Source organism: Pseudomonas sp. AC463 (genome assembly GCF_979253585.1).
Window position 1 is genome coordinate 1 of sequence record NZ_CEEDDZ010000023.1, and the last position, 55864, is coordinate 55864.

Consider the following 55864-nt stretch of genomic DNA (forward strand, 5'->3'; position numbering starts at 1 on the left):
TTCGACGTCTCGCGTCTTCGAATCCATGGCCGCCAGCACCAGCAAGCCAATGGTTTGGCCCGTCACGCCGATCAAGAACCGGCCCCATCAAGCAAAACACCCACCAGAAAAACCATCTGCAATCCCTCGCGCTGTGTGATCAGGCGAAGGACTTTGCAGAGGTTTTCAGGAAGGGTCTGTAGTGCGTATCTGGTAACCAGGTGAGATTTTTCGACGAGTTTTGTCTGCCTAATCCCAAGCAACAAGGCGATGGCGGTGGCTCGGCGAACCCTGGTTAGACTTACCTGTCGATATCAGCACTACCCGGCCCGTCGTCGTCCAAGGAAGCCCTCATGTACTCAAGCCGCCTGATCCTGTGCCTCACCCCCTTGCTGGTGCTGGCCGGTTGCTCCACCTCACGCGGCCCGCAGCAGCCGGAACGCAGCGAAACCGAGGTGAAGACGCAGATCGTGCGCCTGCTGCCATCGACGGTGGCTGACCGCAACGGTTGGGCCCAGGACATCTATACCGCCTTCGATACCCAGAACATCTACCCCAGCACCGAGAATATCTGCGCCGTGCTGGCGGTGACCGAGCAAGAGTCCACCTACCAGGTCGACCCGCCGGTGCCGAACATGGGCAAGATCGCTCAGGATGAAATTCTGCGCCGGGCCGCCAAGGTGCATGTGCCGGCCTTTGTGGTGCGCAGCGCGCTGCAACTGAGCTCGCCCACCGGCAAGACGTACGCCGATCGCTTGAATGCAGCGCGCACCGAGAAAGACCTCAGCGGCATCTTCGACGACTTCATCAGCATGGTGCCCTTGGGCAAGACCCTGTTTGGCGGCTTCAACCCGGTGCACACTGCAGGGCCGATGCAGGTGAGTATCGACTTTGCGCAGAAACAGGCGCGGGGTTATCCCTACACGGTGGATGGCTCGATCCGACGCGAAGTCTTCACCCGGCGCGGCGGCATGTACTTCGGCATCGCCCATTTGCTCGGTTACCCGGTGAACTATGACCAGCCGCTGTACCGCTTTGCCGACTTCAATGCCGGTTGGTACGCGAGCCGCAATGCGGCGTTCCAGGCCGCCGTCAGCCGGGCCTCTGGCACCGAGCTGGCGCTGGATGGGGATTTGATTCGCTATGGTTCATTGCTGCCTGGCACCACCGAACTGGCAGTGCGCTCACTCGGCGCGAAGCTGGACATGCGCAACCCCAGCATTCGCAGCCAGTTGGAGCAGGGCGAGGAGTTGGACTTTGAGGACACCACCCTCTACAAACGCGTGTTTGCCCTGGCCGACAAGGCCGCCGGCAAGCCGATGCCACGGGCGATCCTGCCGGGCATCGTGCTCAAGAGCCCGAAGATCACCCGCAACCTGACTACGGCATGGTTTGCCAAACGCGTGGATGAGCGGTATCAGCGTTGTATGAAGCGCTGATCAGGTGCGGCGTTTTACAAACCTGCGCCACAGCCACACCCACAACCACACCACCGGGAACGCCAGGATCACAAACGGCAACACATAACTGGCCCGCTCCAGTGCGTCGGCAGTGCCGGCGACCAAATTGTCACCGAGGTTGCTGAACATCCGGCTGAAGCGCGACGGCTGGTTCGCGCCGTCGGAGGCGCGGAAATTCAAGGTCACGCGGTTGGTATCCAGGCGGCGTTGCTGGCCGGCGGCCATCTGGGCGAGTTCCTGCAGTTCGTTTTCGATGCGGGCCTGCTCCTTGCTCAAGGCGATCAGGTCGCTGACGGTGATGTCCTTGCGTTTGGCCAATTCGTCGAGACGTTGCTGCTGGGCTTGCAGGCGGTCCTGGCGGCGGCGTACATCGGCGACGGCGTCGGCCAGGTCTTCAGCGGTGGTGATGCGCTGGCCGAGTTTGCCGCCTTCAGCGGCCATGGCAACCATGGGCTCCACGCCGGTGGGCGCGATGCGCAGGATGATCGCGCCACCGTTGCCGTCTTCGGTGATGCCCAGGATATTGCAGGCGCCAAAGCGTGCCGACTCGCAAGCCTCGCGGGTGGACTGCATGCGCGGTGCGAGCAGGGCACCGGGCAGGGCCAGGGTCAGTTCATGCTCGTAGGCCAACTGTGCGCCGGCGCGGCCTTGTTCGCCGCTGATCGCGGTGGCGCGTGAATGCTCCTTGGGCGAGCAGCCGGCGAGGGCCAGGCCAGCCAGCAAGATCAGTAGAAAAGTTGTGGCTTTGCCGTCCAGGTGGCGCATTGCAGTTCCTTGGGGTGCAGGAGAAATTGCCCGCGATTAAAGCGGGTCTGGCGGATTAACGCAAAGTATCCCGAGGGATTTGCGCCACTGATGGTAATGGCTGCCGCGCGGGCCTTGGCGTACACCTCAAGCCTGACTCCAAGGAAGAACTCGCCATGATCGCTCACGCCGTGCCTGAAGGTTTTGTCTCGTTGCCGCGCAGCAGCCCGCTGCTGGATCTGTTGGGCCCGGCGTATTGCCGGGGTGAAGGCCTGCAACTGGAGATCGGCCTGCGTGCCGACAATCGCCACGCCAATGGGCGCGGCACGGTGCATGGCGGCGTGCTGGCGACCCTGGCGGATATCGGCATGGGCTATGCGATGGCGTTTTCCAGTGAGCCGCCGTTGCCGCTGATTACTGCGAGCATGACGGTGGACTACCTGGGCGCAGTGCAGGTGGGGGAGTGGATGGTGGTGAGGTTGGAGACGCACAAGCGCGGGCGGCAGATGGCGTTTGCCACGGTGAGTGTGCAGGTAGGGGAGAAGGTGGTGGTGCGCGCGAGTGCGGTGTTTGCGGTGCCGCGGTCTGACTGACGATGGGGATCAAATGTGGGAGGGGGCAAGCCCCCTCCCACATTTGGCCGGTGTTTATTCAGGGGAATTGGCTAAAGAAAAGGCCCGGTTTTCGTGGAACCGAGCCTCTTCCCTGTTGCTCTTTGAATCAGCTGCGTTCGAGGGCCAGGGCTACGCCTTGGCCGCCGCCGATGCAGAGTGTCGCCAAACCTTTCTTGGCGTCGCGCTTGATCATTTCGTGCAGCAGGGTCACCAGCACGCGGCAGCCTGAGGCACCGATCGGGTGACCGATGGCAATGGCGCCGCCGTTGACGTTGACCTTGGCTGCATCCCACTCCAGCTCTTTGCCCACCGCCAGGGATTGCGCGGCGAAGGCTTCGTTGGCTTCGATCAGGTCCAGGTCGCCCAGGCTCCAGCCGGCTTTGTCCAGGCAGCGACGGGTGGCCGAGACCGGGCCGATGCCCATGATTGCCGGGTCGACGCCAGCATTCGCGTAGCTGGCGATACGCGCCAGCACTGGCAGGCCGAGAGCCTTGGCTTTGTCGGCGCTCATCAGCAGCACCGCAGCGGCACCGTCGTTGAGGCTGGAAGCGTTGCCGGCGGTGACGCTGCCGTCTTTCTTGAACGCAGGCTTGAGCTTGGCCAGGGACTCGGCGGTGGTGCCGGCGCGCGGTTGCTCGTCCACGGCGAAGGCCACCGGGTCGCCCTTGCGCTGGGGAATCAGGATCGGCGTGATCTCATCGACAAAACGCCCGGCTTCGATCGCCGCAGTGGCTTTTTGCTGCGAGGCCGCGGCGAACGCGTCCTGGGCTTCGCGGCTGATGCCGTACTTGTCCACCAGGTTCTCGGCGGTGATGCCCATGTGGTAGTCGTTAAACGCATCCCACAGGCCGTCGGTAATCATGCTGTCGAGCATTTTGGCGTGGCCCATGCGCAAACCGGTGCGCGCCGCCGGCAGTACATATGGCGCCAGGCTCATGTTTTCCATGCCGCCGGCAATGATCACTTCGGCATCACCACAGCGGATGGCCTGGGCGCCCAGGTGCAAGGCCTTGAGGCCCGAGCCGCAGACCTTGTTCAGGGTCATGGCCGGCACGGCGTGGGGCAGGCCGGCGAGGATCGAGGCTTGGCGCGCCGGGTTCTGGCCTGAGCCTGCGGTAAGCACTTGGCCGAGGATCACTTCGTCCACCTGGGCCGGGTCCAGGCCGGTCTGCTCCAGCAGGCGACGGATCACGGCGGCGCCCAGTTCCGGTGCCGGAATGTTCGCCAGCGAACCCTGGAAGCTGCCCACGGCGGTGCGGGTGGCAGCAACAATCACGACGTCTTGCATGGAATCTGTCCTCACTGGAAGTGCATTTCTGGAACGTGGTCCGGGACGATCAGTTTACCGGCGGTCTTGCTCACAATCTCTTCAACACTGACGCCAGGTGCGCGTTCCTTGAGGACAAAAGCGCCATTTTCGATTTCGAGGTAAGCCAGGTCGGTCAACACACGCTTGATGCAGTTGGCGCCGGTCAGCGGCAGGCTGCATTGGCTGAGCAGTTTTGACTCACCGTCCTTGGACGCGTGGGTCATGATCACGATGATGTTTTCCGCACCGGCCACCAGGTCCATGGCGCCGCCCATGCCCTTGACCAGCTTGCCGGGGATCATCCACGAAGCGATGTTGCCTTGTACGTCGACTTCAAACGCGCCGAGCACGGTGAGGTCGACGTGGCCGCCGCGAATCATCGCGAAGGACTCGGCGGAGGAAAAGATCGAGGCGCCGACACGTGCGGTCACGGTTTGCTTGCCGGCGTTGATCATGTCGGCATCGATGGTTTCTTCGGTAGGAAACGGCCCCATGCCCAGCAGGCCGTTTTCCGATTGCAGCATCACTTCCATGCCTTCGGGGATGTAGTTGGCCACCAGGGTCGGGATGCCGATGCCGAGGTTCACGTAGAAGCCGTCCTGCATTTCGCGGGCGACGCGTTGAGCCATTTGTTCGCGGGTAAGCGCCATGGTTATTTCCTCTTATTGTTCTGGACGTGGATTATTTGCGGACGGTGCGCTGTTCGATGCGCTTCTCGAAGGTGCCGCAGATGATCCGGTCGACGTAGATGCCAGGGGTGTGGATCTGCGCCGGGTCCAGCTCGCCCGGTTCGACGATTTCCTCGACTTCGACCACGGTGATCTTGCCGGCGGTGGCAGCCAGCGGGTTGAAGTTCTGGGCGGTGTGGCGATAGATGACGTTGCCGAAGTGGTCGGCTTTCCAGCCTTTGACGATGGCGAAGTCGCCGGTGATGGATTCTTCCATCAGGTACGGGCGGCCGTTGAATTCACGGGTTTCCTTGCCTTCGGCGACCGGGGTGCCGACACCGGTGGCGGTGAAGAAGGCCGGAATGCCGGCGCCGCCTGCGCGCATTTTTTCCGCCAGGGTGCCTTGGGGGGTCAGCACCACTTCGATTTCGCCGCTGAGCAATTGCTTCTCGAACAGCGCGTTTTCACCTACGTAGGAGGCGATCACTTTGCTGATCTGCTTTTCTTCCAGCAGCACGCCCAGGCCGAAACCGTCGACGCCGCAGTTGTTGGAAACCACGGTGAGGTCGCGGGTGCCTTTGCGCTTGATCTCATTGATGAGGTTTTCCGGAATGCCGCACAGGCCAAAACCGCCGGAGAGTACGGTCATGCCGTCTTCCAGGCCTGCCAGTGCTTCCTCGTAGGACGCCACGCGTTTATCGAAACCTGCCATATGCACCTCTATTATTGTTTGTGGGCCAGCCAATGACTTGAGTGTTGCGCCGACGGATTGATTTGTTAAGTTGTTTTTTATGGTCGATTGATTTAGAAAACAGCATAGTCGAACCATCGCCCGGAGCAGCCTCATGACCGTCAAACAGATGCGTGCGTTTCTCGCCGTGGCCCAGAGCCTGAGTTTCGCTGCGGCCTGCGAGCGCCTGCACCTTTCCCAATCGGCACTGAGCCTGACCATCAAGGGCCTGGAGGAGGGCTTGGGAGGCCGCTTGTTCAGCCGCAATACACGCAACGTTGCGTTGACCCCTGAGGGTGAATCCCTGCTGCCGCTGGCCCGCCGGTTGATCGCGGACTGGGACAACGCCGAGGATGAACTGCGCCAGCGTTTCACCTTGCAGCGCGGGCGCGTAACAGTCGCCGCAATGCCCTCATTCGCGGGCAACCTGCTGCCGCCGATCCTGAAGATATTCCGCGCGCGTTACCCGCAGGTGAATGTCACGGTGCATGACCTGATCAATGAGCAGGTGCTGGAGATGGTGCGCGACCGGCAGGTGGAGTTGGGCGTGGCCTTCGAGCCCGCCGAGGGTTCGTCCCTGGCCTTCACGCCGTTGTACCTGGACCGCTTTATAGCCGTGGTGCCCGGGGATTCACCGTTGGCGCAGATGGACGAGGTCGACTGGAAAACCCTGTTGCAGCACCCGTTCATTACTTTGCAGCGGCCGTCCACGGTGCGCGTGATGCTGGAAGAACACCTGGGCGCGCTGCAGATGAAGCTGCCCGTGGCCCTGGAAAGCCATCAACTGGCTACGGTGGGCAAGATGGTTGCCAATGGCCTCGGCGTGAGCGCCGTGCCCGCGTTGTGTGCGCGGCAGATGGAGGAGGCGGGCGCGCATTGCATCACCCTCTGCGACCCGGTGATCGAGCGGCCGATTGGTGTGCTGACCAAACCCGGGCATGAACTCTCGGCGGCGGCACAAGTGCTGTTTGATATCTTTCGCGATGAAGCGGCGAAGGGGCGGTTTCCCGCGTTGTTATAAGTTGGGGAACATTGAATAGTAAAAAGCCCGCTCGAATAAACGAGCGGGCTTAAATGTTTAAGGCTGTGAGATCAGCAGTATTTATCAATCACTTTAACGTTCGATTGGCCTTTGAGGTTCTGCCATTCGCTATTAAGTGTATGAAAGACCTGCTCGATAAAGTTGCGATCGGCCGCAGCCTTCTTGCCGACATAACCCTGGCCACGGCGGTACATCTTCAGGCGCGCCGCCAGTTCTCGGTGGTTGCGGTCAAACTCGGCTTCTTCGGCGTGGGGCGCCAGGCAGTCAATGTTCACTTCGCCCGATTTACCAATCCACAGGATATGGTCGTCGAGTGTGTCTTTCTGCGCTGCGAACATCTCAGCCAATTCATCGATAGTTGGTTGGTTGTTCAGATTCATGTGTAAGCCCCTTGACCAGTTGGCGATCTATCAGTTGATTCGTTAAAACTGCTTAGTTCTCTCCGGTTCCGAAAACCGGGCGTCAGTAACGGTCTGCCGAATACGGGCAGGGTCTTGAACCTGATGCATGTAGTCTTGCTGATGAACTGCTACGCAATGGTTTCATAACGAAGACAAGCAGCATTTGAGCTTCTTGTACCCAGCCCTTTCGGGGCAGGTCAGCTTCATCAATCTGCCTTGTGGGCAGTGCACATCCGGAAAAACAGCTCGGCGGTCAGACGAGCTTGTTCAAAACGCGTGTTACCAACGCTCCCGATCCGGGAGACGTCTCGATAATGCAAGGACAAAAAGGATACGTCAACGGTTATGTAGTGATTATTTTTGTGCACTACATAAATTGTTGTGGGGACGGGAGAATGCGGGAAAACGTGACTTGGGCGTCATTTTCTGGAGGTTTGGTTCGAGTTGAAATATGCCTGTGTGCCTCAGCCCAAGCGTTCGACCAGCAGCGGCAACAACGTCTCGCATGACGCCTCGATCTTCACCTGTAGTAGCTCGTCCCCACGGGTCTTGCCCAGGTTGATGGCAATCACCGGCTTGCCCTGTTCGACCATGGCCTTGCACAAGCGAAACGCTGAATAGGCCATCAGCGACGAGCCGACTACCAGTAAGCCGTCGGCATGTTCCACTGCGGCCATCGCCCTGGCGGCTGTTGGTGGAGCCACGTTCTCGCCAAAGAACACCACGTCCGGTTTCAGCCGCTCGCCACCGCAATGGGGGCAGCGGGGGACCTGGAAGTGTTCTTCAAAGGTCGGGTCTAGCAGGGTATCGCCATCGGGCGCCTGCACCGCGTGAACCTGCGCCAGGTACGGGTTATCGATTTTCATCTGGCGCTGAATCACATCCCGCGCACTGCGCAGGTGGCAATCCAGGCACAGCACCCGATGCAGGCTGCCGTGCAGTTCGATCACATCATGGCTGCCGGCCTGATCATGCAGTGTGTCGACGTTTTGTGTGATCAACCCGCTGATACGCCCGCGCTGCTGCAAGGTCGCCAGCGCCAGATGCGCCTTGTTGGGCTGGGCGATGTGCACCCGTGGCCAACCCAGCATGGCGCGGGCCCAGTAGCGGCGCCGCGCCTGCGGGGTGGCCAGGAACTCCTGGTACATCATCGGCGCCTTGCCCCGGCGCACGCCTTCGCTGTCACGGTAATCCGGAATACCCGACGACGTGCTGATGCCGGCCCCCGTCAACACTACTAAGCGTCGTCCAGCCATGGCCCGTTGCAGGGTGTCGAGGTAGTCCTCTTGATGTTCCAGCGTGTCGAGCATTGGTTCGCCTATTCTCCGCGGATGTACTGCTCCAGTTGCTTGATCAGGTCTGCCTGTTCGGCAATGGCTTCTTTCACCAGGTCACCGATGGAGAGCAGGCCCAACAGTTTGCCGTCTTCGACCACGGGCAAGTGGCGCAGGTGACTGTCGGTCATGATGTTCATGCACTCTTCGACACTTTTATGGGTATCGACGGTGATCACAGGGGAGCTCATCACGTCGTCCACCCGCGTAGTGACCGACGATAGCCCCTTGAGGATGAGTTTACGCGCGTAATCCCGTTCGCTGATGATCCCTACCACCACGCCTTCCTTGACGACCGGCAAGGCCCCGACGTTTTTCTCCGACATCCGGACCAGCGCTTCAAATACGGTGTGGTCCCATTGGATGGTGTGCACGTCCTGGTTTTTCTGGTCCTTGGCTTTGAGCACTTGTGCGACGGTTTTCATGGCGGCCACTCCGGTGTTGTTGTTAGGAAGTCAGCGAGTCCCCTACAGAATCCTAGACGGGCCACGGCGGGGCAAGGTCCAAAGCGGCGTTAAACTCGTCGAAAAACGTCATTCGCCGGATTTTTTCGACGTTTACCCGGTATTCGTCGGCTTTTTGGCGCGTTTGGGGGCGGCGGTGGCCTTGCGCGGAGCGCTCTTGCGTTTGTTTTTCCACGGGGTGGCGCCTCGGCCTGCCGGGCTGGCAGGACCGGTGATGGTCATGCGCATGCCATTGCAGCGGGCGACTTGCTTGCTCATCCAGGCCGCTTGTTTGGCGACAAATTCTTCCAGGCTCATCTCACCGCTTTGCACCATGTCCAATGCCTGTTCCCAGATTGCGGTGGTGCCGGGGTCGGCGATGGCCCGGGGCACCGCGTCGATCAGGCTGAACGCCGCCGGCGTTGCCGACAGGGCCTTGCCGTTTTTCACCAGGTAACCCCGGTCCAGCAGCCCCTGGATAATCCCCGCGCGGGTGGCTTCGGTGCCGATACCCGTGGTGTCCTTGAGCTTTTGCTTGAGCAGCGGGTCTTCCACTAGCTTGGCGACGTTTTTCATCGCCTTGATCAGGTCGCCTTCGGTAAACGGCTTGGGTGGCTGGGTCCATAGGTCCTTGAGGTTGACCTTGGCCACCGCGTAGTCCTGGCCCTGCACCAACGCCGGCAACGCCTGGGGCACGGGTGCCTCACGACCCTTGGCCGGCGCCAGGGCTTCGGGCAAGGCGCGTTTCCAGCCCGGTTCGATCACCACTTTGCCCACGGCGCGCAAGGCCTGGCCTGCACAGTCGAAATCGGCCTGGGTGCGATCGTATTCATGGTTGGCCAGGAACTGCGCCAGGTAACGTGCGCGAATCAGGGTATAGACCGCGCGGTGCTTGCCCGTGAGCTGGCTCACATCCTTGCCCGCGCCGGTGGGGATGATGCCGTGGTGCGCGCTGACCTTGGCGTCGTTCCAGGCCCGTGAACGGCGCTGCGGGTCGATATGCGGCATCAGCTCATGGACTGCCGCATCGGCGCGGCCCAGCGCGGCGAGAATCTTCGGTGCCTCGCTGTGCTGGCTTACGGGCAGGTAGCCGCAGTCGCTGCGCGGGTAGGTGATGGCCTTGTGGGTTTCATACAGGGATTGCGCGATATCCAGGGTTTCCTGGGCGCCGAGGCCGAGCTTCTTGGAGCAGATCTCCTGCAGGGTACCGAGGTCGAAGGGCAGGGGCGCCACCTCGCGCATGCGTTCGGTGCGCAGCTTTACCAGGCGCGCGCTGGCGGCCTGGGTCATCGCATCGGCTGCGTCTCGGGCCAGTTGCGGGTTGAGGCAGCGGCCCTGGTCGTCACAGGCATCCTCGGCTGCGCGCCATTGGGCGGTGAAGGTCAGGCCCGCGTGGCGTAGGTCGACGTCGATGGCCCAGTACGCCACCGGCACGAAGTCGGTGATGCTGCGGTCGCGGTCGACCACCAGGCGCAGGGTCGGCGTTTGCACGCGGCCCACCGGCAGCACGCCTTGGTAGCCAGACTGACGCCCCAGCAGGGTAAACAGGCGGCTCATGTTCATGCCGATCAGCCAGTCGGCGCGGGAGCGGCCCAGGGCCGAGTGATACAGGCTGAAGGTTTCGGCGCCAGGCTTGAGCGCGGCCAGGGCCTTGCGAATGGACGCGTCATCCAGCGCCGACAGCCACAACCGCTGGATCGGCCCGCGATAGCGGCAATGCTCCACCAACTCGCGGGCGATCATTTCGCCCTCACGGTCGGCGTCGGTGGCGATCACCAGTTCCTGCGCTTCCCCCAGCAGGCGCTTGACCGCCTTGAACTGGCTGGCGGTCTTGGGCTTGACGCGCATTTTCCATTTGTCCGGGACAATCGGCAGGTCGGCCAGCACCCAGCGTTTGTACTTGGCGTCGTAGGCATCCGGCGGGGCGGTTTCCAGCAGGTGGCCGATGCACCAGGTGACTGTGACCCCGTTGCCCAGCCAGCACCCGTCACCGCGCCGGCTGGCGCCGAGTACGGCCGCAATGTCCTTGGCCTGGGAGGGTTTTTCACAGAGGTACAGCCGCATGGTCATCACATCAGATTGGGTGGATGCCATGCAGGATGCTTAGTCGAAGGGATTTGAGCAACCATTATCTGTATGGATGTACAGCAAATTGTGTGAGTCTCTCAAAGCAAATGTGGGAGGGGGCAAGCCCCCTCCCACAGGAGATCTTCTGCATTGCGAAGATCAGTTGTTATCAATATCCACATGCCGCGTTTCTTTGAGGCATACCATCCCCACAATCAGGCTCACCCCCGTCACCACCACCGGGTACCACAGGCCGTAGAAGATATCGCCGGTGTACACCACCAGCGCGAACGACACCGTTGGCAGGAACCCGCCAAACCAGCCGTTACCGATGTGGTAGGGCAGGGACATCGAGGTGTAGCGGATGCGCGTCGGGAACAGCTCCACCATCAGCGCCGCGAGCGGGCCGTAGCACATGGCCGCGATCAGGATCAGCGCGACAATCAACGCCACCACCATGGTTTTGTTGACCTGGGCCACGTCCGCCGAGCTCGGGTAACCGGCCAGGGTCACGGCGCCGCGCAGGGCTTTTTCGTCGAAGCCGTCGATGCGCACTTCGCCGACGCTCACCTGCACCGGGCTGCCCGCCGGGGCGGCGGCGCTGCTGTAGGGCAGGCCTTGCTTGACCAGGAAGGTCTTGACCTTGTCGCACGGGCTGTCAAATTTCGCCTTGCCCACCGGGTCGAACTGGAAGGTACAGGTGGCCGGGTCGGCCAGTACGGTGATCGGCGCCTGTCGGCTGGCCTGGTCCATCGCCGGGTTGGTGTAGTGCGCCAGGCTCTTGAAGATCGGGAAGTACAGCACGGTCGCCAGCAACAGCCCGAGCATCAGCACCGGCTTGCGCCCGACCTTGTCCGACAGCCAGCCAAAGAAGATAAAGAACGGCGCGCCAATCACCACGCTGATGATCAGCAGCATGTTGGCCAGGGCCGGGTCCATTTTCAGGAACTGGGTGAGGAAGAACAGCACATAGAACTGCGCCGCGTAGAAGGTCACCGCCTGGCCGCCGTTGATGCTGAACAGCGCGATCAGCACCACCTTGAGGTTGTCCCAGTTGCCGAACGACTCGCTGATCGGCGCCTTGCTGGCCTTGCCTTCTTCTTTCATTTTCAGGAAGGCCGGCGACTCATGCAGGCTCATGCGGATCCAGGTGGAAATACCCAGCAGCACAATCGAGAACAGGAACGGAATGCGCCAGCCCCAGACTTCAAACTGGTCGCCGGTGAAATACCGGCAAGCCAGCACCACCAGCAGTGACAGCAGCAGGCCGATGGTGGCGGTAGATTGAATCCAGCTGGTGTGGAAGCCGCGTTTGCCGGCCGGCGCATGCTCGGCTACATAAGTCGCCGCGCCGCCGTACTCGCCGCCCAGTGCCAGACCCTGGAGCATGCGCAGCACAATCAGGATGATCGGCGCTGCGATGCCGATGCTCGCGTAGGTCGGCAACAGCCCGACACAGAAGGTCGCCACGCCCATCAGGATGATGGTGACGAGGAAGGTGTATTTGCGCCCGATCATGTCGCCCAGGCGGCCGAACACCAGCGCGCCGAACGGGCGCACCACAAAGCCGGCGGCAAAGGCCATCAGGGCGAAGATAAACGCGGTGGTGTCGTTGACCCCGGCAAAGAACTGCTTGCTGATCACCGCCGCCAGGGCGCCGTAGAGGAAAAAGTCATACCACTCGAACACCGTCCCGAGGGACGAGGCGAAGATGACCTTTTTTGAATCGTTGCCGGTGCTCGCGTCTATTGTCGAGCCCAGGGGTTGAGCATGTTCTGACATCGGGTAGCCCTCACAGTGATTATTTATTGTTGTTCCACTGTCGGCGCCAGGTGCGGCGCCGCTATTCAGATTGCATGAACCAGTTCTTTCTCCGGGGCGAGGCTCCTTGTAGTCGGCGAAAGGATCAGCTGCGCGGCCTTTTCGGCAATCATCAGCGTCGGTGAACAGGTGTTGCCGGAGGTGATGCGCGGCATGATCGAGGCATCGGCGATGCGCAAACCCGGCACGCCATGCACGCGCAGTTGTGCGTCGACCACGGCGTCCTTGTCGCTGCCCATGCGGCAGGTGCCCACCGGATGGAAAATCGTGGTGCCGATGCGGGCGGCCGCTTCGTGCAATTCTTCCTCGGTTTGCAGCGAGTCGCCGGGCAGGTACTCCACCGGCTTGAACTGGCTCAGGGCCGGCGCGGCGACGATCCGTCGAGTCAGGCGGATCGCATCGGCGGCCACCCGCAGGTCTTCCGGATGGCTCAAGTAGTTGGGGCGAATCAGCGGCGCATCCGCCGGGTTGGCCGAGCGGATATCAATGCGGCCACGGCTTTGCGGGCGCAGGTCGCAGACCGACGCGGTAAATGCCGGGAAGGCGTGCAGCGGCTCGCCGAAGCGCTCCAGGGACAGCGGTTGCACATGGTATTCAAGGTTGGCCGAGGTCTGTTCCGGGCCGGAGCGGGCAAACGCGCCGAGCTGGCTGGGCGCCATCGACAGCGGGCCGCTGCGGTCGTACAGGTAGCGCAGGCCCATGCCCATCTTGCCCCACACGGTGCCGGCGATCTGGTTGAGGGTGCGGGCTTTTTCCAGTTTGTAGATCAGCCGCAGTTGCAGGTGGTCCTGCAAGTTGCCGCCTACGCCAGGTAGCTCGTGCAATACGTCGATGCCCAGCGGCTTGAGCACGTTCGACGGGCCGATCCCCGAGCGCTGCAGGATCCCCGGCGAACCCACGGAGCCTGCGCACAACACGATTTCCTTGCGTGCCTTCCAGCTGAGCTGCTGGCCATGTTGCCGCCCGACGACGGCTGAGGCGCGGCCGTTCTCCAGCACCACGCGGTCCACTTCCACCTCGGTCAGCACCGTGAGGTTGGGCCGCTGGCGGATCGGTTTGAGAAACGCCTTGGCCGCATTCCAGCGCACGCCGGCTTTCTGGTTGACCTGGAAATAGCCGCAGCCTTCGTTATCGCCCTGGTTGAAGTCGCTGATATTGGCGATGCCGCTTTGCGCCGCCGCCGCGCGGAACGCATCCAGGATCGGCCATGACAAGCGCTGCTGCTCGACCCGCCATTCGCCGCCATTGCTGTGGAACTCCGAGCCGCCGGCAAAGTGGTTTTCGCTCTGCTTGAACAGCGGCAGCACGTCTTTCCAGGCCCAGCCCGGATTGCCCGCAGCGGCCCAGCCTTCGTAATCCTGAGCCTGGCCGCGCATGTAGATCATGCCGTTGATGGACGAGCAGCCGCCAAGCACCTTGCCGCGTGGGTAACTCAGCGCACGGCCTTGCAGGCCTTCCTGGGCTTCGGTCTTGAAGCACCAGTCGGTGCGCGGGTTACCGATGCAGAACAGGTAGCCGACGGGGATATGGATCCAGGGGTAGTTGTCGCGGCCACCGGCTTCCAGCAGGAGCACGCGGTGCGCGGGGTTGGCGGACAATCGATTGGCCAGCAGGCAGCCTGCGGGGCCGGCGCCTACTACCACGTAATCGAATTCAGCAGTTGCAATGGGCATCTGAGGCCTCGCTTGTTTTTCTTATTGGCTCCATCCTAGTTGTTAGTTTTCGTCTTAAAAATGTTAGTTTTTACCCAGCTGCTGTGCGTTTTTAAACAGCGCTGTCCCGGCTCACAGGATGGAGGCGACATGTTCGACTGGAATGACCTGCGGTTTTTTCTCGAGTTGCAGCGCAGCGGCCGTCTGCTCACCGCCGCGCAACGCCTGAAAACCACCCACGCCACCGTGGCGCGCCACATCGAGGCCATCGAGAAAAGCCTCGGCACCGCGCTGTTTGTGCAGCATGCCCAGGGCTACGAACTGACCCCGTCCGGCGAAGCGCTGCTCAAACATGCCGAAGCCATGGAAAACGTCGCGCTGCTGGCCGAAGACGAACTGACCCATTCCGCCGCGCCCCTGGGCAAGATCCGCCTGGGCGTGGCCGAGGGCCTGGGGGTGATGTTCCTCGCCAGCCGCATGGGTGGGCTGTTCGATCGCTACCCGGGGCTGGAGGTGGAGCTGGTGGCGGTGCCGCGTTTTGTCAGCATCCTCAACCGCGAGGCGGAAATCAGCATCCACCTCGAGCGCCCCAGCGTCGATCAACTGGTCACCCGCAAGCTCACCGACTACCGCCTGGCGCTTTACGCCAGCCGCGCCTACCTGGACCGCTACCCGCCGATCGAAAAGCGCGAGGATCTTGCCGCGCATTCATGGATCGATTACGTCGACGACTTGTTGTTCAGTCAGGAACTGAAATTCCTCAGCAGCTTCTGCCGCAACCCCAAGGTTGTGTTCCACAGCACCAGCGTGATCGCCCAGCACCAGGCCGCGCGCTCGGGGCTGGGGATTGCGGTGTTGCCGTGCTTTATGGCGTCGGGCGATCCGGATTTGGTGCCGTTGCTGCCGGGCGAGGGGATACAGCGTAGTTACTGGATCAGCTCGCGCCGGGAGTTGCACAAGTCGGTGCGGCTGCGGGTGTTGTGGGATTACGTGGTGGAGTTGTGCGCGCGGGAGCAGGGGTTGTTGCTCAACGAACCTTGACTGAAGAACCCACATTGGATTTATGTTGATGCTGGAATCGAAGTCAGTCGCGCAATTCGAATTCAGCACTGCCCAACCGCTCCCCATTCACCATCACATGCACCCAATGGCTGCCCGGATAGTGCCTGCGCGTAGTCAACTCGCGAATATGCTGCTCGCGGCTGATGCTCTGCACCTCGCCGGCACCCAGGGTAAACGCCTTGAGCTTGAACACCTTGGCCGCGCTGTGGCCGGCGCTTTTGACGTAGTCGATGGCGTAATCCACCACCAGTTTTTGCGCGGTGTCGGCGGTGGATTCCAGGTTGAATGAGAGGTTGATGCGCTCGCCCAGGTTGATCACCGCCGGTGTGACGCTGAGGTTGTGAAGCTTCACTTCGGCCTTGGCGCCCGCGCCCATGATCGTCAGCGCGCGGGTGTTGCCTTGCTTGATCAGGCTGCGCAGCGCGTGGCGGGCGATCCAGGCAGTGTGGGGGTTCTCCAGGTTCCAGCCTTCGATCAGGCTGAGCACCCAGTCGGGGTGGTCCTTGGTGATGTCGTTGAGGTGGTTGGCCACCGACTTGCGCACATACAGGCTGCTGTCGGCCTTGAGGTTGTCGAGGATCGTGGCGCACAGCTCGGGGTTGGCTTGCACCTCGGCCAGGCGAAATGACCACGGCAGGCGCGGCCGCGAGCCTTCGCTGGCGAGGCGGCGTACGTGTTCGTTGGCGTCCAGCGACCACGTGTGCATCACCGCCAGCGTGCGCTGGAAGTCGTGCAGCAGGAAGTGGCGGATGGCGAACTCGGCAGAACCAAAGGTGGTGAAATATTCCAGCGCGGCCATGGAGCGCTTGAAGTCATCGCGGCCGTAACTGGCCACGTAGTGCGGCAAAAACAGGCTGACAAACCCGCTGTTCAGGCGGGGCGCCAGGGCATACAGCAGCTTGAGCGTTTGCGGGTAGTCCAGCGCGATCACCGCGTGCAGGCTCTCGCTGACCCGCGCCATACGCTGCATCACCGACAATTCGGCCAGCCCCGCCTTGGCGTGCTTGAGGAAGCCCTTGGCGTCGAATGCCGGGTACACCGCGCTCATTTCGCGGGCGATGTGTTGCAGGCGTTCGACGTTGAAGATTTCCTTGAGGGCCGGCGCGCTTTGATCGGTCATCGGTGATTCCAGAAGTTAAAGAAACCAGCGGTATTCCCGCGCATGGATCTCTTGTTGAAAGGCCAAATGGTCCTGGCGTTTGTTTTCGCAGTACACGTCGACAAATTCGCCGCCCAGCTTATCGCGCAATACCGGCTGATGTTGCATGGCGCGCACGGCGTCGAGCATTTCCAGGGGGAAGGCGGTGCCGCTGTTGCGATCTTCGTTCAACGGTGCGATGGGTTCCTGCCTGGCTTCAAGCCCATGCTCCAAACCGGCCAGGATCGCCGCCAACACCAGGTACGGGTTGGCATCGGCGCTGGCCATGCGGTGTTCAATGCGCAGGTTGCGTGGGTCGGATTCGGGGATGCGTACGCACGCATCGCGGTCTTCAAAGCCCCAGCTGGCACGGGTGGCGGCGTTGACCGTGCCGCCCAGGCGGCGAAACGCATTGTGGTTGGGCGAGAAAATCGGCATGCAATGCGGCAGCAATTCCAGGCAACCCGCCACGGCGTGGCGCAGCGGCTGTTGCTGATGGGCGGCGAGCAGGTTATTACCCGCGCCGTCATACAGGCTGACATGCACGTGCATGCCGCTACCTGGGAATTGAAGATAGGGTTTGGCCATGAAGCTCGCACGATAACCGTGCTTGAGCGCTACGCCGCGGGTGCTGCGGCAGAACAGCGCGGCCCAGTCGGCGGCGCGCAGGCCGTCTTCGAGGTGGCCGAAATTGATCTCGAACTGGCCTGGGCCGAGTTCGGCGGTGATCACCGTGATGTCGATGCCCTGGGCCTTGGCGGTCTGGGCCATGTCATCGAGTACCTCGCTGAAGCGCGACAGCCGCTCGATATGCAGGGTGGGCTGGTCGTCGGCGTCCTCGCTGAGCGGGTCGCGGGCGAATTGCGGCAGGCCGTTATCGAGTTTCTTGTCGAACAGGTAGAACTCCAGCTCGAACGCCACCACCGGGTGGATGCCCTTGTGGTGCAGGCGCTCCAGCACCTTGGCCAGGACTTCGCGGGGTTCGAATTCGATAGGCGCTTCGGTGCCGTCCGAGGTGATCAGCATCTGGCCCAATGGCTGCGACTCCCAGCTCACCGGCTTGAGTGTGCCCGGCACCAGGCGGCGGTTGGCGTCCGGGTCGCCGTCGTGGAAGCAGTAGTCGCCAATCTTGAACAGCCCGCCCTGGGCGCCCAGCAGCACGGCATTTTGCGGCAGCTTCAAGGGGCTGCCGGCGGCGACCTTTTCGAGCATCTCGATGGGGTAGCGCTTGCCATAGAAATGCCCGGGAATGTCCAGGGCGATCAGGTCGACGTAACGCACGTCGGGGTGGTTCTGGCGAAAGGTCCGTACTTCGGCCAGTAACGTGGCGGCATGGCTTTTCACGGGTGTTGCTCCTAGTTGTAAACCCACAGCACGCGGGCGGGCAGGTCGGTCAGGTTGGCGTAGCGGCAATGGGCGAAACTGGCCAGGTGGAAGCTGTCGCCTTGGCCGAGGGTGACCGAATCGGCCTCGCCCTCGACCCACAGCGTCAGCTCGCCTTCCAGCACAAAACCGGCCTGCTCGGCGCGGTCGCTCATGGTTTGATCACCGCTGTTGGCGCCGGGGGCCAACAGGCTGTCGAGCATCGAAAACGCGCCGTTCATGCTCGGTGAAACGAGGATGTCGGTGATGCCGTTGGCGTAATACACCGTGCGCCGCTCGTTGGGCCGGGTAATCCAGTCCACCGCCTTGGGCTTGGGCTGGCTGTAGAAATAGGTGGTGGGCACGTCGAGGGCGTGGCTGATGGCGGTCAGGTCCGCCACGGTCGGGCGCGACAGGCCGCGCTCCACCTGGGACAGGAAACCCACCGAGCGCTCGATCTTTTGCGCAAGCTGGGCCAGGGTGAGCTTCTTGTGCTTGCGCAAGTCGTGGATCAGCGCGGCGAGGGTGGCAAGTTCATCTTGTGGGGTCATGAAATTTATGTCGGATAATTTCATGAAAAATTACAGGATTTATTTCATGACGGCAATGGCGATCATGCTCAATGCACCGCTCTTGTGGCTAGAGGAATGTATGGCGTGGGAGCTGAATGATTCCGTGCCGCTGCGGTCCGAACCTGAGTACGCGCCATTCATTCAAGGAGCACCCATGAAATCCAGAACCCTCGCCGCTTGCCTGTTGGTCGCCGCCAGCCTGTCCACCGCCAGCTTTGTGGCTCAGGCCGGGGATACCCCCCAGGAAACCGTCAAGCCGTCCAATATCAACACCCGTGACTTGAAAGAAGGCGACCGCGCCCCGGACATCCTGATGCGCAAGGAGTCGGCCGTCAGCGACTGGAAAAAGCGTGGCCTCAAGCAACCCGAGGCCGACAGCCAATGGGCGCGGGTAGGCGACCGTTTTGTGCTGCTCAAGACCACCAACGGCACCATTCTTGAGATCACACCCGTCAAGAAATGACCTGTCTGTTTTGCCTGTTCTTGCGTTAAGGTAACCGGCCGCAATGGCCGCGTTACCTACACAAGAAAGAGAGCAGGATGCTTGCCACAATAAGAAACTACCCCCGCACCGTGAACCTGTTGCTGTGCGCCACGTTGATGCTGACGCTGGCCAAAGCCATCACCTTTCCCTATCTGGTTATTTACCTCACCCGCCATTTCGCCCTCGACATCAGCCAGGTCGGCCTGGTGATCGGCAGTTCGTTGATCGTCGGTTCATTGCTGAGTGTGTACGGCGGTTTTCTGGTTGACCGCATCAACAGCTATCGCCTGCTGCTCGGGCTGAGCGTGGTGTTTGTGCTCGGGTTTATCGGCACGGTGCTGGCGCAGAATATCTGGGCGTTCTACAGCTGCCTGATCCTGATCAACCTGGCCTACGCGGTCATTGATATTGCGGTGAAAGCCGGCTTTGCCAGCCTGTTGCCCGAAGACGCGCGCAGTGAAGTGTTTTCCATCAAGTACACCCTGACCAATATCGGCTATGCCGTGGGGCCGGCGTTTGGCGCGGTGGTGGCCAAGCTGGATATCAGCCTGCCCTTTGTGCTGTCGGCGCTGCTGGGCTTGGGGTTTTTCCTGTTGTACTGGCGCTGGGGCGACCGCACGTTGGCAACCGCCGAGCCGGCGCAAAAACCGGTGTCGTTTCTCGCCGTCGGCCGTGTGCTGCTGCGTGATCACCGCCTGGTGTGTTTCACCATTGGCGGTTTGCTCAGCGCGGTAGTGTTCGGCCAGTTTACGGCCTACCTGTCGCAGTACCTGGTGACCACCACCACCGCCGAATACACCTACACCGTAATCAGCGCCGTGCTCACCACCAACGCCGTGCTGGTGATCGCCCTGCAATACGTGATTGGCCGGCGCATCTCGCACCGTCATCTGAGCCAATGGCTGATCTTTGGCTTGAGCATGTTCATGCTCGGGTTGATCGGCTTTGCGCTGTCCACCAGCGTGCTGTGGTGGGTGCTGGCGATGGCGGTGTTCACGGTGGGGGAGATAGTGGTGTTTCCGTCCGAGTACATGTTTATCGACCGGATCGCCCCGGACCACCTGCGGGGCATGTACTACGGCGCGCAAAACCTCTCCAACCTCGGCGCCGCACTGGGGCCGGTGTTGTGCGGGCTGGTGCTGGCCAGCCTGCCGGCCCACACCATGTTCTACATGCTGGGGGCGTTTATCGTCGGCGGCGGGGTGTTCTATTTCATTGGGGCGAGGCTGAAGGCAAATCTTCCAGGTTAAGTTTGCCGACATTGTTGCTCTGCAGTTCGTAGCGCAGCTCTTCAACCATCTTTTCCACTTCCTGCGGGGTCTGCAGGCGGTTGGTGCTGATGCCGGTGACCACCAGGTCGACCCGGCCGGTGTCGGCGTCATAGACCTTGAGGGTCAGGGACGCATCCCGGCACAGGGTGAACTCGCAAGTCAGCGGCGACAGGCCTTCTTCAATGCAATTTCGCAGTTGGGCGAGGGTAAACATGCGGGTTCCTTCAGGGCATCGGTTTCGATGCCTTAAAGGTTAGGGGTTGCACCTGCGCGCCATAAGGCGAATTCGCACTAGCCGCACTAGTGCATTTGCACGTTCAAGGCTTGTGTTTAAGTCGCAGTTCCCCGGCAAACAGCCCGCGTTCACGGGCCCACACGATGGCCGCGCTGCGGCTGTGCACGCCCAGCTTCGAATACACCGTGGCCACATGGTTACGCACAGTGTTGGGCGCCAGTTTCAGGCGCGAGGCGATCTCCTTGTCGGCCAGGCCTTCGCAGATCAAGCCCAGCACGTCACGCTCACGGGCAGTGAGGTCGGTGAAGGCGATATTGGGCAGGTTGGGGCTGTTGACGCTCTTGGCGTTGGCCAGCTTTTCGATCAGGGTCTGGCTGAACCATGAGGCGTCCTGCATCACTTCCTCGATGGCCGCCACCAGCTCCAGCTCCGAGCGCTTGCGTTCGGTGATGTTCATCAGCACCAGCAGGTAGCAGGGCACGTCCTCGATGATCACGGTGTCGGCGGACACCACGCAGTCGATTACTTCATGGCCTTTCTTGCGCACCTTGAGGTCGAGGCCTTCAAGGTTGCCGGCTTTTTCCAGGCTGGCGAACAACTGCGCGCCGGCGGTGGCGCTGTCGATGAAGTCGATATCCTCGATGGCTTTGCCGATCAACTCTTCGCTGATATAGCCGGTAATGCTCATGAACGCTTCGTTGACGTCCACCACCTGGCGGTTGGCGGCGCTGCACACCAGGGTCGGCACCGGCGTCAGGCGGAAGGATTTGGCGAAGCGTTCCTCGCTCTGGCGCAGGGCGATTTCCGCCTTGCGGCGCGGTTCCAGGTCCATGAAGGAAAACAGCATGCAGTCTTCCTCGTTCATGTCCAACGGCTGGCCGGCGACGATCACCAGTTTGCTGCCGCCTTCGGGCAGGCGCAGTTCGGCCTGCATCTGCGGGATGGTCGCGCCTTCGCCCAGGCGCTGGATGGCCAGGTCCTTGCGTTCGGCCTGTTCCAGCACATCCAGCTCATACACGGACTTGCCGATGACCTGGTCGCGGTTGTAGCCGGTCATCTCCAGAAAGCCCTGGTTGACCTTGATGTAGCGCAGGTCGCTCAAGCGGCAGATCACCGCAGGCGCCGGGTTGGCGTTGAAGGTTTTTTCAAAGCGTTGCTCGGCGCTGGCCCATTCGGTGGCGTCGCTGAGGATCAGCACGAGCAACTCGGGCTCGCCGTGGGAGTCGCTTATCACCAGGCTGCGCAGGCGGTGCACCCAGGTTCTGTCGGGGTCGCCCAGGGGCGTGACTTCCACCACCACATCGCTGAACTCTTCGCCCGCCGCCGCGCGCGCCAACGGGTAGTTTTCCAGCAGCACGGGATGGTTGTTGCGATAGCGCAGGGCAAAGCGTTCGGCGTACTCGCGGGTGTTGGCACCCAGGGCCATGACTGCCTCGATACCGTGCATGGTCAACGCGGCTTCATTGGCCCAGAGGATGGTCTGGTCGACTTCGGCGAGGATGATCCCATCGGACAGCCCGGAGATGATCTGCTGCAGTTGGCGGCGATTGGTTTCTTTGGCAAGAACGTCCTGGGTCATAGGTTCTCCGGCGGTGAAAGGGCGCATGGAAGTACGACACGCGGGCTTGAGGATAGTGCAGAGAAATTGCCGGGGGAGGGGTGCGAATGCACCAGGCTGTCTGGTGCATATGGGCCACGACTGAACGGATGTCGTTTCGCCACACTCCCATCCATCAAGGCAAATTGCCTTGCTCCTATAACTTGTGAAGGACCTTTGTATGACCACTGTCTATGAAACGAACCGTTCGTTGTTTCGTGTGTCCTGGAGCTCGGTATTGGCCGGTAGTGCAATTGCACTGGTGACGTACCTGGTATTGAGCGTGCTGGGCACCGCCATTGGCGCCAGCGCAGTCGATCCCATGGAGGCGGGTAACCCACTGGCCGGTTTCGGCACCGGTGCCGGGATCTGGCTGTTTGTCTCGACACTGGTGGCTATCGCCCTCGGCGCATTTGTGGCCGGTCGCACCGCACCGGACCGTGGCGGCCTGCACGGCGTACTGACCTGGACCCTGACCACCTTGCTCACCACCTGGCTCCTGGCCGGGCTGGCCGCGAGCGTGGTCGGCACCGCCGGCAATGTGGTGGGCAAGGGGCTGTCGGCTGCTGGTAGCGGTATTGCCGCCGCAGCGCCGGGGATCGGCAACAGCCTCAAGCAGCAGTTGAACGAACAAGGCATCCAGCTGGACTGGAACAGCCTGCAGGGGCAATTCGATACCTTGCTCAAACAAAGCGGCAAGGCTGAGCTGGACCCGGCCAACGTCGAGCAGAAAACCGACCAGGCCGCCGCGGATGGCAAACAATCGGCAACCGATGCAGCGTCCAACCCGGCCCAGGCTGGTGATGAATTGAAGCAGTGGTTCGAGCGTGTCAAAGCCTCCGGTGAACCGGCGTTGAACGCCGCCGATAAGGACGCGTTGGTCAACATCGTTGCGGCCCGTACTGGCAAGAGCAAGGAAGAAGCCACGCAGATCGTCGACAACTATGCCAAGGCGTATGAGCAAGCCATGCAGAAGGTTGATGAGCTCAAGCAACAGGCCGAGCAGAAAGCCCGTGAAGCCGGTGAAGTGGCAGCCAAGCAACTGTCCCGTGCCGCGTGGAGCACCTTGGCGATGTTGCTGTTGGGTGCGGCGTTGAGCTTCTTTGTAGGCCGTATCGCGCTGACGACCCGTCGTGTGCCGTTGGCTTAATTGACCCCACACGGTCAAAACTGTGGGAGGGGGCTTGCCCCCTGCCACATTTGCAATTGTGTATTGAGTGCGGCTGCATGCTTGCCAAAACCAGCCGATTCTGGGAAAACCCCTGCCTTTGCGCATTCGACGAGACCCGCCATGAATCATGACGAACTCCAGATCACCGACCTCCGCCAGGGCGACGGCAAAGCCGTGGTCAAGGGCGCGCTGATCACCACGCAATACACCGGCACCCTGGAAGACGGCACGGTGTTCGATTCGTCCTGGGAGCGGGGCAAGCCGTTCCAGTGTGTGATCGGCACCGGGCGCGTGATCAAGGGCTGGGACCAGGGCTTGATGGGCATGCAGGTCGGCGGTGTACGCACGCTGTTTGTGCCGGCCCACTTGGCGTATGGCGAGCGCTCGATGGGCGCGCATATCAAGCCCAACAGCAATCTGCGGTTTGAAATTGAATTGTTGGAAGTGCTGACTCGGGAGGATTGAGGCGTGCCGTGTCGCGGCTTCCTGAACCCATCCTGAAGAATCTTCTTATTCACCATACGGAAACTTTCCTACGGTTTACTCTCCTGAAATCGGGGCGTAAGCTTCGCGCGTTTTCATCAATAGCGGAGACCCTCAGTGGGTACTTGTTCGAGTGACAGTTGTCGGCCGGTCTCGGTAACCGGCACGTACTTGGCAAGGTAACGCGCATTTTTTCAGGTGCCGTTATCTCGCCAATCATAGCGAGAAGCGGCATCCCGGCAGCGGCCAGTCCTGGCCCCTGTCTGATCCCCTCTCATCGACGCTGACCAGCACCTGACTCACCTCGGGATGCTACGGACGCGCCTGCCTTTTTTCGGCAGGCGGGCCACGCTGGCTGTGCCTGTAAAAAGGGCGCGGCGCAGACGGCCGTACCTGCTCGACGGTTTTTCCTCGCGCAGGAGTAACACCATGAACCTGACTCTGTTGAAAGAGTTCTTTGCCGGCTTCCTGCGGACCCGGCACATCGCCCGGCATTTCCGCCGCCTGGCGATGCTCGACACCGTGACCGACGCCAGCGTCAGCCGCGAAGTGCCGCCGACCCTGGCGCAAACCCTGGTGGTCGCAGCCAACAGCAGTGCCGTGCAATTGCTCGGGACCCTGGGTAGCCACACCGAGGGTTTGAACACCCAGGAAGCCGACGCCCTGCGCGTGCAATACGGCCTCAACGAGGTGGAGCACGAACAGCCGCTGCCGTGGTGGGTGCACCTGTGGCACTGCTACAAAAACCCGTTCAACCTGCTGCTGACCTTGCTTGCGGTGATCTCCTGGCTGACCGAAGACATGAAGGCCGCCACGGTGATTTTCTCCATGGTGGTGCTCTCGACCCTGCTGCGTTTCTGGCAGGAGGCCAAGTCGAACAAGGCCGCGGATGCCTTGAAAGCCATGGTCAGCAACACCGCCACGGTGCTGCGTCGCGATGCCGCCAAGCGCATTGAATTGCCGATCAAGCAACTGGTGCCGGGCGACCTCATCGTGCTGTCGGCCGGGGATATGATCCCCGCCGACTGCCGTGTGCTCAGCGCCAAGGACCTGTTCGTCAGCCAGGCCGCGATGACCGGTGAATCGATGCCGGTGGAGAAGTTCGCCCAGCAGCAGGACGCCCACACGCGCAACCCGCTGGACCTGGAAAACATCCTGTTCATGGGCACCAACGTGGTGTCCGGTGCGGCCACGGCGGTGGTCCTGACCACCGGCAACAGCACCTATTTCGGCGCCCTGGCGCAACGTGTGACCGCCACCGACCGCGCGACCACCTCGTTCCAGCACGGCGTAAACAAGGTCAGCTGGTTGCTGATCCGCTTTATGTTTGTGATGGCGCCGCTGGTGCTGTTCATTAACGGGTTCACCAAGGGCGACTGGACCGAAGCGCTGCTGTTTGCGCTGTCGATTGCCGTGGGGCTGACCCCGGAAATGCTGCCGATGATTGTCACGTCTACCCTGGCCAAGGGCGCGGTGTTTCTGTCGCGCAAGAAGGTCATCGTCAAGCGACTGGACGCGATCCAGAACTTCGGCGCCATGGATGTGCTGTGCACCGACAAGACCGGCACCCTGACCCAGGACAAGATTTTCCTGGCGCGCCATGTCGACGTGTGGGGCGAAGAGTCCGACGACGTATTGGAAATGGCCTACCTCAACAGCTACTACCAGACCGGCCTGAAAAACCTGCTGGACGTAGCGGTGCTGGAGCATGTGGAAGTGCATCGCGAGCTGAAAGTCGGCACCGCGTTCCACAAGGTTGACGAGATTCCCTTCGACTTCAATCGCCGCCGCATGTCGGTGGTGGTGGCCCAGGAGGGCTTGCCGCACTTGTTGATCTGCAAGGGTGCCGTGGAGGAAATCCTCTCTGTGTGCAACACCGTGCGCCATGGCGACAGCAACGAAGCGCTGACCGATGAGCTGCTGGCGCGCATCCGCCAAGTGACTGCGGCGTTCAACGAAGAAGGCCTGCGCGTGGTGGCCGTGGCGGCACAGCCGATGAACCCGGGGCGCGACACCTACAGCCTGGCGGATGAGCGCGACCTGACGCTGATCGGCTACGTGGCCTTCCTCGACCCGCCCAAGGAAAGCACCTCGCCTGCGCTCAAGGCTCTCAAGGCCCATGGCGTGGCGGTAAAAGTGCTGACCGGCGACAACGAGCTGGTCACCGCCAAAATTTGCCGTGAAGTGGGCCTGGAGCAACAGGGCCTGTTGATGGGCAACGACATCGAGGACATGACCGACGCCGAGCTGGCCAAGGCCGTGGAAACCACCAACGTGTTCGCGCGGCTGACCCCCAGTCACAAGGAGCGCATCGTGCGCCTGCTCAAGGCCAACGGGCATGTGGTGGGTTTCATGGGCGATGGCATCAACGACGCGCCCGCGTTGCGCACTGCCGATATCGGCATCTCGGTGGACAGCGCGGTGGATATCGCCAAGGAAGCGGCCGACATCATCCTGCTGGAAAAAAGCCTGATGATCCTTGAGGAGGGCGTGCTGGAAGGCCGGCGCACCTTCGCCAACATGCTCAAGTACATCAAGATGACTGCCAGCTCGAACTTCGGCAACGTGTTCTCGGTGCTGGTGGCCAGTGCGTTTATCCCGTTTTTGCCGATGCTGCCGATGCACCTGCTGGTGCAGAACCTGCTGTATGACATTTCGCAGATCGCGATTCCGTTCGATAACGTCGACGCCGAAATGCTCGCCAAGCCGCAACGCTGGCAGCCGGGGGAAGTAGGGCGCTTCATGCTGTTTTTCGGGCCGATCAGCTCGATCTTCGACATCACCACATTCGCGCTCATGTGGTACGTGTTCGATGCCAACACCCCGGACCATCAGACGCTGTTTCAGTCGGGCTGGTTCGTGGTGGGGCTGCTGACCCAGACGTTGATCGTGCACATGATCCGCACGCCGAAAATCCCGTTCCTGCAAAGCCGCGCAGCGATGCCGTTGATGGTGATGACCGGCGTGATCATGGCCGTGGGGATTTTCCTGCCGATGGGGCCGCTGGCGCACTACTTCAAACTGCAGGCGCTGCCGTCGTTGTATTTCGTGTTCCTGCCGGTGATTTTGCTGGCGTACATGGCGCTGACCCAGGCGGTGAAGGGCTACTACATCCGTAAGTTTGGCTGGCAGTAAAGCTACTGAAAGCACCGTGCCCGTGTGGCGAGCGAGCAAGCTCGCTCGCCACAAAAAGGCAGGCAGAGCGACAGAGTTAAAAGGAAGTTTTTATGCAAGCAATCAACAACATCAACCTCAATTCCCTGATCGACACCCTGGTGAGCCTCACCGCGGCCTTTATCCTCGGCGGCCTGATCGGTTTCGAGCGCCAGTACCGCCAGCGCACGGCGGGCTTGCGGACCAATGTGCTGGTGGCCGTGGGCGCGGCGATTTTTGTCGACATGGCCAACCGCCTGGGCGGCGCGGAAGGCGCGGTGCGGGTGGTGGCGTACGTGGTGTCGGGCATCGGCTTTCTGGGCGCCGGTGTGATCATGCGCGAAGAGGGCAATGTGCGCGGGCTCAACACGGCGGCCACGCTGTGGGCGTCGGCGGCGGTGGGGGCGTGCGCCGGTGCCGACCTGATCCTCGAAGCGCTGCTGGGCACGCTGTTTGTGCTGGCGGCCAATACGCTGCTGCGGCCGATCGTCAACAACATCAACCGCCAGCCGCTGGACGTGGTGTCGGCGGAGGTCACCAATATTCTGTATGTGATCGCCCGGCGTACCCAGCAAAAAGCTGTGCTGGCGTTGCTGGAAGCCGAGCTGGCGCGCTGCAACTACCCGGCCAGTGATGTTGACGTGCGGCCTTTTGGCACGGAGGAAGTGGAAATCGAAGCCACCCTGGCCGTGACGTCGGTGGACGGTGACGAGCTGGACGCGCTGGTGGCGCGGATCTCCCTCTCGACCCTGGTGGTGCAGGCATTCTGGAGCCCAAGTACCACTGAGTAACTTTCCTAATTGTTGCGAGGAAAAGTCCCACAAGTACTCGAGATTATCCCTTCATTTGAAACACGGCGCCGTTGTTAAGGTTGCGCGCCGCGACAGCCTAGGAATACGGCTGCGGCGTTACCTGGTTAGCGTGTTGTTTCAAGAGGAGGGGCCTTTACTGCCGGCAGTGTTGTAGGAGTAATCAGTGCCGTTTATCGGAACTGGTACTTTTCACAGGTAGCTAGGTCTCGCGTGATATGTGAGCGTACCGATCCTCTTAGGGGAGTTTTATGAGCAATAAAGCGTTAGTTGTGGATGACCATCCTTTCATACGCGCGACCGTCAAGCACCTGTTGAAGCAAGAAGGCTTCGACAGTATCTTCGAAGCGGGCAACGGCGCGGATGCTTTGCAGATTGCGCGCGAGGAGCGTCCGGACATCGTCATCCTCGACTTGGCAATGCCCAGGCTCGGCGGGTTGGAGGTGATCAGCCGAATCAAGGCGCTTGAGCTGCCGTGCAAGATTCTGGTGCTGACTTCGTATCTGGCGATGTTTTTTTCCACCCGCTGCATGCGCGCCGGGGCGATGGGGTTTGTGGCCAAGACGGGGGAACTCGATGAGCTGCAAAAGGCGATCAGGGCGATCCGGTCCGGCTACAGTTGTTTCCCCAGCCTGCCCACCAGCTCGGTGCGTCGCGATGATTTGCAGTCCACCGAACAGGAGTTGGTGGATGCGCTGTCCGACCGTGAGCTGACGGTATTGCAAAAGCTGGCGCTGGGCCTGGGCAACAAGGAAATTGCCGAGGACATGTTGTTGAGTCACAAAACCATCAGTACCTACAAGACGCGGCTCAAGGAAAAGTTGCGTATGTCTTCGGTGGTGCACCTGTCCAAATTTGCGCAGCGCAACCACCTGATCTGAAATGAACCCTTCCCGGCTGATCAACCTGACGGCCAGCCTGCTGATGGGCCTGTTGCCGTTGGCAACGATGGCCCTCGACGAGCCGCAAACCCTGCGGCTGTTGGGGCATTCAAGCCTTGAAAACGTTGACGTGCGGCTGGACGAAGGCGACTGGCGCTGGCTGCGCGAGCAGCGCACGTTGGCGATGGGCGTGTCGGCGCCCGATTACGCGCCCTTTGATCTGAGCAACAACCAGGAAGAGTTTGAAGGTATTACCGCCGACTATGCGGCGCTGATCGCCCAGGTGCTGAACATCACCATCGAGGTGCGGCGTTACGACACCCGCGATGAGGTGATTGAAGCGCTCAAGACCGGCGCCGTGGATTTTGTCGGCTCGGCCAACGGCTATGAAGCGGCCGACCCCAAGCTGTTGCTGTCGCGTGCCTATGCCAATGACCAACCCACCCTGGTGACGCGGGTGGGCGACACCCAGGCACTGAGCGTCGACCTGGCGGGCCGGCGCGTGGCGATGCTCTACCACTACATGCAACCCGATGCGGTCCAGGCGTTTTACCCCAAGGCGCAGTTGCTGCTGTTTGGCTCGACCTTCGAGGCAATCGGTGCGGTGTCGTTCGGCCAGGCGGATGTTTACCTGGGCGACGCCATCAGCACTCGGTATCTGATCAACAAGAACCACCTCAACAATGTGCGCATGGCGGATTTTTCCGCCATGGAGGCCAACCCGTTCGGCTTCGCGGTCCCCAGGGCCAACAGGCGTTTGCTGCACATCCTCAATTCGGCGCTGGCCGTGGTTTCCGCCAACAAACAGATGGAGATCCTGCGCCGCTGGAGTGCGGGCGGCATTGGTTTCCTCGGCGCCGAGCGGTTGCGCCTGAGCGACAGTGAGCAGCGCTGGCTGGATAAACATCCGCGGGTGAAAGTGGCGGCGTTCGACAAGTTTGTCCCGCTGTCGTTTTTCAACGAGCAGGGGCAATTCGAAGGGTTGAGCGCCGAAGTACTTTCGCGGATCAGCTTGCGTACGGGCCTGAAGTTCGATGTGCAGCAGGGCGGTACGCTGCCGCATCAAATCGACGCCGCCAGTGACGGGCAGGTCGACATGCTGGCGGTCATCACGCCGAGCGTCGAGAACGCCGAGAAGATCCGCTTCACCCGGCCCTACCTGTCAAACCCCTACGTACTGGTGGTTTCGGCCAATAACGAGCACCTGGTGACCCTGGAAGATATGCCCGGCAAGCGCCTGGCGCTGGTCAGCGGCAACAGCCTGGCGGCGCAGATCGCCGAGGATTATTCAGGTATCGAGTTTGTCGCTGCCGAGAACACCGAGCAGGCGCTGGCGTTGGTGGCCAAAGGCGATGTTGACGGGACCGTGGTTTCGCTGATGAGTGCGCGCTACATGAGCATGCGCTATTACCGTGAGCGCTTGCGCATCACCAGCACCGTCGGCAGGGAGCCGGCGCGCTTTACGTTTGGGGTCAATCGCAGCCAGTTGGAGCTGTATTCGATCCTCGAGAAGGCTTTGCTGAGTATTACCCCCGAGGAGATGGACGAGTTGACCAACCATTGGCGCAGCGAAATCATCATCGAAGACAGCTACTGGATCCATCACCGCACGGTGATTATCCAAGGATTTGGCCTGGCCGCGCTGCTGCTGTTGGTCACCCTGGGCTGGGTGTTCTATTTGCGTAACCTGATTCGCAAGCGCGCCCAGGCCGAGCGGGCCTTGAGCGACCAGATGCGATTCATGAGCGTGCTGATCGATGGCACGCCGCATCCTATCTACGTGCGCGATCGCCAGGGCCGGTTGATGGCTTGCAACAACGCCTACCTCGATGTGTTCGGTTTCAGGTTGGAAGACGTTATCGGCAAGACCGTGGTGGAAACCGACACCGGCAACCCGCCCCAGGCGCAGTCGTTCCAGAGTGATTATTTACGCTTGATGGAGCTGGGCGAGCCGCAGATCCATGACCGCGTGCTCAAGCTGCCCGATGGCGGCGTGTTGACCATCTACCAATGGATGCTGCCGTACCGCGACAGCAATGGCCGTGTGGTGGGCATGATTGCCGGCTGGGTCGATGTCAGCGAACGCCAGCGCTTGCTGGGGCAGTTGCAGGAAGCCAAGGAGGAGGCCGACGCCGCCAACCGCGCCAAGACCACCTTCCTGGCGACCATGAGCCATGAGATCCGAACGCCCATGAATGCCGTGATCGGGATGATCGAACTGGCCCTGAAAAACGCCGAGCAGGGCAGGGCTGACCGCGATGCGCTGGAGGTGGCGTCGGTCGCTTCGCGGGGCATGCTGGAGCTGATCGGCGATATTCTCGATATCGCGCGAATTGAATCCGGCCATCTCTCCCTCAGCCTGGAGCCGGCCAACCTGCATGAACTGCTGGGCTCGGTGGCGCGGGTATTCGAGGGGCTGGCACGGGACAAGGGCCTGGTACTGCAGGTGGACCTCGACCCCTTGATCGACCGTTCGGTATTGACCGACCCGCTGCGTTTCAAGCAGGTGGTGTCCAACCTGCTGGGTAACGCCATCAAGTTTACCTCCACCGGTGAAGTACGCCTGGGCGCACAGGCGGACCAGGCCATAGCGGATGGACCGCTGAGCCTGCGGTTATGGGTGGAAGACACGGGCATTGGCATCAGCGCCGAAGACCAGCAGCGCCTGTTCAACCCGTTTGTCCAGGGCAGCAATAACGAGCAATCGTCGCGCAGCGGTTCGGGCCTGGGGCTCATGATCAGCCGTAATCTGTGCGAAATGATGGGCGGCCAACTGCACTTGAGCAGTGTGTTGGGCAAGGGCACGCGCGTGGACGTGACCTTGGCTCTGGTGATGAGTGCTGCTGTGCCGGCGGCCCCGCCTGTGCCGCCTGTGCCGTCGGCGCGCGCGTTGAATATCCTGGTGGTAGACGACTACCCGGCCAACCGCGTGTTGCTGGCGCGACAGCTGAGCTTTCTGGGGCATCGCATCGTCACCGCCGAGGATGGCAACCAAGGGTTTGAGTTGTGGCAAGGCGGTGGTTTTGACGGTGTGATCACCGATTGCAATATGCCCTTTAAGGACGGTTATGCGTTGGCGCGCGATATTCGTGAACAAGAACGCCAGCGCGGGCTGGCGCCGTGCCTGTTGCTCGGTTTCACGGCGAATGCCCAGCCACAGGAGGTCGAACGTTGCCAGGAAGCCGGCATGGACGGTTGCTTGTTCAAGCCTACCGGGCTTGACGACCTGCGCATGGCCTTGGCCGCGCTCACCTTCGGTGCCGTCACGGATCACGCTGCAGCGGTGTTTGATTTAAGTGCGCTGATCACCCTGACCGATGGCGACAAGTACGCGCTCAACGAGTTGCTGGAGCCCTTGATCGGGAGCCTGCTGGAAGACCGCGCGGTGCTCGCACGTCTTCCGACGTCGGTTGATTTTGCCAAACTCTATGACCTGGCCCATCGCGTCAAGGGCGGGGCTCGCATGGTCAAGGCCCAGGCGCTGATCAGCTGTTGCGAGACGTTGGAGGGTGTCTGTGAGCGGCGCGACAGTGATGCACTGGGCGCCGCGTTGGCGGCAATCGGCGTGGCCATCGAGCGTTTGCATGACGCGCTGGTTCGCTACTGCAGGCAGGCTTGAGTGCGGAACATGGCCATTCGGTAGGTTTGGGATAACTCCTACGCGAAGGGGGAACATACCTGATTTTGTCTTGCAGATATGTCTGGAAAATGGGCCTCGCTCACTGACGAGCACTGCCTGCCCAGGGGGTTGCCATGCCGAACAAAGCACTCACCATCCTGATCGCCGATGAACAGCACATGCAACGGCTGCACATCGAAAAAATGCTCAATCGATTGGGGTACCACCGGATCGTGCCGGTGCAAACCTTTGAAGAAGTCCAGATACTCGCCGCCATCCCGGCCAGGCCCTTTGATGTACTGATCATCAATTCGGGCCTGACGCTCCATACCTCTGGTGCCCAGCCTCAGGCTCGCCATGTGCTGGTCTACGACCTGCTGGAGCCGGGCCCGCCGGTTGGCGCAACGCCGGATGTGCTGGTACGCCTGCCGGGCGTACCCGACAACGTCAATCTGGAACACTTCATGGATATCGTCGATCCACCCAATGCCACGGCGGGCCTGAGGGTGTTGCCGTGGCTGCGGGAGTTATCCCGCGGCCACGTGGCCGGTCTCTAGTCCCACTTCGGCGCGATACCCTTGGGGCTGGTCAAGCGGTGGCCGCGCTCCAGGCCGGCAATCTGTGCCATGTCGGCATCGCTCAAGGTCAGTTGCAGGGCTTTGAGGTTGCTTTCCAGGTTGGCACGCTTGGTCGACGAGGGGATCACCGCATAACCCGACTGCATGGCCCAGGCGAGGGTCACTTGCGCCGGGGTGGCCTGATGGCGTTCGGCGATCTGCTGGATCACCGGGTCCTTGAGCACCTCGCCGTAGGCCAGGGTCATGTACGACGTAATCTGGATGCCGTTGGCGGCTGCGAAATCCGCCACCTTGCGGTTTTGCAGGTAGGGGTGCAGTTCGACCTGATTGGTGGCGATATGCTCGGCGCCGACGGCGGCGATAGCCTGCTTCATCAGGTCTATGGTGAAGTTGGAAATACCGATCTGGCGCGTCAGGCCCTGGCGTTTGGCTTCAAGCAATTGGCCCATGAATTCGGCGACCGGCACCTGGTCTTCCGGTGATGGCCAGTGGATCAGGGTCAGGTCGAGGTAGTCGGTCTTGAGCTTGCGCAGGCTCTCCTTGAGGCTCGCAATCAACTGGCCTTTGGCGAAGTTGGCGATCCAGATCTTGCTGGTGATAAACAGCTCATCACGCGGTACGCCGCTGTTGGCGATGGCCTGGCCGACATCGGCTTCGTTCTCGTAGATTTGCGCGGTGTCGATCACGCGGTAGCCCAGTTCCAGGCCAGTGCTCACGGAGTCGATCACCACCTGGCCCTGCAGGCGGAAGGTGCCGAGGCCGAAGGCTGGTACGTTTTGCGTGGGGGTAGACATCAGTAACTCCTGAAGGGGATATGAACAATGGAGTCGAGTATCCGCCCGTCGTTCCTTCGGAAAAACCGCCGTCTCTGAAAAGGACTCTTTACCAGGAATCACAAGTGCCGCGCCACTGTCGCCAGTTCCTGTAGGAAACGTCTCCATTCGCACCTGATGCCCAAAGCATCGCCGGTGTTTCGGGGCTTGATGAGGCGCTGTACCCGCTGTAGCAGCGCCTAGTTCGATCAGGCCTGGGCGCGAAGGCGCTCGGCGGCACTGCGCAGCAGTTGCTCGGTGGCGTTCCAGCCCAGGCAGCCGTCGGTCACCGATACGCCGTATTTCATCGATGGGCTCAACGGCTGGCAACCTTCGAACAGGTGGCTTTCGAGCATCACGCCGATCAGCGAGGTGTCGCCCTGCAAACGCTGCTCCAGCACATCGTTGAACACTGCCGGTTGGCGCAATGGGTCCTTGCCGCTGTTGGCATGGCTGCAATCGACCATGATACGCGCCGCCACTTTGGATTTGGCCAGGTCGTGCTTCACCTGCGCCACATGCTGCGCATCGTAGTTCGGCCCACGGTGGCCGCCGCGCAGCACCAGGTGCGTGTCGGGGTTGCCGGGAGTCTGGATGATTGCCGGGTGGCCCTGGCTGTCGACGCCGAAGTGGCGGTGCGGGTGGGCGGCCGAGCGCATGGCGTCGCAGGCGATAGCGACGCCGCCATCGGTGCCGTTCTTGAAGCCCACGGGCATGCCCAGGCCGCTGGCCATTTCGCGGTGGATCTGCGATTCGGTGGTGCGCGCGCCGATCGCGACCCAACTGAGCAGGTCATCGAAGTAGCCGGCGGCCATGGGTTGCAGCAGCTCGGTGGCCACAGGCAGGCCCAGGCGCAGCATTTCGCGCATCAGCTCGCGAGACAGGGTCAGGCCTGCGGCCATGTCATCGCTGCCGTCCAGGTGCGGGTCGTAGGCCAGGCCTTTCCAGCCGATGGTGGTGCGCGGTTTTTCGACGTAGGCGCGGATCACCAGCAGCATCTGGTCGCTGACGTCCAGCGCGAGTTTCTTCAAGTTGCGTGCGTATTCCATGGCCGATTCGGGGTCGTGGATCGAACACGGGCCGACAATTACCAGCAGGCGTGAGTCTTCGCCATTGAGGATGGCGCGCACGGCTTGGCGATGGGCGTGGATCTGCTCGTTGAGGAACGGGCTGAGGGGGAGCTGGTGTTTAAGCTCAAGGGAACTGGGCAGGCGCTGGGTCAGGGCTTCATTGGCGCTGGTCAGGTTCGAAACGGGCAGAGCGGCGGTGGCAGAGTTCATATTCAAGGCTTCCTGGGCAAGCGGCGGGTGGGTCCCGCGCGCTTGGCCTACTGGGGTGTTCGACAATTGGCCGTACTGGCTACGTGTGTTGGCTTGCCACCAATAGGTGACCGGTCGGAGGCGGCAGGCTGTCCCGAACGGAGCTTGCTAAATCGCCATGCAGTCGAAGTGTCGTAACGGTAATAAGTGGCGTAGTTCATGTCGTGATTCCTTTTAATGTTCGGTGTGAAGCAAAATTATTGAGGCCTGAAAAAACAAAACCCCCGGTCGGGGAGCCGACCGGGGGTTAGATTTCTCTGGTAGGCGACCCCTTGAGTAGTGGGCGCCGATTTCAGGTATCAGGCGCGCCAGTGGCTAAACCAATACCCAAAATAAAAGCTGACCAGTGCGCTCGAACCGTTCACACGGGTAGCCGACACCGAGCGCGGGGCGCTGGCAGCAGGGCAAACCTGAGTGTGGGTGAGTTGCAACATGGTGTGTCTCCAAATGATGGGGGGAGCTTACTAGAGGCACGCGAGAGTATTCAATCAGTAATTTCTATCACCTGGGGGGCTTACGGCTATGAGGAGGGTGCCGATATGCTGGCTACACTTGAAAATAATGATTGCTCGGACGCGACCATGACTGCCTTTACCCTTGCTGCAGCTCAATCCATTTCCATCCCTGGCGATGTGCCGGCGAATATCGAACGCCACCTGGCATTGATGCGCACAGCCGCAGAGCACGGTGTGCAATTGCTGGTGTTTCCTGAATTGTCATTGACGGGCTACGAGCCGTCGTTGGCGGCCGCATTGGCCATTGCTCCGCAGGACGCTGTGCTGGCGCCGTTACGCGAGTTGGCGCGGACGCTGCAACTGACGGCGGTGGTGGGTATGCCGGTCCGCCTGGCACCTGAAGATGGCGTGCTGATTGGCGCTCTGGTGCTGGGCGCGGATGGCTCCCTGGCGATCTATACCAAGCAACATTTGCATGCAGGCGAGGAAGTGGCGTTTGTACCGGGGCAGGGCGGTGCGACCCTTGAGTTGGGGCGTGACCGGGTTGCGCTGGCGGTGTGCGCGGACTTTTCCCACGCCAGCCATCCACGTGCTGCTGCGGACTCGGGCGCAACGGTATACGCCGCCGGGGTGCTGATCAGCGAAGGTGGCTACGCAACCGACAGTGCGTTACTCCAGGGTTATGCCGCCGAGCATGGTCTGGTGGTGTTGATGGCCAACCATGGTGGCCCCTCGGGTGGCTGGGTCTGTGCCGGTCGCAGCGCTATCTGGGCCGCTGATGGTGGGTTGCTGGTCGCCGCGCCGGGCGTCGGCGAGGCGCTGGTGATTGCCCGTCGAGATGACGGTCGTTGGGCTGGCAACGTGGTGGTGCTTTAAATGGCCTTTAATCTGCGCGCCGCGACGGATCAGGATCTGCCATTTGCAAGAACCCTGACCCATCAGGCCATGAACCCCTATTACTTGCAGTACCGGTTGCTGTGGTCCAACGATGGCTTCGATATCGCCTGGGCCGGCCGCGAAAACTGGCTGATTTGCCGGGATGAAAGCGTCCTGGGTTTCATCAGCCTGAGCCGCGACAGCAGGGCGCTGTATATCCGCGAGTTACATATGCTCGAGGGGTGTCGTGGGCTTGGCGCAGGAAGCTGGGTGTTGGAGCAGATGGCGCTCAAGGCGCAGGCGCTGGGCCTGTTGCGGTTGACCGTATACAAGTCGAATCCGGCCAGGGTGCTCTATCAGCGCATGGGGTTCAGTATCGTCGGTGATGAAGACTGCTTCTGGCGAATGGAGCGTGTCTGCGGTTCAAGCTAAACCATGCGCTCAATCCTAATAAGCGCATACTGCTTTCAGGAGCCGACTTCCTGACCGTTGTTTTGACCATCGGCCTCAGCAAGGATGATCCCCTCTTTCATGCCCAGAAGGACCGCTACCTTATGGGCCTCTCCACGCCGTCCCTTTTTGCGCCCTGCGAGCACTTGATAGGTGGTTGCCGGATCTACGCCATGTTCACGGGCGAATGCCTGAACGGATTTTCCTTGGTGTTCCAGCCAGGCTTTGGCTTGTGCAGCTGTACGAATACCGGGCATAGTTCAAAACCGTTCAAGTTTGTTTAAAACGAGATGAGTACGTCACCTCTTGGGGTGTGCAAAAATAGGATCATACATCCAAATGAGTGGAATCGGTTCGCGCTTGCGGCAAGAAAGAGAGCGACTAGGTCTGTCGCAAAAAGTTTTTGGTGAAATAGGCGGCGTCGAGGCCAACGCCCAAGGTAAATACGAAAGTGGAGGGCGTGCGCCCAAGGCTGATTACTTGTCGCGTGTCGCCGCAAGGGGTGTGGATCTGTTGTACGTGTTGACCGGTACTGCCACGCCGATTCAACTGGAAAACCTGAGCCATGTCGAAGAGAAGGTGCTGGTTGACTACCGCTCCATGTTCAAGGAAGACCAGGATGCAATCCGCCGTCTGACGTCGACCCTGGCCGAACATTCTGTTTCATCAAATGGAAAAGCCAAGGTTTCCCCCCAGGATTCCTGACCCGTCGCCCAGTAAATCTGGCCGCCTGTCGTTCGGCAGGCGGTTACTGCGCCCTCAAACTCTATATATATGACGCTTGCAGCTAGGTCTGCGCCTTGGTTTTTTGCTAAGGTGTTCAGCAACCTATAAGACCATATCGCGAGGTGTCTGCTTGATTAGGGTGCTAGTAGTCGATGACCATGATCTCGTTCGTACAGGCATTACACGAATGCTGGCTGACATCGATGGCCTGCAAGTAGTCGGCCAGGCCGAATCGGGGGAAGAGTCCCTGATCAAGGCCCGGGAGTTGAAGCCCGATGTGGTGTTGATGGACGTCAAGATGCCCGGTATCGGTGGGCTTGGCGCCACGACCAAATTGTTGCGCAGCCATCCGGACATCAAAGTCGTGGTGGTCACCGTGTGCGAGGAAGATCCGTTTCCTACCCGCCTCTTGCAGGCAGGGGCTGCCGGCTACCTGACCAAGGGCGCAGGCCTGGCGGAAATGGTGCAAGCCATTCGCCTGGTGTTTGCCGGCCAGCGCTACATCAGCCCGCAGATTGCCCAGCAGTTGGCGATCAAATCCTTCCAGCCTGTCAGCGACTCGCCATTTGACGCGTTGTCGGAGCGGGAAATCCAGATCGCCTTGATGATTGTCGGCTGCCAGAAGGTGCAGACGATCTCAGACAAACTGTGCCTCTCGCCCAAGACCGTCAACACCTACCGTTATCGCATTTTCGAGAAGCTCGCCATCAGCAGTGATGTTGAATTGACCCTGCTCGCGGTGCGCCACGGCATGGTGGACGCCAGCGCCTGACATGACCACGCCGTTTGATCCCAGTGCCTTCCTCTCAACCTGCAGTGGCCGCCCCGGCGTGTACCGCATGTTCGACAGCGAGGCGCGCCTGCTGTACGTGGGCAAAGCCAAGAACCTGAAAAACCGCCTCGCGAGCTACTTTCGCAAGAGCGGCCTGGCGCCGAAGACCGCTGCGCTGGTGGCGCGTATCGCCCAGGTCGAAACCACCATCACCGCCAATGAAACCGAAGCGCTGCTGCTTGAGCAGACGTTGATCAAGGAATGGCGGCCGCCCTACAACATCCTGCTGCGCGACGATAAATCCTACCCCTACGTGTTTTTATCCGACGGTAATTTCCCGCGCCTGAGCATTCACCGCGGTGCCAAAAAAGCCAAGGGCAAGTATTTCGGGCCCTATCCCAGTGCCGGTGCGATTCGCGAAAGCCTGAGCCTGCTGCAAAAGACCTTTTTTGTGCGCCAGTGCGAAGACAGCTTCTACAAGAACCGTACGCGGCCGTGCCTGCAATACCAGATCAAGCGTTGCAAGGCGCCGTGCGTGGGTTTGGTTGAGCCGGCGGAGTACGCTGAGGATGTGCGCCATTCGGTGATGTTCCTCGAAGGTCGCAGCAATGCCCTCACCGATGAACTCTCTGGCGCCATGGAGCAGGCCGCCGGTACCCTGGATTTCGAACGGGCTGCAGAGCTGCGCGACCAGATCTCCCTGCTGCGCCGCGTGCAGGATCAGCAAAGCATGGAAGGCGGCACCGGTGATGTGGATGTGATCGCGGCGTTCGTGAATCCGGGCGGCGCCTGTGTGCACCTGATCAGCGTACGGGGCGGGCGGGTGCTGGGCAGCAAGAACTTCTTCCCGCAGACCGGTATCGACGAGGAAGTCGCCGAAGTCATGGCCGCGTTCCTGGGCCAGTACTATGTCAGCAGCCCTGAGCGCGACTTGCCGTCTGAACTGATCGTCAACGTGGTGCATGAAGACTTCCCCACCTTGATCGAGGCGATCCACGAACTGCGCGGCCGCGAGCTGGACATCAGCCATCGCGTACGCGGCACGCGCGCGCGCTGGCAGCAACTGGCCGTGACCAACGCCGAGCAGGCCCTGGGCGCACGCCTGGCCAATCGACAGCACGTCGCCGCGCGCTTCGACGCCCTGGCCGAAGTCCTCAACCTGGACGAACCGCCCCAGCGCCTCGAGTGCTACGACATCAGCCACTCCAGCGGTGAGGCCACCGTGGCGTCCTGTGTGGTGTTCGGGCCGGAAGGACCGATCAAGTCCGACTACCGGCGCTACAACATCGAAGGCGTCACCGCCGGTGACGATTACGCGGCCATGCACCAGGCCCTGACGCGACGCTTCAGCAAACTCAAGGACGGGGAGGGCAAGCTGCCGGATATCCTGCTGGTGGACGGCGGCAAGGGCCAGCTGTCAATGGCCCGTGATGTGCTCAACGAACTCGCGGTGCCCGACCTGATCCTGCTCGGCGTGGCCAAGGGCGCCACGCGCAAGGCCGGTTTCGAGACGTTGTACTTGAATGATGCGGCCCATGAGTTCACTTTGAAGGGCGACTCACCCGCCCTGCACCTGATTCAACAGATTCGCGACGAAGCCCACCGTTTCGCCATTACCGGCCACCGTGCCCGACGTGGCAAAACCCGGCGAACCTCAACCCTGGAAGGGGTGGCGGGTGTCGGCCCGACGCGTCGGCGTGATCTGCTTAAACATTTTGGTGGCTTGCAGGAGCTATCCCGTGCCAGCATTGACGAAATTGCCAAAGCACCCGGTATCAGTAAAAAGCTCGCTGAGTTGATTTATGCAAGTCTGCACAGCGAATAGAATGCCTTTCCACCTCGTAGCCAGTTGTGCCGATGAATATCCCTAATCTGATCACCGTACTACGCGTCCTGCTTATCCCGATTTTTATTCTGTTGTTCTATTTGCCCTACGAATGGAGCTACATGGCCTCCAGTTCGGTGTTCGCCTTTGCGGCCGCCACCGACTGGCTCGACGGCTACCTGGCCCGCCGCCTGGAACAGAGCACGCCGTTCGGCGCGTTCCTCGACCCGGTGGCCGACAAACTTATGGTGGCCGTCGCCCTGGTCCTGCTGGTACAGGAGCACGGCAACCTGTGGCTGACCTTGCCGGCTGCGGTGATCATCGGCCGCGAGATCGTCGTCTCGGCCCTGCGCGAATGGATGGCCGAAATCGGCGCCCGCGCCCACGTTGCCGTCTCCAACATGGGCAAATGGAAAACCGCCGCGCAAATGCTCGCGCTGGTCATCCTGCTGGCCAACCCGTCGGACTTCACCTTCTGGGTCCTGCTGGGCTACGCCTTGCTGCTGATCGCTGCCGGCTTGACCCTGTGGTCCATGCTCCAGTATCTGCGGGCCGCCTGGCCACATCTGCGCACTGAGGTTGAAAAGAAATAAAACTTTTTTGAATCAAGAGGTTGACGGGTGCTCAGGATTCTATAGAATGCGCATCACCAAGCGGGAATAGCTCAGTTGGTAGAGCACGACCTTGCCAAGGTCGGGGTCGCGAGTTCGAGTCTCGTTTCCCGCTCCAAGTATTAAAGAAAAAGCCACTCAATCGAGTGGCTTTTTTTTGCCTGTGATTTTAGGAATAGACGCTTCGGCGTCTTTTTCGTTTATGCGGGAACCCAGGGTAATCGTAAGTAACTAACCCTGTCCTTTCTTCAGTCCTTTCAAGCGCATATTCGCCCTTTGCACAGCAGCCATTTTTCAGGCCGCTTCATGCGTTTCCACTTTCTGATGTCATCTTTGCTCCGCCCGCAACTCACGCACAGTTCACCACTCAGTTGGCAAATCGAGAGGCAGGGGTTTTCGATTTCTTTCGCCATCATCAATAGCCTTTAACCAGGCGTTTCTGCCAATCGCCGTTGTGGATACGTTGGCACTCTTGCTCAGAGTCAAACCGGACATTGCGATCTGAAGGGGTCAGATTGATGTTGGCGGCATTCAATGCGATGGCCATCAGCTCAAAGATGCGCGCCTTCGCATCAATCTGGGCGCGTGTCCGGTCGGCCTGGGTCTCGAACACCCAGATGACCTTCAGTGTTTGCGCCAACGCGTTCAGGTCAGCGGTGTGGGTGAGCCAGATAAAGCCTTTGATTTCAGCTTTTGCTGTTTCGCACGCGTCGGTCAGGGTGGTGATCAACTGGCGTTCGATCCGCGCCAGTTCACGTTTGCCTGGAGGCATTGCACATTCCTTTGGAAATTCAGAAGGGGTTGGACGCAGCGGCGGGCGTGTGCCAGGGGTAACCCAGGTTAACGCGTCCTGGACGGTGCCTTCACCTTAATTCGCCAGGTGATGGCCCGCGTGGGTGTAATGCGGGCGCGGCCTATTCCCGGTTGACTCGCGCGCGCTTACCAGGGGTGCAGTTCATTACCAGCATGAGCTAACGTTCATGTACGCGCTATTGCGATAACTCGCCGGACACCGCCCCTATGAGAGACCTGCCACCCACCGCGACCTTGCGCGCTTTTGAAGTTGCAACCCGCCACCCGACGTTTACAGCCGCCGCACAGGAGCTACATGTTACTCAAAGCGCGGTCAGTCACCAGCTAAAGCATCTTGAAGCGCTTTGGGGGCTGCAGTTGTTCGAGCGTGGCAAGGCGTTACGCCTCACGGCTGCGGGGGCTACGCTGGCGCCGATCGTGCGGGAGTTTTTCATCAGCCTGGAGGCGACTCTGGGTGATCTGCGCGAGCAAAAGGGCAGGGTTCGGCTCAGCGTCAGCACCACCTATTCCTTCGCGCTCAAATGGCTGCTGCCACGCTTGCCGCGTCTCGCTCGCCAGCACCCCGAGCTGCTGGTCTCGCTGGATACCACCGATAAAATCATCCACTTCTCCCACGGCCAGGCGGATGTTGCAATCAGGCTCGGCAAGGGCAATTACCCAGGTCTGCATTCGGAGTTCCTGTTTGGGGAGCAGGTATTTCCTGTGGCCAGCCCCGAACTGCTGCGGCGTGTGGGGACGCCGCAGAGCCCGGCAGACTTGTTGCACTTCCCGCTGCTGACGCGCGATGGCGCCGAGTTGGTGCCCAAGTGGGAGGTGTGGTTTCAGGCTGTGGGGCTGGCCTATTTACCGCTCCAGGAGAGCGTCAGATTTGGCGATACCAACATGACGGTCGAGGCGGCCTTGCTCGGCCAGGGCGTTGCATTGGTGCGTAGCGGGCATGTCGAGCACGAAATCAGCGATGGCCGTTTGGTGCGGCTGTTTGATGTGCCGCTTCCATCGCCGCTGGCGTACTACTTCGTCTGCCCCAAGGGCATCGAAGCGCAGCCGCACATCGTCAGCTTTCGCCAATGGTTGGTCAGCGAGGCGCTGAAAGTGCAACGCGTCGATCAGTAAGCCATGAGCATACGTTCATGCTGCGATGAGGAGACTTCGCTGTAGCCCCGGCGCCGGATTGCCTAAAGTGGCGCATGCCTATTCATCTCATCTTCATTGTGCTGTTCGCCGCGCTCCTGCATGCCAGCTGGAACGCGCTGCTGCGTAGCGGTGCCGATCGGCTGTGGTCGATGACGGTGATGTGCATTGCCATTGCCATCACCAGTGTCGTTGCCGCCGCGTTCATGGTGCCCCCCGCGATTGAAAGCTGGGGCTACGCGCTGCTGTCGGCGTTGCTGCATGTGGGCTACAACCTGTTTCTGGTGCGCAGTTACCGAGTCGGCGACCTGGGGCAGATCTATCCGATTTCACGGGGTTCGTCGCCGGTGCTGATCACCTTGGGGGCCGCGGTGTTTGCTGGAGAAAGCATCACGCCTGGCGAGTTGCTCGGTATTGCGCTGGTGTCAGGCGGGATTATTTCGCTGGCTTTCAGAGGGCGCAGTCTATCGGTTCCCAGCCTGCCCTATGCGCTGGGAACGGGGGTCTTTATTGCGGCCTACAGCGTGGTCGACGGCATCGGCGCGAGGCTCTCCGGTGCGCCGCTGGCCTACACCGTGTGGATGTGCGCCCTGTGGGGCGTGCTGATGCCGGTGGTCTACATCGGCCTGCGTGATACCCGCAGCTTGTTCTGCGTGCGGCCCGGAACCGTGACCGCGCTGGTCGGCGGGCTGGTCTCTTTGCTCGCCTATGGAATGGTCATCTACGCCATGAACGAAGCGCCCCTGGGCGCGGTATCGGCATTGCGCGAAACCAGCGTGCTGTTTGCGGCGTTGATCGGTTATGTGTTCCTCGGCGAGACGCTCACCGCCCGGCGGATACTGGCGTGCGTAGTGATCGCCAGCGGCACCCTCATCATCGGCTGATACAGCCAACGGCTCAGGAGGTATGTTTCATGGTCAACGTCTCGCAGGCACCGCTGATTCTAATCACGGGGGGAAGTCGTGGAGTGGGGGCAGCCACCGCCCGGCTGGCCGCCGAAAGAGGATATGACGTGGCTATCAGCTACGTTGCCAACGAGTCCGCCGCGTTGGCCGTGGTTGCGGATGTCGAAGCATTCGGGCGCAGGGCGTTGGCGATGCGTGCCGACAGCGCGGACCCTCAGCAGGTGGCCGATATGTTCGCGGCCATCGACCGCACGTTCGGACGCATCGACGTACTGGTCAATAACGCCGGGATGCTGGCGCCGCAGTCACGCCTGGAAGACCTCGGCTTCGAGCGGATGCAGCGTATTTTCGCGGTCAATGCCATTGGGCCAATACTGTGCGCCCAGCAGGCGGTGAAGCGCATGGCTTACCGCTATAACGGTCCGGGCGGCGTGGTGATCAATGTGTCTTCGGCCTCGGCGCGCCTTGGCAGCCCCAATGAGTACGTCGACTATGCGGCGTCAAAGGGCGCGTTGGAGACGTTCACCATTGGCTTTGCCAAGGAGGTGGCCCGGGAAGGTATACGCGTCAACTGTGTTCGCCCCGGGCATATCTATACCGACATGCATGCCAGTGGCGGAGAGCCGGGGCGGGTCGATCGTGTCAAGGACTCTATCCCCATGGGGCGCGGCGGCCAGCCGGAGGAGGTCGCACAGGCAATTCTATGGCTGGCGAGCGCGCAGGCTTCATTCGTTACCGGTACATTCCTCGACGTAACGGGCGGTAAATGAGCCTGCGGCAAGGATCATCGACTACCTGCGCCCGGCTTGCCTCACCTTACGACTCAAACCCGGTGTATTGCCCGTAATGCGCTTGAATGCACGACTGAACGCGGCCTGGGACGTATAGCCCAGACGCTGCGCCACCTCTTCAATCGGTAGCCTCTCCAGGGTCAGCCACTGGCTCGCAAGCCGCATGCGCAGTTCGGTGACATAGCGCAGCGGGGTCATGCCAATCGTCACCTGGAAGCGCTCCGCGAACACCGAGCGCGAGGTATTGCAGTGTTCGGCCAGCTGCGCGACGGTCCAGTCGCGACCCGGTTGTTGATGGAGCGCTAGCAATGCACCGGCCAAGCGTGGATCGCGCAAGGCAGCGACCAGCCCGGAAGCATTCCCGCAGGCGCACTCGACCCAGCCGCGAACGACCATGGCGGCCACCACGTCGGCCAACCGCGCGAGGATACCGGCGAAGCCGACACGGGCGGCGCTGACCTCGCGTTCCATGGTGCTCAGGATCGGCACCAAGCCTGGGTAACGCTGGCCGCCGGCATCAATCAGCATCAGGCCCGGCATCAGCCGGCCAAGGCCATGGATACTGCCCAGCTCGAACTCCATGCAACCACTGAACAAAATCGTGCTCGGCGTGGGGCTGGCATCGGTTCCGGTAGCCACCGCGCTGACGGTGTCACCCAAGGGCGCGCCGTCCAGACGGTCGATGTCTTGAACCGGCGCGTCCGGATGGGAAAACAGTTGGTGCGCCGCGCCATGGGAGATGAACACGGCGTTGCCGGCAGCCAGCGCGTAGGTGCTGCCGTCCTGCATTTGCAGCACCGCAGTGCCGACGGCCATGAAGTGGAACCAGGCGTGCCCGGGTTTTTCCGCGAAGCTCAAACCGAAGGTCGGACCCGCCTGGATGCGCCGGTATTCAACGCCGCGCAGGCGCATGCCGCGCAACAGCTCATTGATGAGGTCCGAGGAAAGCGCAAACTGATCTACAGGCATGGTTCAGGTGTTTTAGTCAAAAAGTGAAGACTTTGGATCATAGATCATCCAGCTTCCGACGCCTAGACTGCGGCTCGCAATGAAAATTGGGAGATCCGTGCAATGACTGACTGTGTATGTAATGCCGTAGCCGACCGCCATCCCGGCATCGGCGCGGACGTAGAGCCTGCGACGCCCGCGTGGATGGCCGTCTTCTCGTTGGCTATGGGCGTGTTCGGGTTACTGACCGCTGAGTACCTGCCGGCCAGTTTGTTGACGCTGATGGCGATCGACCTGGGAGTGTCCGAAGCGCTGGCTGGCCAGGCGGTAACGGTGACCGCCGTGGTAGCGCTGTTCGCCGGCTTGTTGGTGCCAGGCCTGACCCGCAGCATCGACCGACGCTGGGTGTTGCTGGGTTTTTCGACGTTGATGGTCGCCTCCAATCTGTTGGTCGCCGTTTCCTCCAGCTTCGCCGTGCTGTTGTTGATGCGCATCCTGCTGGGCATTGCCCTTGGCGGGTTCTGGAGCATGGCGGCGGCGGTGGCGATGCGCTTGGTGCCGAGTGCCTTGTTGCCCCGGGCGCTGTCGATCATTTTCAGCGGCATCGCCATCGGCACGGTCGTTGCGGTGCCGCTGGGCAGCTATCTGGGCGGGCTGTATGGCTGGCGCAGCGCGTTCTTTGCCGCGGCGGCGGTAGGCCTGGTGACCCTGGCTTTCCAGTCGTTCACGCTGCCGCGCCTCGCGCCGCGCCGGCCGGCAAGACTGCGCACCGTGCTCGAGGTGTTGCAGCGCCCGGGCATCGCCATGGGCATGTTCGGTTGTGTGCTGGTGCACAGCGGCCACTTCGCGATGTTCACCTATGTTCGGCCGTTCCTTGAAGGGACGACCGGCATCGGCGCACAAGGGCTGTCGCTGATGTTGCTGGGGTTCGGTGCGGCGAACTTCGTCGGCACGCTGTTGGCCGGCAGGCTGCTGGAGCGCCATCCGTTGGCCACGCTGGTGTTGATGCCCGCGCTGGTCGGCGTTGCAGCACTGGCGCTGGTGCTGTTGCCGGCCTCGGTGCCTGGGCAGGCGGTACTGCTGGCGATCTGGGGCTTGGCCTTTGGTGGCGTGCCGGTAGCGTGGTCGAACTGGGTCGCCAGCGCGGTACCGGATCAGGCAGAAAGCGCCGGCGGAATGGTGGTGGCCTCTGTGCAGTCCGCCATCGCCACGGGCGCCGCCGCTGGCGGTGCAATGTTCAGTCTCGGTGGCAGCGCAGGCGTATTCGTCGCAGCGGCGGTGCTGATGTTGCTGGCGGCGTTGCTGATTGCGCTGCGGGTCCGCGTCCCGTCTGCCCATGGCGCTCGCCAGCCCAAGCCCGCGTTGCACCTTTGACCCGGTTTGCCAAACCGCTTCGATCCCGTCCGTCACCAGGAGATACCCCATGAGCAATACGACGTCTCATTGGCGCTGTTGAACTGCCGACGCTTGGAACGACCGCCTGTGCCTGCAAGTCTATCTCTACCTACTCATTGGTAAGGTATAGCGCCATGGATAAGACCATCACCGTGGATCAACTGGATACCACCGACCTTGGATCAATCAACGAGATATGGCTCGGCGACACTCACACCCAGCTGTGCCTATGGCGTCGCGAGCAGGTCTTCACGCACGAGATGATGAGCGAGGGCACCCACGATCAGAATGTCCGCCGCCTGTGTGTGCAGGGGGTCAATCCTGATGATCAAGCCGCAGTCGCCCGGGTTGAGATAATGGTGCGCGAACGGCTGAAAAAGAGTGGCAAGGCGGGCGAGTTTTACCCCGCTGAGGAGGCGGACTCGCATCAATAGAAAAGCAGTATCGGCCATGCGTGGGGAGTCCTTGGGCTTGCCCACTCATTTCTGTAAAACTTCGCAGTCGCCCGGGTCAGCCTGGATCCTACCCGCAGACGTCAACGCGAGAGCAGCGGCGCAGCGTCTTTTTCGGCTGTGCCCACGTCATGCAGGGAAATCCTCGACGTCTCCGGCAGCGCCAGTCCGCCGGCCAACGCCAGCAACGCCACGGCGATCAGGTAAAACGCCGGTGACAGGTTGCTGCCCGTGGTGCTGATCAACCACGTCGCCATCAGCGGTGCGGTGCCGCCGAAGATCGTATATGCCATGTTGTAGGTGATGGCCGAGGCGGTGTACCGCGTGCGGGTCGGAAAGGTTTCCGACAGCAATGCCGCTGTGACTACCCCACACAACACGGCGCCCACCGCCAGCAACATCACGCCGACCACCGACGCCACAAACGAACCGGAACTGGCCATCAGGAAGGACGGATACACCACCACCATCAACAGCACACACGCGGTCATCACCGTGACCCGGCGCCCCACGCGATCGGAATACAACCCCGTCAGCGGGCAAATCGCGGCGGCAAAAATCAAGGCGATCAGCGACACCAGCAAGGCCATCGCCCGGCTCAGCCCACCCGCCACTTGCAGGTACGTGGCGAAGTAGGTGGTGAACATATAAAACGACAGCGCCGTCAACGACACAAAAGCGCCCAGGCAGCAGATGGCCGCCGCGTGGTTGCGCAGGGTTTCCTTGAGGGGCGAGTGCGCGACCGCGTGCTCCTGCTTCACGGCCTGGAAGGCCGGCGTCTCATCCAGCTTCCAGCGCAGGTAAAGCCCGACCAGGCCCAGCGGCGCGGCGATCAGGAACGGCAGGCGCCAGCCCCAGCTGCCCATCGCCTCGGCGGATAACGACGCCTCAAGGGCATACGCCACCACCGCGGCGGCGGCGAACGCGGAAAACGTCGACACCGGCACGAAACTGCCGTACCAGGCGCGTTTGTCGCTGGGGGCGTGCTCCATCAGATAGGCACAGGCCCCGGCGTATTCGCCGCCGGCGGAAAACCCCTGGGCGCAGCGGATCAGCGACAACAGAATCGGTGCAGCCACGCCGATGGCCGCGTAGGTGGGCAGCAGGCCAATCAAGGTGGTAGCGCCGGCCATCAGCAGGATGGTCATGGCCAGCGTGCGTTTGCGGCCGATGCGGTCGCCGAGCATGCCAAAGAAAATCCCGCCCAGCGGCCGGAAGGCGAAGGCCACGGCGAACACCGCGAAGGTCTTGAGCAATGCGGCGCTGGCGTCGCCGCTGGGGAAGAATTGCTGGGCGATGGTGGTGGCGAGAAAACCGTAGACGGCGAAGTCAAACCACTCGACGAAGTTACCGATGCCGGCGGCGATGATGACTTTGCGCAGGGTTTGGGGGCTGACCTGTTCGGTGGTGGGGCGCGTCATGGGGAAGGCCTCGGCGATGAATGGGGCGATGCCCGATTATCGGTCGAGGGGGCGCAGGGGCCGGGTTCAAAAGAGTCGTCCGCGTAGTCAGCAGCGACTAGGCGGCGTGGGGAAGTCGAGAATCCGCCTGGTCACTCCGTTGCTAACCGCTGCCGTTTGATCCGATACATGTCGCCGTCCGCATGGCTGAGCAACGCGTCGGCATCCAGCCCGTCGGCCGGGTAAACCGCCACGCCGATGCTGCAGGACGGCATGGTCAACCCGCCAAACTCGGCGCCCAGTGGCTCCGCCATCAAGGCGAGTATTTGCGCTACTCGCAGGGCGACGGCTTCCGGCGACTGGATATCCGTCAGCATCAGCGTGAATTCGTCACCGCCCATCCGCGCGACCAGGTCGCTCTCGCGCACGCATCGTTCCAGCCGTCGAGCAATCGCACAGAGCACGCGGTCGCCCATCGCATGGCCATGCTCATCGTTGATGCCCTTGAAGCCATCGATGTCCACAAACAGCAACGCCAGGCTACGGTTGTGGCGCTGTGCTTCGTGCAGGGCGGCGTCGAGTCGATCGTTGAACAGCGACCGATTGGTGAGGGCCGTCAGCGGGTCATGGTGAGCAAGGAACCGCAACTCTTCCTCAGCCTGGGTCAGCGCCGTCACGTCCCGTGCGACGCCGATACGCGCCTCCACGTCGGCAGACCAGAACGCCGCCCAGAGGATGTGCACCACGCTGCCATCCTTGCGGATATAACGGTTGCGGAAGTCGACATGGGGCTGGCCATTCATCACCCGCACAATCGAGGAGCGGGTGCGCGCCAGGTCTTCAGGGTGCATGTAGTGGGTGATCAAGGTGCCCATCAGCTCGTTGGCCCGGTAGCCGAGCAGTGCCTCGCAGGCATCGCTGACAAACACGATCTGGTTATCGCGGTCGACGACGAAGACCGTGTCCAGCATCAGGTGGATCAGTTTGGGGTACAGGGCTTGTAGATCAACGGGCATGGGGGGGCGGGCGTCTGGTTCGGATGGGCGATCATAGCCCGATCATGCCGGGGCGCGGCGAGCAATCCTGCAGATTTTTTATCGGTCGCAATTTCATAAACACCGGGTTACTCGGCGCCGGTTCAATGTATTCACCCAGATACGTAAGGCGCTACAAGTAACGAATGAGATTGTTAATCAATAACATTCACTTCCTGTTACATATCGCTTAGACTCCGCCCCGCTGGCGCTTGGCCGCTTCGAGCCCGCCGCAAAAACAATAATGATCGGGACAGGGGCGCAGGGCGTGAATTTCAAAAAAACTACAATTGCGTTGGCGGTAGGGTCGGTGGCGTGCATGGCCGGTGGTGCCTGGGCGGCGGAGCCAAACACCCTGGAAATCGCGCCGATCACGGTGAGCGGGGAAAAAATCAACCGCACCCTGGAGCAAACCCAGTCCAGCGTGGTGGTGGTCACCGAACAGCAATTGCGCGACAAGGCCGATCACAGCCTGGTCGATGTATTCGCCCGCACGCCGGGTGTGTACAGCCAGGCCGGTAACGAAAACTGGGGCATTCGCGGCGTGCCGGTGTCCGGTTTCGACGACCAGGGCCCGGCCACCCTCAACGGCGCCGTGTCGGTGTATGTGGATGGCGCCGTGCAGCCCAACCGCAGCCTGACCCTTAGCCCGACCACGTTGTGGGACGTGGAGCAGGCCGAAGTGTTCCTCGGCCCGCAGTCCACCACCCAGGGGCGCAACTCCCTGGCCGGTGCGGTGGTGATCCAGACCCGCAACCCGACCTTCAAACCCAGCTTCTCGGCGCAAACCAACGTGGGTAACTACGGTGAAAAAGGCGCGGCCGTGGCCGGTGGCGGCTCCATCGTCGATGACAAGATTGCCGGGCGCATCGCCCTGGATTATCAGGATGGCGACGGCTACATCGATAACATCGCGCTCGACAAAGACGCCAACCCCCACCGCACCAGCAATGCGCGCGGCAAGCTGCTCATCCTGCCCAACGACGACCTCGACGTGTTGCTGACCTACGCCCACAACGAGCACCGCCAGGGCGACAACTCGGTGATTCGCACCCCGGACAAGGTGCGCTACTACAAGGTGTCGTCCAACACCCAGGCGTTCGACAATCTGCTGCAGGACACCGTCAGCGCCAAGGTTGACTACCGCCTCGATGACCAGTGGTCGATCACCAGCCTCACCGCCAACACCAGCTCCACCTACAGCAACCGCCTGGACTTCGACCAGAATGCCATCGACAACGAAGTGATCCTGCGCAAGCAGGATGGTGATCTGTTCAGCCAGGAATTGCGCCTCAACTACAGCTCGGACACCGTGAAGAGCTTCGCGGGCATCTACTACGGCCACAACACCAACAATTTCCACGACCGCTTGCTGTTCGACAATGTGCTGGCGGCGACGGTCAAGGGCGACACCGCCATCGAAAACAAGGCGCTGTTCGGTGAGGTTAACTGGACCTTCGCGCCGCGCTGGACCCTGGTCACCGGCCTGCGCTACGACCACGAAACCAACGCCACCGACATCAAGCAGGACGACATTTCCGAGCCGGCCAAGGTCAACAAGTCGTTTGCCGCCTTGCTGCCCAAACTCGGCATCAACTACGAACTCGCCACCGGCCAGTACCTGGGCTTCATGGTGCAAAAAGGCTACCGCGGTGGTGGCGTCAACGTGCGCTCCGGCAGCGGCCACGAGGCGTATGACCCGGAATACACCACCAACTATGAGCTGTCGTACCGGGGCTCATTCCTTGAAGACACCCTGCGCGCCCGCGCCAACCTGTATTACACCGACTGGAAAGACCAGCAGGTCAGCGTGCGCCAGGCCAACACCAACGTCATCGACGTGTACAACGCCGGTCGCAGCGATATCAAAGGCCTGGAAGTGTTCATCGAGAAAGACCTCAGCGAGCAACTGACGCTGACCTTGGGTGGCGCGATCACCGATGGCAAGTACAAGGACTTCGTCACCAACCGGGGCGAGGACCGCAGCGGCCAGGCGTTTTATTACGCGCCCAAGTACAAAGCGTCGGTGGGCGGGATTTATCGCTTCAACGACCGCCTGACCTTCAATACCGACGTTACCTACCAGAGTGCCGCACCGTCCGCGTATGAATTCAACGCGGCCGGCAAGGTGACCGGCGAGCGCCGGAGTGACAACTACGTGTTGGCCAACTTCAGCAGCGAGTTCAAGGTCACCAAGAATGTGGCGGTGTCTGGCTTCGTGAAAAACGCGTTCGACAAGGAGTACGTCACCAACAACCGTGATGATGAAATCATCGACGTCGGTGCGCCGCGCACTTTTGGCATGGCGGTGCGGTACGACCTGTAATCAAAAGCAGGCTGATATCCACCTGATGTATTGAAATCAAATGTGGGAGGGGGCTTGCTCCCGATGAGGGTGTGTCAGTTGATAAATTCTTAACTGACCCACTGCCATCGGGAGCAAGCCCCCTCCCACATTTTTAACCGAGTTTATGCAGTTACCGCATTTGCAAAATAATCGGGCTGCTGCTCGCCGGGTCCGTATGCTCGCGCAACTTGCCCACCGCCTTGGCCTCCACCGCGCCGCCCTGGTTACCCCAGGTACCGCGCACATAGGTCAACACCTCGGCAATCTCCGCGTCCGACAACTGCTCACGAAATGCTGGCATGCGGTAAGCATCCGGCACACCCGCAGCCACGATACGTTGCGACCCATTGAGGGTGATATTGATCGCTGAAGCACTCTCCTTGGCCAGCGCCGACGTGGCCCCCGCCAGCGGCGGCATCCACTCCGGCTGGCCCTTGCCGTCAGCGCCGTGGCACGACGCACAGCGCGTCGCGTAAGTGTGGGCGCCGGGCACATCCTGGCGCGCATCTGCGGTTACGTACTGCCACGGCGAACCGTCACGCTGCGGGTCGCCGGGCAGGGTCTTGAGGTAACGCGCGATAGCGGCCAGGTCATCGTCGGCCATGAACTGCGTGGAGTTGTTGAACGCCTCGGTCATCGAGCCATAGACCACCGCGTGTTTATTCCGACCAGTCTTCAGGAACTGCACAATCTCCGGCTCATCCCAGCGGCCCAGGCCGGTGTTGTGATCCTGACGCAGGCTCGGTGCGTACCAGCCATCAAGCAGCGCCCCGGCCAGGAATGGCTTACCGGATTCATCCAGCGCCTTCTCATTAAACGCCAAGCCACGCGGCGTGTGGCAACTGCCGCAGTGCCCCGGACCTTGCACGATGTACGCGCCGCGATTCCACAGCGCGTCCTGCTCGGGTTTCGTCGCATATGTGGCGGTCGGCGCAAACACACCGTTCCACAGCGCGATAGGCCAGCGCATATTCAGCGGCCAGGGAATGCTGCTGGGGATATTCGCCTGGCTGGCCGGTTGCACGCCCTGCATGAAAAACGCATACATGGCGCGAATGTCATCGTCACTGAGCTTCACGTACGAAGGGTAGGGCATGGCCGGGTACAGCCGGCGGCCGCCCGGCGCAACGCCATGGCGCACCGCGCGGTCGAAGTCGGCCAGGCTGTAGGCGCCGATGCCGTTGCCTTTGTCGGGCGTGATGTTGGTGGCGTGAATATTCCCCAGCGGCGTGGCCATTTCCAGGCCACCGGCAAACGGTGCCTTGCCGGGCAGGCTGTGGCAGGCCACGCAGTCGCTGAGGCGGGCGACATACTCGCCACGGCTGACCAGCGCCGCGTCGGCGCTGGCGGCTTGCGCCTGTTCAAAGGGGGTAGCGGGCTGGCGAGTGACGTACCAGGCCAGCGCACCAGCGACGACCAGGCAGGGCAGCACCAGCCAGCCTGCGGTTCTTGCGAATCGACGGTTGTTCATGGGCGGTCTCGCTCGGTTAGCTGAAGGTGTGTCGGCTTAAAGGCAGGCTGCGAACACGCTGGCCGGTCAACTGCGCCACCGCATTGGCCACTGCTGGCGCCACGGCGGGCAGCGGCGGTTCACCGATACCACCCATTTTTTCACCGCTCTGCACGATCTTCACGTGCACCTTGGCCATCCGCGAGGGCGGCAGGATCGGGTAAAGGTCGTAGTTGCGCGCCCGAGGCTTGCCGTCCACGTACACCGCTTCTTCCAGCAACGTTTGCGATAACCCCAAGGCCACCGCGCCATTTACCTGTGCTTCGACAATCGCCGGGTTGACGATGCTGCCCGGGTCGATGGCTTCCCAGATGTGGTGCACCTTGACCTGGCCCTTTTCAATCGACACCTCGGCGATCACCGCCGCGTGGGAACCGAACGGCGAAGCCATGGCCACGCCACGCGCGCGGCGGCTGCCGTCTTCGGCGGTGTAGGGGCCACGCTTCCAGCCACCGGACAACTCCACCACCGCGTTGAGCAGGGTGGTCAGCCGTGGGTTGTCGCGCAGCAGGTGCAGGCGCAATTCATACGGGTCGCGGCCGCTTTTGTCGGCCAGCTCATCGAGGAACGATTCATAGAAAAAGTCATTCAGCGAATTGCCCACCGAGCGCCAGTAACCGAGCATGGCCGGGCCTTTGACGTAGATCTGCGCGATGCGCTTGTTGGGGATCGCGTAGCTTTTGCCCGACAGCCCTTCAAGCGCCGTGGGGTCGATTTTCTCGCCCTGCTTGCCGGCGATGCCTTCGGTGGGGCCTTCGGTGGCGCTCACCGCTTCGATCGCCACGGGCAGGCCGTCGGCGTCCAGCGCGGCGCGGAACTTGACCGCCGCCACCGGGCGCAGCACGTCGCGCAGGAACTCTTCTTCGCGGCTCCAGATCAGCTTGACCGGCTTGCCCACCGCCTTGGCCAAGGCAATGGCCTGCGGGTAAGGGCTGGCCGAGTCATACAGGAAATGCCGGCCGAAAAACCCGCCCAGCAACGGCGAGTGCAGGTTGATTTGCTCCAGCGCCAGGCCGGTGCGCTTGGCGATGTCGGCGCGGAACATGTCGGGCGCCTGGTTGGGCAGCCAGATATCCAGCGTACCGTCAGGGTTGAAGCGCGCCAGGGCCGATGGCGGCTCCAGCTGCGCGTGGTTGACGTACTGGTTGTGGTAGGTGGCTTCGACGGTGGTTTTGGCGTTTTTCAACGCGCCAGCCACGTCGCCTTCATTTTCGTCGTCACGCGCCGGGCCTTGCTGGGCGGCGAGAAACTCGAAGTGTTTGTCGCTGGAGAAATCGGCCGGCATGCCGCGTACTTTGGAGTCGGCGCCTGGCTCCTGCCAGTCGACCTGAATCGCCTCCACCGCGCGCTTGGCATGCCACCAACGCTCGGCCACCACCGCCACCGCGCCGGGCAGTTGGTGCACCGAGTGCACGCCCTTCATCGCCTCGACCTGCGCCTGGTTGCGCAGGCTGCCCACGGTCATGCCCAGGCGCGGCGCGTGTTGCACGGCGGCGTGGAGCATGTCGTCGACTTTCAGGTCGATGCTGTAGAGCGCCTTGCCGGTGGATTTGTCGTAGGCGTCCACGCGTTTCACCGGCTTGCCGATCCAGCGGAACTGGCTCGGGTCACGCAGGGTGATGGTGGAAGGGTCTGGCACCGGCATGTCCAGCGCGCGACCGGCCAACTCCCCGTAGCCCAGGGAACGGCCAGAGGCGGCGTGTACCACGCGGCCGGGCTGGGTGGTCAGCTCACTCACCGGCACGCCGAGCTGCGCGGCGCCGGCCTGCAGCAGCATGGCGCGGGCCAGGGCGCCGAGGCGGCGCATGGTCGGGTAGCTCATGCGCACCGACATGCTGCCGCCGGTGATGCGCATGCCGTTGTCCATCACCACATAGGCGTCGCCGGGCGGCGCGGCTTCAACGATAAACGTGGCCGGGTCGGCATCCAGCTCTTCGCCGACAATCTGCGCCATGGCGGTGTGGGTGCCCTGGCCGCCTTCCATGAATGGGCTGAGCAGGCGGATGCTGCCGTCCGGGCGAATCTCCAGGAACGCCGGCACTTGCGTGCCACGCTCTACGGCAGCGCCAGTGGCGGCTTGTACCCGGGATGCGCCAAACGGCAGGCCGAAACCGATCACCAACGCACCCACCGCCGTGCTGGCCAGGAAACGCCGACGCGACAGGTTGACCGGGTCGCCCAACACCACGCCGGGAATATCGACAGGCTTGTTCATCAAGCGGTCTCCTTCCCGGCGGCCAGGTCATGCATGGCGGCATGGATGGCGTTGTAGGTGCCGCAGCGGCACAGGTTGACCATTGCCGCGTCGATCTGCGCGTCGGTAGGGGTGGGGGTGTGCTTGAGCAGCGCCGTGGCCGCCATTACCTGGCCGGACTGGCAGTAACCGCATTGCGCCACCTGGTGCTCGACCCAGGCGCTGACCACGCGCTTGCCCACCTCATCGGCCTCGATGGCTTCGATGGTGGTGATCTCGCGGCCCACCAAGGCGGCCACCGGCGTGACGCAGCTGCGCACCACATTGCCGTCCACCAGCACCGAGCAGGCACCGCATTGAGCCAGGCCGCAGCCGTATTTGGTGCCGGTCAGGCCCAAGTCATCGCGGATCACCCACAA

The 55864-nt window shown here is 61.6% G+C and carries 50 protein-coding genes, 1 tRNA gene and 1 pseudogene (1 of these 52 cut by a window edge); 26 read left to right on the top strand and 26 right to left on the bottom strand.

Features of this window, described 5'->3' with window-relative positions:
* Positions 1-332 precede the first annotated feature (332 nt).
* The gene (locus AC0IYH_RS24355; RefSeq protein ID WP_471836593.1) at positions 333-1418 is read left to right on the top strand and encodes a DUF1615 domain-containing protein; all 1086 of its coding nucleotides are present in this window, start codon (positions 333-335) and stop codon (positions 1416-1418) included.
* Here AC0IYH_RS24355 and AC0IYH_RS24360 read toward each other — a convergent pair whose 3' ends face one another.
* A complete protein-coding gene (locus AC0IYH_RS24360; RefSeq protein ID WP_471836595.1) occupies positions 1419-2204 on the bottom strand; it encodes a DUF4349 domain-containing protein in 786 nt (261 codons plus the stop codon).
* A gap of 155 nt (positions 2205-2359) precedes the next feature.
* Here AC0IYH_RS24360 and AC0IYH_RS24365 point away from each other — a divergent pair, with 155 nt between their 5' ends.
* Positions 2360-2776 carry a PaaI family thioesterase gene (locus AC0IYH_RS24365; protein ID WP_116630021.1) on the top strand — a complete coding sequence of 139 codons (417 nt, stop codon included), beginning with the start codon at positions 2360-2362 and terminating at the stop codon, positions 2774-2776.
* 127 nt (positions 2777-2903) lie between these two features.
* Here AC0IYH_RS24365 and AC0IYH_RS24370 read toward each other — a convergent pair whose 3' ends face one another.
* The 3 genes from AC0IYH_RS24370 to AC0IYH_RS24380 are packed head-to-tail and all read right to left on the bottom strand — an operon-like array spanning position 2904 to position 5486.
* A complete protein-coding gene (locus tag AC0IYH_RS24370; protein ID WP_122773762.1) occupies positions 2904-4085 on the bottom strand; it encodes an acetyl-CoA C-acetyltransferase in 1182 nt (393 codons plus the stop codon).
* 11 nt (positions 4086-4096) lie between these two features.
* Positions 4097-4756, bottom strand: coding sequence for a CoA transferase subunit B (locus tag AC0IYH_RS24375; RefSeq protein WP_116630023.1), 660 nt, complete (start codon positions 4754-4756; stop codon positions 4097-4099).
* Between the two features lie 31 nt (positions 4757-4787).
* The gene (locus AC0IYH_RS24380; protein ID WP_032886653.1) at positions 4788-5486 is read right to left on the bottom strand and encodes a CoA transferase subunit A; all 699 of its coding nucleotides are present in this window, start codon (positions 5484-5486) and stop codon (positions 4788-4790) included.
* 133 nt (positions 5487-5619) lie between these two features.
* Here AC0IYH_RS24380 and AC0IYH_RS24385 point away from each other — a divergent pair, with 133 nt between their 5' ends.
* Positions 5620-6525 (top strand): LysR family transcriptional regulator, encoded by a 906-nt coding sequence (locus tag AC0IYH_RS24385; RefSeq protein WP_116630024.1) that lies wholly within the window; start codon positions 5620-5622, stop codon positions 6523-6525.
* Between the two features lie 71 nt (positions 6526-6596).
* On the opposite strand, the gene AC0IYH_RS24390 is transcribed toward AC0IYH_RS24385, so the two are convergent.
* The 6 genes from AC0IYH_RS24390 to AC0IYH_RS24415 all read right to left on the bottom strand — a co-directional run bounded on the left by AC0IYH_RS24390 (position 6597) and on the right by AC0IYH_RS24415 (position 14285).
* Positions 6597-6926 carry a hypothetical protein gene (locus AC0IYH_RS24390; protein ID WP_116630025.1) on the bottom strand — a complete coding sequence of 110 codons (330 nt, stop codon included), beginning with the start codon at positions 6924-6926 and terminating at the stop codon, positions 6597-6599.
* A 485-nt stretch (positions 6927-7411) separates the two neighbouring features.
* Positions 7412-8257: an NAD-dependent protein deacetylase gene (locus AC0IYH_RS24395; RefSeq protein WP_471836598.1), complete on the bottom strand. Its 846-nt coding sequence runs from the start codon at positions 8255-8257 to the stop codon at positions 7412-7414.
* Positions 8258-8265: 8 nt separating this feature from the next.
* Entirely contained in the window at positions 8266-8706 is a 441-nt protein-coding gene (locus AC0IYH_RS24400; RefSeq protein WP_116630027.1) for a CBS domain-containing protein, read from the bottom strand.
* 132 nt (positions 8707-8838) lie between these two features.
* Positions 8839-10788: a DNA topoisomerase III gene (locus AC0IYH_RS24405; RefSeq protein ID WP_471836685.1), complete on the bottom strand. Its 1950-nt coding sequence runs from the start codon at positions 10786-10788 to the stop codon at positions 8839-8841.
* A 162-nt stretch (positions 10789-10950) separates the two neighbouring features.
* Entirely contained in the window at positions 10951-12573 is a 1623-nt protein-coding gene (locus AC0IYH_RS24410; RefSeq protein ID WP_116630028.1) for an MFS transporter, read from the bottom strand.
* 65 nt (positions 12574-12638) lie between these two features.
* Positions 12639-14285, bottom strand: a complete 1647-nt coding sequence (locus AC0IYH_RS24415) for a GMC family oxidoreductase (protein ID WP_471836600.1) — start codon at positions 14283-14285, stop codon at positions 12639-12641.
* 129 nt (positions 14286-14414) lie between these two features.
* Between AC0IYH_RS24415 and AC0IYH_RS24420 the strand changes: the two genes are divergently transcribed.
* The gene (locus AC0IYH_RS24420) at positions 14415-15305 is read left to right on the top strand and encodes a LysR family transcriptional regulator (RefSeq protein WP_471836602.1); all 891 of its coding nucleotides are present in this window, start codon (positions 14415-14417) and stop codon (positions 15303-15305) included.
* Positions 15306-15348: 43 nt separating this feature from the next.
* Here AC0IYH_RS24420 and AC0IYH_RS24425 read toward each other — a convergent pair whose 3' ends face one another.
* The 3 genes from AC0IYH_RS24425 to AC0IYH_RS24435 are packed head-to-tail and all read right to left on the bottom strand — an operon-like array spanning position 15349 to position 18377.
* Positions 15349-16446, bottom strand: coding sequence for a DNA alkylation repair protein (locus AC0IYH_RS24425; protein ID WP_471836604.1), 1098 nt, complete (start codon positions 16444-16446; stop codon positions 15349-15351).
* A gap of 15 nt (positions 16447-16461) precedes the next feature.
* Positions 16462-17808 (bottom strand): glutamine synthetase family protein, encoded by a 1347-nt coding sequence (locus AC0IYH_RS24430; protein ID WP_471836606.1) that lies wholly within the window; start codon positions 17806-17808, stop codon positions 16462-16464.
* A gap of 11 nt (positions 17809-17819) precedes the next feature.
* Entirely contained in the window at positions 17820-18377 is a 558-nt protein-coding gene (locus AC0IYH_RS24435) for a helix-turn-helix domain-containing protein (protein WP_471836608.1), read from the bottom strand.
* Positions 18378-18552: 175 nt separating this feature from the next.
* Between AC0IYH_RS24435 and AC0IYH_RS24440 the strand changes: the two genes are divergently transcribed.
* Together AC0IYH_RS24440 and AC0IYH_RS24445 are read left to right on the top strand one after the other, a co-directional pair.
* The gene (locus tag AC0IYH_RS24440) at positions 18553-18861 is read left to right on the top strand and encodes an RcnB family protein (protein ID WP_116630034.1); all 309 of its coding nucleotides are present in this window, start codon (positions 18553-18555) and stop codon (positions 18859-18861) included.
* 77 nt (positions 18862-18938) lie between these two features.
* Positions 18939-20132, top strand: a complete 1194-nt coding sequence (locus AC0IYH_RS24445; RefSeq protein ID WP_471836610.1) for an MFS transporter — start codon at positions 18939-18941, stop codon at positions 20130-20132.
* On the opposite strand, the gene AC0IYH_RS24450 is transcribed toward AC0IYH_RS24445, so the two are convergent.
* Together AC0IYH_RS24450 and AC0IYH_RS24455 are read right to left on the bottom strand one after the other, a co-directional pair.
* Complete coding sequence (locus AC0IYH_RS24450; protein WP_116630036.1) at positions 20095-20367, bottom strand: DUF1652 domain-containing protein; 273 nt, start codon at positions 20365-20367, stop codon at positions 20095-20097. The two genes, AC0IYH_RS24445 and AC0IYH_RS24450, sit on opposite strands and share 38 nt — an antisense overlap.
* Positions 20368-20470: 103 nt before the next feature.
* On the bottom strand, positions 20471-21967 hold the full coding sequence (locus AC0IYH_RS24455; RefSeq protein WP_471836612.1) for a PAS domain S-box protein: 1497 nt from the start codon (positions 21965-21967) through the stop codon (positions 20471-20473).
* 199 nt (positions 21968-22166) lie between these two features.
* Between AC0IYH_RS24455 and AC0IYH_RS24460 the strand changes: the two genes are divergently transcribed.
* The 7 genes from AC0IYH_RS24460 (at position 22167) to AC0IYH_RS24490 (ending at position 32658) form a co-directional block, all read left to right on the top strand.
* Complete coding sequence (locus AC0IYH_RS24460; protein WP_471836614.1) at positions 22167-23135, top strand: hypothetical protein; 969 nt, start codon at positions 22167-22169, stop codon at positions 23133-23135.
* Positions 23136-23276: 141 nt separating this feature from the next.
* Positions 23277-23621: an FKBP-type peptidyl-prolyl cis-trans isomerase gene (locus tag AC0IYH_RS24465; protein ID WP_122773770.1), complete on the top strand. Its 345-nt coding sequence runs from the start codon at positions 23277-23279 to the stop codon at positions 23619-23621.
* A gap of 447 nt (positions 23622-24068) precedes the next feature.
* On the top strand, positions 24069-26774 hold the full coding sequence (mgtA, locus tag AC0IYH_RS24470) for a magnesium-translocating P-type ATPase (protein ID WP_471836616.1): 2706 nt from the start codon (positions 24069-24071) through the stop codon (positions 26772-26774).
* A gap of 92 nt (positions 26775-26866) precedes the next feature.
* Positions 26867-27583: an MgtC/SapB family protein gene (locus AC0IYH_RS24475; protein WP_078732510.1), complete on the top strand. Its 717-nt coding sequence runs from the start codon at positions 26867-26869 to the stop codon at positions 27581-27583.
* A 269-nt stretch (positions 27584-27852) separates the two neighbouring features.
* Entirely contained in the window at positions 27853-28482 is a 630-nt protein-coding gene (locus AC0IYH_RS24480) for a response regulator transcription factor (protein WP_116630041.1), read from the top strand.
* A 1-nt stretch (position 28483) separates the two neighbouring features.
* Positions 28484-32101: a transporter substrate-binding domain-containing protein gene (locus AC0IYH_RS24485; RefSeq protein WP_471836618.1), complete on the top strand. Its 3618-nt coding sequence runs from the start codon at positions 28484-28486 to the stop codon at positions 32099-32101.
* 134 nt (positions 32102-32235) lie between these two features.
* A complete protein-coding gene (locus tag AC0IYH_RS24490) occupies positions 32236-32658 on the top strand; it encodes a PleD family two-component system response regulator (protein ID WP_122773772.1) in 423 nt (140 codons plus the stop codon).
* Here the strand turns inward: AC0IYH_RS24490 and dkgB are convergent.
* Together dkgB and AC0IYH_RS24500 are read right to left on the bottom strand one after the other, a co-directional pair.
* A complete protein-coding gene (dkgB, locus tag AC0IYH_RS24495; protein WP_471836619.1) occupies positions 32655-33473 on the bottom strand; it encodes a 2,5-didehydrogluconate reductase DkgB in 819 nt (272 codons plus the stop codon). The two genes, AC0IYH_RS24490 and dkgB, sit on opposite strands and share 4 nt — an antisense overlap.
* 227 nt (positions 33474-33700) lie before the next feature.
* On the bottom strand, positions 33701-34771 hold the full coding sequence (locus tag AC0IYH_RS24500) for a 3-deoxy-7-phosphoheptulonate synthase (protein ID WP_471836620.1): 1071 nt from the start codon (positions 34769-34771) through the stop codon (positions 33701-33703).
* 620 nt (positions 34772-35391) lie between these two features.
* Here AC0IYH_RS24500 and AC0IYH_RS24505 point away from each other — a divergent pair.
* Together AC0IYH_RS24505 and AC0IYH_RS24510 are read left to right on the top strand one after the other, a co-directional pair.
* Complete coding sequence (locus tag AC0IYH_RS24505) at positions 35392-36141, top strand: carbon-nitrogen hydrolase family protein (RefSeq protein WP_471836622.1); 750 nt, start codon at positions 35392-35394, stop codon at positions 36139-36141.
* A complete protein-coding gene (locus AC0IYH_RS24510) occupies positions 36142-36573 on the top strand; it encodes a GNAT family N-acetyltransferase (protein WP_116630046.1) in 432 nt (143 codons plus the stop codon).
* A 35-nt stretch (positions 36574-36608) separates the two neighbouring features.
* On the opposite strand, the gene AC0IYH_RS24515 is transcribed toward AC0IYH_RS24510, so the two are convergent.
* The gene (locus tag AC0IYH_RS24515) at positions 36609-36848 is read right to left on the bottom strand and encodes a DNA-binding protein (RefSeq protein ID WP_471836624.1); all 240 of its coding nucleotides are present in this window, start codon (positions 36846-36848) and stop codon (positions 36609-36611) included.
* Positions 36849-36930: 82 nt separating this feature from the next.
* Between AC0IYH_RS24515 and AC0IYH_RS24520 the strand changes: the two genes are divergently transcribed.
* The 5 genes from AC0IYH_RS24520 to AC0IYH_RS24540 all read left to right on the top strand — a co-directional run bounded on the left by AC0IYH_RS24520 (position 36931) and on the right by AC0IYH_RS24540 (position 40643).
* The gene (locus tag AC0IYH_RS24520) at positions 36931-37296 is read left to right on the top strand and encodes a helix-turn-helix domain-containing protein (protein WP_116630048.1); all 366 of its coding nucleotides are present in this window, start codon (positions 36931-36933) and stop codon (positions 37294-37296) included.
* 151 nt (positions 37297-37447) lie between these two features.
* Positions 37448-38089 (top strand): response regulator transcription factor GacA, encoded by a 642-nt coding sequence (gene gacA / locus AC0IYH_RS24525; RefSeq protein WP_032886613.1) that lies wholly within the window; start codon positions 37448-37450, stop codon positions 38087-38089.
* A 1-nt stretch (position 38090) separates the two neighbouring features.
* Positions 38091-39914: an excinuclease ABC subunit UvrC gene (gene uvrC, locus AC0IYH_RS24530; protein WP_116630049.1), complete on the top strand. Its 1824-nt coding sequence runs from the start codon at positions 38091-38093 to the stop codon at positions 39912-39914.
* A 32-nt stretch (positions 39915-39946) separates the two neighbouring features.
* Positions 39947-40507 carry a CDP-diacylglycerol--glycerol-3-phosphate 3-phosphatidyltransferase gene (gene pgsA, locus AC0IYH_RS24535; protein ID WP_116630050.1) on the top strand — a complete coding sequence of 187 codons (561 nt, stop codon included), beginning with the start codon at positions 39947-39949 and terminating at the stop codon, positions 40505-40507.
* Between the two features lie 60 nt (positions 40508-40567).
* Positions 40568-40643: transfer RNA gene (locus AC0IYH_RS24540), tRNA-Gly, on the top strand.
* Between the two features lie 113 nt (positions 40644-40756).
* Here the strand turns inward: AC0IYH_RS24540 and AC0IYH_RS24545 are convergent.
* Together AC0IYH_RS24545 and AC0IYH_RS24550 are read right to left on the bottom strand one after the other, a co-directional pair.
* Positions 40757-40938 (bottom strand): annotated as a pseudogene (locus AC0IYH_RS24545) (DUF1289 domain-containing protein).
* A gap of 2 nt (positions 40939-40940) precedes the next feature.
* Positions 40941-41297 (bottom strand): hypothetical protein, encoded by a 357-nt coding sequence (locus tag AC0IYH_RS24550; RefSeq protein WP_122773774.1) that lies wholly within the window; start codon positions 41295-41297, stop codon positions 40941-40943.
* 248 nt (positions 41298-41545) lie between these two features.
* Here AC0IYH_RS24550 and gcvA point away from each other — a divergent pair, with 248 nt between their 5' ends.
* The 3 genes from gcvA (at position 41546) to AC0IYH_RS24565 (ending at position 44144) form a co-directional block, all read left to right on the top strand.
* Positions 41546-42451, top strand: coding sequence for a transcriptional regulator GcvA (gcvA, locus tag AC0IYH_RS24555; protein WP_116630053.1), 906 nt, complete (start codon positions 41546-41548; stop codon positions 42449-42451).
* A gap of 74 nt (positions 42452-42525) precedes the next feature.
* Positions 42526-43353: a DMT family transporter gene (locus AC0IYH_RS24560; protein ID WP_116630054.1), complete on the top strand. Its 828-nt coding sequence runs from the start codon at positions 42526-42528 to the stop codon at positions 43351-43353.
* Between the two features lie 29 nt (positions 43354-43382).
* Positions 43383-44144, top strand: coding sequence for an SDR family oxidoreductase (locus tag AC0IYH_RS24565; protein ID WP_471836626.1), 762 nt, complete (start codon positions 43383-43385; stop codon positions 44142-44144).
* A 21-nt stretch (positions 44145-44165) separates the two neighbouring features.
* Here AC0IYH_RS24565 and AC0IYH_RS24570 read toward each other — a convergent pair whose 3' ends face one another.
* Positions 44166-45134, bottom strand: a complete 969-nt coding sequence (locus AC0IYH_RS24570) for an AraC family transcriptional regulator (protein WP_122773776.1) — start codon at positions 45132-45134, stop codon at positions 44166-44168.
* A 102-nt stretch (positions 45135-45236) separates the two neighbouring features.
* Here AC0IYH_RS24570 and AC0IYH_RS24575 point away from each other — a divergent pair, with 102 nt between their 5' ends.
* Both AC0IYH_RS24575 and AC0IYH_RS24580 read left to right on the top strand, forming a co-directional pair.
* Positions 45237-46487: an MFS transporter gene (locus AC0IYH_RS24575; RefSeq protein ID WP_122773777.1), complete on the top strand. Its 1251-nt coding sequence runs from the start codon at positions 45237-45239 to the stop codon at positions 46485-46487.
* A 155-nt stretch (positions 46488-46642) separates the two neighbouring features.
* Positions 46643-46942, top strand: a complete 300-nt coding sequence (locus AC0IYH_RS24580; RefSeq protein WP_122773778.1) for a hypothetical protein — start codon at positions 46643-46645, stop codon at positions 46940-46942.
* A 101-nt stretch (positions 46943-47043) separates the two neighbouring features.
* Here the strand turns inward: AC0IYH_RS24580 and AC0IYH_RS24585 are convergent, their stop codons facing one another.
* Positions 47044-48381 carry an MFS transporter gene (locus AC0IYH_RS24585; protein WP_471836629.1) on the bottom strand — a complete coding sequence of 446 codons (1338 nt, stop codon included), beginning with the start codon at positions 48379-48381 and terminating at the stop codon, positions 47044-47046.
* Positions 48382-48512: 131 nt separating this feature from the next.
* On the bottom strand, positions 48513-49376 hold the full coding sequence (locus AC0IYH_RS24590) for a diguanylate cyclase domain-containing protein (protein WP_471836631.1): 864 nt from the start codon (positions 49374-49376) through the stop codon (positions 48513-48515).
* 286 nt (positions 49377-49662) lie between these two features.
* On the opposite strand from AC0IYH_RS24590, the gene AC0IYH_RS24595 reads away from it, so the two are divergent.
* Entirely contained in the window at positions 49663-51720 is a 2058-nt protein-coding gene (locus AC0IYH_RS24595; RefSeq protein WP_471836633.1) for a TonB-dependent receptor, read from the top strand.
* A gap of 151 nt (positions 51721-51871) precedes the next feature.
* Here the strand turns inward: AC0IYH_RS24595 and AC0IYH_RS24600 are convergent, their stop codons facing one another.
* The 3 genes in view from AC0IYH_RS24600 to AC0IYH_RS24610 are tightly spaced (at most 16 nt apart) and all read right to left on the bottom strand, a layout consistent with a single transcriptional unit that may run on beyond the window.
* Positions 51872-53212, bottom strand: coding sequence for a c-type cytochrome (locus tag AC0IYH_RS24600; protein ID WP_471836635.1), 1341 nt, complete (start codon positions 53210-53212; stop codon positions 51872-51874).
* Between the two features lie 16 nt (positions 53213-53228).
* Positions 53229-55466 carry a xanthine dehydrogenase family protein molybdopterin-binding subunit gene (locus AC0IYH_RS24605; protein ID WP_471836637.1) on the bottom strand — a complete coding sequence of 746 codons (2238 nt, stop codon included), beginning with the start codon at positions 55464-55466 and terminating at the stop codon, positions 53229-53231.
* Positions 55466-55864, bottom strand: the 3' portion of a protein-coding gene (locus AC0IYH_RS24610; RefSeq protein ID WP_471836639.1) for a (2Fe-2S)-binding protein. Its footprint extends 60 nt past the window's final position; only the last 399 of its 459 coding nucleotides appear in the window; its start codon lies beyond the right edge, outside the window; the stop codon is at positions 55466-55468. The genes AC0IYH_RS24605 and AC0IYH_RS24610 overlap by 1 nt, the downstream gene beginning before the upstream one ends.

Coding starts and splice junctions, on each gene's coding strand:
- AC0IYH_RS24380 (WP_032886653.1), bottom strand. CDS start 5,486: ATGGCAGGTTTCGATAAACGCGTGGCGTCCTACGAGGAAGCACTGGCA.
- AC0IYH_RS24370 (WP_122773762.1), bottom strand. CDS start 4,085: ATGCAAGACGTCGTGATTGTTGCTGCCACCCGCACCGCCGTGGGCAGC.
- AC0IYH_RS24395 (WP_471836598.1), bottom strand. CDS start 8,257: ATGCTCGACACGCTGGAACATCAAGAGGACTACCTCGACACCCTGCAA.
- AC0IYH_RS24515 (WP_471836624.1), bottom strand. CDS start 36,848: ATGCCCGGTATTCGTACAGCTGCACAAGCCAAAGCCTGGCTGGAACAC.
- AC0IYH_RS24475 (WP_078732510.1), top strand. CDS start 26,867: ATGCAAGCAATCAACAACATCAACCTCAATTCCCTGATCGACACCCTG.
- AC0IYH_RS24440 (WP_116630034.1), top strand. CDS start 18,553: ATGAAATCCAGAACCCTCGCCGCTTGCCTGTTGGTCGCCGCCAGCCTG.
- AC0IYH_RS24510 (WP_116630046.1), top strand. CDS start 36,142: ATGGCCTTTAATCTGCGCGCCGCGACGGATCAGGATCTGCCATTTGCA.
- AC0IYH_RS24575 (WP_122773777.1), top strand. CDS start 45,237: ATGACTGACTGTGTATGTAATGCCGTAGCCGACCGCCATCCCGGCATC.
- AC0IYH_RS24585 (WP_471836629.1), bottom strand. CDS start 48,381: ATGACGCGCCCCACCACCGAACAGGTCAGCCCCCAAACCCTGCGCAAA.
- AC0IYH_RS24600 (WP_471836635.1), bottom strand. CDS start 53,212: ATGAACAACCGTCGATTCGCAAGAACCGCAGGCTGGCTGGTGCTGCCC.
- AC0IYH_RS24560 (WP_116630054.1), top strand. CDS start 42,526: ATGCCTATTCATCTCATCTTCATTGTGCTGTTCGCCGCGCTCCTGCAT.
- AC0IYH_RS24460 (WP_471836614.1), top strand. CDS start 22,167: ATGACCACTGTCTATGAAACGAACCGTTCGTTGTTTCGTGTGTCCTGG.
- AC0IYH_RS24390 (WP_116630025.1), bottom strand. CDS start 6,926: ATGAATCTGAACAACCAACCAACTATCGATGAATTGGCTGAGATGTTC.
- AC0IYH_RS24415 (WP_471836600.1), bottom strand. CDS start 14,285: ATGCCCATTGCAACTGCTGAATTCGATTACGTGGTAGTAGGCGCCGGC.
- AC0IYH_RS24385 (WP_116630024.1), top strand. CDS start 5,620: ATGACCGTCAAACAGATGCGTGCGTTTCTCGCCGTGGCCCAGAGCCTG.
- AC0IYH_RS24355 (WP_471836593.1), top strand. CDS start 333: ATGTACTCAAGCCGCCTGATCCTGTGCCTCACCCCCTTGCTGGTGCTG.
- AC0IYH_RS24465 (WP_122773770.1), top strand. CDS start 23,277: ATGAATCATGACGAACTCCAGATCACCGACCTCCGCCAGGGCGACGGC.
- pgsA (WP_116630050.1), top strand. CDS start 39,947: ATGAATATCCCTAATCTGATCACCGTACTACGCGTCCTGCTTATCCCG.
- mgtA (WP_471836616.1), top strand. CDS start 24,069: ATGAACCTGACTCTGTTGAAAGAGTTCTTTGCCGGCTTCCTGCGGACC.
- AC0IYH_RS24500 (WP_471836620.1), bottom strand. CDS start 34,771: ATGAACTCTGCCACCGCCGCTCTGCCCGTTTCGAACCTGACCAGCGCC.
- AC0IYH_RS24410 (WP_116630028.1), bottom strand. CDS start 12,573: ATGTCAGAACATGCTCAACCCCTGGGCTCGACAATAGACGCGAGCACC.
- AC0IYH_RS24580 (WP_122773778.1), top strand. CDS start 46,643: ATGGATAAGACCATCACCGTGGATCAACTGGATACCACCGACCTTGGA.
- AC0IYH_RS24565 (WP_471836626.1), top strand. CDS start 43,383: ATGGTCAACGTCTCGCAGGCACCGCTGATTCTAATCACGGGGGGAAGT.
- AC0IYH_RS24480 (WP_116630041.1), top strand. CDS start 27,853: ATGAGCAATAAAGCGTTAGTTGTGGATGACCATCCTTTCATACGCGCG.
- AC0IYH_RS24505 (WP_471836622.1), top strand. CDS start 35,392: ATGACTGCCTTTACCCTTGCTGCAGCTCAATCCATTTCCATCCCTGGC.
- AC0IYH_RS24405 (WP_471836685.1), bottom strand. CDS start 10,788: ATGCGGCTGTACCTCTGTGAAAAACCCTCCCAGGCCAAGGACATTGCG.
- AC0IYH_RS24520 (WP_116630048.1), top strand. CDS start 36,931: ATGAGTGGAATCGGTTCGCGCTTGCGGCAAGAAAGAGAGCGACTAGGT.
- uvrC (WP_116630049.1), top strand. CDS start 38,091: ATGACCACGCCGTTTGATCCCAGTGCCTTCCTCTCAACCTGCAGTGGC.
- AC0IYH_RS24445 (WP_471836610.1), top strand. CDS start 18,939: ATGCTTGCCACAATAAGAAACTACCCCCGCACCGTGAACCTGTTGCTG.
- AC0IYH_RS24570 (WP_122773776.1), bottom strand. CDS start 45,134: ATGCCTGTAGATCAGTTTGCGCTTTCCTCGGACCTCATCAATGAGCTG.
- AC0IYH_RS24425 (WP_471836604.1), bottom strand. CDS start 16,446: ATGACCGATCAAAGCGCGCCGGCCCTCAAGGAAATCTTCAACGTCGAA.
- AC0IYH_RS24590 (WP_471836631.1), bottom strand. CDS start 49,376: ATGCCCGTTGATCTACAAGCCCTGTACCCCAAACTGATCCACCTGATG.
- AC0IYH_RS24375 (WP_116630023.1), bottom strand. CDS start 4,756: ATGGCGCTTACCCGCGAACAAATGGCTCAACGCGTCGCCCGCGAAATG.
- gcvA (WP_116630053.1), top strand. CDS start 41,546: ATGAGAGACCTGCCACCCACCGCGACCTTGCGCGCTTTTGAAGTTGCA.
- AC0IYH_RS24450 (WP_116630036.1), bottom strand. CDS start 20,367: ATGTTTACCCTCGCCCAACTGCGAAATTGCATTGAAGAAGGCCTGTCG.
- AC0IYH_RS24485 (WP_471836618.1), top strand. CDS start 28,484: ATGAACCCTTCCCGGCTGATCAACCTGACGGCCAGCCTGCTGATGGGC.
- AC0IYH_RS24420 (WP_471836602.1), top strand. CDS start 14,415: ATGTTCGACTGGAATGACCTGCGGTTTTTTCTCGAGTTGCAGCGCAGC.
- AC0IYH_RS24490 (WP_122773772.1), top strand. CDS start 32,236: ATGCCGAACAAAGCACTCACCATCCTGATCGCCGATGAACAGCACATG.
- AC0IYH_RS24605 (WP_471836637.1), bottom strand. CDS start 55,466: ATGAACAAGCCTGTCGATATTCCCGGCGTGGTGTTGGGCGACCCGGTC.
- AC0IYH_RS24365 (WP_116630021.1), top strand. CDS start 2,360: ATGATCGCTCACGCCGTGCCTGAAGGTTTTGTCTCGTTGCCGCGCAGC.
- dkgB (WP_471836619.1), bottom strand. CDS start 33,473: ATGTCTACCCCCACGCAAAACGTACCAGCCTTCGGCCTCGGCACCTTC.
- AC0IYH_RS24360 (WP_471836595.1), bottom strand. CDS start 2,204: ATGCGCCACCTGGACGGCAAAGCCACAACTTTTCTACTGATCTTGCTG.
- AC0IYH_RS24550 (WP_122773774.1), bottom strand. CDS start 41,297: ATGCCTCCAGGCAAACGTGAACTGGCGCGGATCGAACGCCAGTTGATC.
- AC0IYH_RS24400 (WP_116630027.1), bottom strand. CDS start 8,706: ATGAAAACCGTCGCACAAGTGCTCAAAGCCAAGGACCAGAAAAACCAG.
- AC0IYH_RS24455 (WP_471836612.1), bottom strand. CDS start 21,967: ATGACCCAGGACGTTCTTGCCAAAGAAACCAATCGCCGCCAACTGCAG.
- AC0IYH_RS24435 (WP_471836608.1), bottom strand. CDS start 18,377: ATGACCCCACAAGATGAACTTGCCACCCTCGCCGCGCTGATCCACGAC.